This window comes from Bradyrhizobium tropiciagri (assembly GCF_001189845.1).
Taxonomy (GTDB): domain Bacteria; phylum Pseudomonadota; class Alphaproteobacteria; order Rhizobiales; family Xanthobacteraceae; genus Bradyrhizobium; species Bradyrhizobium tropiciagri.
In genome coordinates, this window is sequence record NZ_LFLZ01000072.1 from 1 (window position 1) to 44804 (window position 44804).

The 44804-nt window shown below is 64.8% G+C and carries 48 protein-coding genes, 1 tRNA gene and 4 pseudogenes; 23 read left to right on the forward strand and 30 right to left on the reverse strand.

Features of this window, described 5'->3' with window-relative positions:
• Positions 1 to 257 precede the first annotated feature (257 nt).
• Positions 258 to 1043 (reverse strand): 2-keto-4-pentenoate hydratase, encoded by a 786-nt coding sequence (locus tag AKN84_RS36075; RefSeq protein WP_050425195.1) that lies wholly within the window; start codon positions 1041 to 1043, stop codon positions 258 to 260.
• Positions 1044 to 1214: 171 nt separating this feature from the next.
• Positions 1215 to 1754: a L,D-transpeptidase family protein gene (locus tag AKN84_RS36080; protein ID WP_050425196.1), complete on the reverse strand. Its 540-nt coding sequence runs from the start codon at positions 1752 to 1754 to the stop codon at positions 1215 to 1217.
• A 243-nt stretch (positions 1755 to 1997) separates the two neighbouring features.
• Between AKN84_RS36080 and AKN84_RS36085 the strand changes: the two genes are divergently transcribed.
• Positions 1998 to 2684, forward strand: a complete 687-nt coding sequence (locus AKN84_RS36085; protein WP_016841446.1) for a response regulator transcription factor — start codon at positions 1998 to 2000, stop codon at positions 2682 to 2684.
• Between the two features lie 57 nt (positions 2685 to 2741).
• Positions 2742 to 3182 carry a Crp/Fnr family transcriptional regulator gene (locus tag AKN84_RS36090; RefSeq protein WP_050425197.1) on the forward strand — a complete coding sequence of 147 codons (441 nt, stop codon included), beginning with the start codon at positions 2742 to 2744 and terminating at the stop codon, positions 3180 to 3182.
• A 143-nt stretch (positions 3183 to 3325) separates the two neighbouring features.
• On the opposite strand, the gene AKN84_RS36095 is transcribed toward AKN84_RS36090, so the two are convergent.
• The 4 genes and pseudogenes from AKN84_RS36095 to AKN84_RS36110 all read right to left on the reverse strand — a co-directional run bounded on the left by AKN84_RS36095 (position 3326) and on the right by AKN84_RS36110 (position 8931).
• A complete protein-coding gene (locus AKN84_RS36095) occupies positions 3326 to 4141 on the reverse strand; it encodes an exodeoxyribonuclease III (RefSeq protein WP_050425198.1) in 816 nt (271 codons plus the stop codon).
• A gap of 136 nt (positions 4142 to 4277) precedes the next feature.
• Positions 4278 to 5108, reverse strand: a complete 831-nt coding sequence (locus AKN84_RS36100) for an outer membrane lipoprotein carrier protein LolA (RefSeq protein WP_050425199.1) — start codon at positions 5106 to 5108, stop codon at positions 4278 to 4280.
• A gap of 100 nt (positions 5109 to 5208) precedes the next feature.
• Positions 5209 to 7689: a DNA translocase FtsK gene (locus AKN84_RS36105; protein ID WP_050425200.1), complete on the reverse strand. Its 2481-nt coding sequence runs from the start codon at positions 7687 to 7689 to the stop codon at positions 5209 to 5211.
• 16 nt (positions 7690 to 7705) lie between these two features.
• A pseudogene (locus AKN84_RS36110) lies at positions 7706 to 8931 on the reverse strand (aminotransferase class I/II-fold pyridoxal phosphate-dependent enzyme).
• A 200-nt stretch (positions 8932 to 9131) separates the two neighbouring features.
• On the opposite strand from AKN84_RS36110, the gene AKN84_RS49545 reads away from it, so the two are divergent.
• Positions 9132 to 9434, forward strand: coding sequence for an NUDIX domain-containing protein (locus AKN84_RS49545; protein WP_050425201.1), 303 nt, complete (start codon positions 9132 to 9134; stop codon positions 9432 to 9434).
• Here the strand turns inward: AKN84_RS49545 and AKN84_RS36120 are convergent.
• The 3 genes and pseudogenes from AKN84_RS36120 to AKN84_RS51015 form a co-directional block, all read right to left on the reverse strand.
• Complete coding sequence (locus tag AKN84_RS36120; protein ID WP_050425234.1) at positions 9359 to 9763, reverse strand: GFA family protein; 405 nt, start codon at positions 9761 to 9763, stop codon at positions 9359 to 9361. The genes AKN84_RS49545 and AKN84_RS36120 overlap by 76 nt on opposite strands.
• A gap of 175 nt (positions 9764 to 9938) precedes the next feature.
• Positions 9939 to 10370: a helix-turn-helix transcriptional regulator gene (locus AKN84_RS49550; protein ID WP_128971462.1), complete on the reverse strand. Its 432-nt coding sequence runs from the start codon at positions 10368 to 10370 to the stop codon at positions 9939 to 9941.
• A gap of 24 nt (positions 10371 to 10394) precedes the next feature.
• Positions 10395 to 11125: pseudogene (locus AKN84_RS51015) on the reverse strand (AraC family transcriptional regulator ligand-binding domain-containing protein); the annotation flags it as partial.
• A 24-nt stretch (positions 11126 to 11149) separates the two neighbouring features.
• Here AKN84_RS51015 and AKN84_RS36135 point away from each other — a divergent pair.
• Both AKN84_RS36135 and AKN84_RS36140 read left to right on the forward strand, forming a co-directional pair.
• Entirely contained in the window at positions 11150 to 12196 is a 1047-nt protein-coding gene (locus tag AKN84_RS36135; RefSeq protein WP_050425204.1) for a PNPOx family protein, read from the forward strand.
• 13 nt (positions 12197 to 12209) lie between these two features.
• On the forward strand, positions 12210 to 13715 hold the full coding sequence (locus AKN84_RS36140) for an amidase (protein ID WP_050425205.1): 1506 nt from the start codon (positions 12210 to 12212) through the stop codon (positions 13713 to 13715).
• Positions 13716 to 13905: 190 nt separating this feature from the next.
• Here the strand turns inward: AKN84_RS36140 and AKN84_RS36145 are convergent.
• From AKN84_RS36145 to AKN84_RS36190, 10 genes and pseudogenes are all read right to left on the reverse strand, one after another.
• Positions 13906 to 15353, reverse strand: a pseudogene (locus tag AKN84_RS36145) (ammonium transporter).
• 39 nt (positions 15354 to 15392) lie between these two features.
• Positions 15393 to 15731 carry a P-II family nitrogen regulator gene (locus tag AKN84_RS36150; protein ID WP_021082517.1) on the reverse strand — a complete coding sequence of 113 codons (339 nt, stop codon included), beginning with the start codon at positions 15729 to 15731 and terminating at the stop codon, positions 15393 to 15395.
• A gap of 324 nt (positions 15732 to 16055) precedes the next feature.
• Complete coding sequence (locus AKN84_RS36155; RefSeq protein WP_050425206.1) at positions 16056 to 16658, reverse strand: ATP-dependent Clp protease proteolytic subunit; 603 nt, start codon at positions 16656 to 16658, stop codon at positions 16056 to 16058.
• A gap of 51 nt (positions 16659 to 16709) precedes the next feature.
• Complete coding sequence (locus AKN84_RS36160; RefSeq protein WP_050425207.1) at positions 16710 to 17063, reverse strand: SRPBCC family protein; 354 nt, start codon at positions 17061 to 17063, stop codon at positions 16710 to 16712.
• The gene (locus AKN84_RS36165) at positions 17060 to 17374 is read right to left on the reverse strand and encodes an ArsR/SmtB family transcription factor (RefSeq protein WP_050425208.1); all 315 of its coding nucleotides are present in this window, start codon (positions 17372 to 17374) and stop codon (positions 17060 to 17062) included. Before AKN84_RS36165 ends, AKN84_RS36160 begins: the two co-directional genes overlap by 4 nt.
• 45 nt (positions 17375 to 17419) lie before the next feature.
• On the reverse strand, positions 17420 to 17911 hold the full coding sequence (locus AKN84_RS36170; RefSeq protein ID WP_050425209.1) for an ester cyclase: 492 nt from the start codon (positions 17909 to 17911) through the stop codon (positions 17420 to 17422).
• 26 nt (positions 17912 to 17937) lie between these two features.
• Positions 17938 to 18633 (reverse strand): hypothetical protein, encoded by a 696-nt coding sequence (locus AKN84_RS36175; protein WP_128971464.1) that lies wholly within the window; start codon positions 18631 to 18633, stop codon positions 17938 to 17940.
• Entirely contained in the window at positions 18621 to 18959 is a 339-nt protein-coding gene (locus AKN84_RS36180; RefSeq protein WP_050425211.1) for a PadR family transcriptional regulator, read from the reverse strand. Before AKN84_RS36180 ends, AKN84_RS36175 begins: the two co-directional genes overlap by 13 nt.
• Before the next feature lie 135 nt (positions 18960 to 19094).
• Positions 19095 to 20414 carry an ammonium transporter gene (locus tag AKN84_RS36185; protein WP_050425235.1) on the reverse strand — a complete coding sequence of 440 codons (1320 nt, stop codon included), beginning with the start codon at positions 20412 to 20414 and terminating at the stop codon, positions 19095 to 19097.
• 84 nt (positions 20415 to 20498) lie between these two features.
• Entirely contained in the window at positions 20499 to 20837 is a 339-nt protein-coding gene (locus tag AKN84_RS36190) for a P-II family nitrogen regulator (protein ID WP_050425212.1), read from the reverse strand.
• 306 nt (positions 20838 to 21143) lie between these two features.
• Between AKN84_RS36190 and AKN84_RS36195 the strand changes: the two genes are divergently transcribed.
• Positions 21144 to 22034 (forward strand): DUF4339 domain-containing protein, encoded by an 891-nt coding sequence (locus AKN84_RS36195; protein WP_050425213.1) that lies wholly within the window; start codon positions 21144 to 21146, stop codon positions 22032 to 22034.
• A 5-nt stretch (positions 22035 to 22039) separates the two neighbouring features.
• On the opposite strand, the gene tesB is transcribed toward AKN84_RS36195, so the two are convergent.
• Positions 22040 to 22903 (reverse strand): acyl-CoA thioesterase II, encoded by an 864-nt coding sequence (tesB, locus tag AKN84_RS36200; protein ID WP_050425214.1) that lies wholly within the window; start codon positions 22901 to 22903, stop codon positions 22040 to 22042.
• A gap of 192 nt (positions 22904 to 23095) precedes the next feature.
• On the opposite strand from tesB, the gene AKN84_RS36205 reads away from it, so the two are divergent.
• Both AKN84_RS36205 and AKN84_RS36210 read left to right on the forward strand, forming a co-directional pair.
• The gene (locus tag AKN84_RS36205) at positions 23096 to 24316 is read left to right on the forward strand and encodes a ubiquinone biosynthesis hydroxylase (RefSeq protein ID WP_050425215.1); all 1221 of its coding nucleotides are present in this window, start codon (positions 23096 to 23098) and stop codon (positions 24314 to 24316) included.
• A 52-nt stretch (positions 24317 to 24368) separates the two neighbouring features.
• Positions 24369 to 24815, forward strand: coding sequence for a hypothetical protein (locus tag AKN84_RS36210; protein WP_050425216.1), 447 nt, complete (start codon positions 24369 to 24371; stop codon positions 24813 to 24815).
• Between the two features lie 93 nt (positions 24816 to 24908).
• Here the strand turns inward: AKN84_RS36210 and AKN84_RS36215 are convergent, their stop codons facing one another.
• Together AKN84_RS36215 and AKN84_RS36220 are read right to left on the reverse strand one after the other, a co-directional pair.
• On the reverse strand, positions 24909 to 25106 hold the full coding sequence (locus AKN84_RS36215) for a Trm112 family protein (protein ID WP_018269337.1): 198 nt from the start codon (positions 25104 to 25106) through the stop codon (positions 24909 to 24911).
• Between the two features lie 105 nt (positions 25107 to 25211).
• Entirely contained in the window at positions 25212 to 25748 is a 537-nt protein-coding gene (locus AKN84_RS36220) for a TetR/AcrR family transcriptional regulator (protein WP_050425217.1), read from the reverse strand.
• Positions 25749 to 25842: 94 nt separating this feature from the next.
• Here AKN84_RS36220 and AKN84_RS36225 point away from each other — a divergent pair, with 94 nt between their 5' ends.
• From AKN84_RS36225 to AKN84_RS36255, 8 genes are all read left to right on the forward strand, one after another.
• Positions 25843 to 26193 carry a hypothetical protein gene (locus tag AKN84_RS36225; protein ID WP_050425218.1) on the forward strand — a complete coding sequence of 117 codons (351 nt, stop codon included), beginning with the start codon at positions 25843 to 25845 and terminating at the stop codon, positions 26191 to 26193.
• 11 nt (positions 26194 to 26204) lie between these two features.
• Positions 26205 to 27011 (forward strand): crotonase/enoyl-CoA hydratase family protein, encoded by an 807-nt coding sequence (locus AKN84_RS36230; RefSeq protein WP_050425219.1) that lies wholly within the window; start codon positions 26205 to 26207, stop codon positions 27009 to 27011.
• On the forward strand, positions 27008 to 27142 hold the full coding sequence (locus AKN84_RS50130) for a hypothetical protein (RefSeq protein ID WP_283805565.1): 135 nt from the start codon (positions 27008 to 27010) through the stop codon (positions 27140 to 27142). Before AKN84_RS36230 ends, AKN84_RS50130 begins: the two co-directional genes overlap by 4 nt.
• The gene (locus AKN84_RS36235) at positions 27126 to 27428 is read left to right on the forward strand and encodes a PaaI family thioesterase (protein WP_244485689.1); all 303 of its coding nucleotides are present in this window, start codon (positions 27126 to 27128) and stop codon (positions 27426 to 27428) included. The genes AKN84_RS50130 and AKN84_RS36235 overlap by 17 nt, the downstream gene beginning before the upstream one ends.
• A gap of 23 nt (positions 27429 to 27451) precedes the next feature.
• The gene (locus AKN84_RS36240) at positions 27452 to 28264 is read left to right on the forward strand and encodes an SDR family oxidoreductase (RefSeq protein WP_050425236.1); all 813 of its coding nucleotides are present in this window, start codon (positions 27452 to 27454) and stop codon (positions 28262 to 28264) included.
• Positions 28265 to 28483: 219 nt separating this feature from the next.
• A complete protein-coding gene (locus AKN84_RS36245) occupies positions 28484 to 31021 on the forward strand; it encodes an EAL domain-containing protein (protein WP_050425237.1) in 2538 nt (845 codons plus the stop codon).
• A gap of 223 nt (positions 31022 to 31244) precedes the next feature.
• The gene (locus tag AKN84_RS36250; RefSeq protein ID WP_050425238.1) at positions 31245 to 31529 is read left to right on the forward strand and encodes a PepSY domain-containing protein; all 285 of its coding nucleotides are present in this window, start codon (positions 31245 to 31247) and stop codon (positions 31527 to 31529) included.
• Positions 31530 to 31563: 34 nt separating this feature from the next.
• Positions 31564 to 32118 carry a cytochrome b/b6 domain-containing protein gene (locus tag AKN84_RS36255; protein WP_050425220.1) on the forward strand — a complete coding sequence of 185 codons (555 nt, stop codon included), beginning with the start codon at positions 31564 to 31566 and terminating at the stop codon, positions 32116 to 32118.
• Between the two features lie 92 nt (positions 32119 to 32210).
• Here AKN84_RS36255 and AKN84_RS36260 read toward each other — a convergent pair whose 3' ends face one another.
• Both AKN84_RS36260 and trxA read right to left on the reverse strand, forming a co-directional pair.
• The gene (locus AKN84_RS36260) at positions 32211 to 32885 is read right to left on the reverse strand and encodes an LON peptidase substrate-binding domain-containing protein (protein WP_050425221.1); all 675 of its coding nucleotides are present in this window, start codon (positions 32883 to 32885) and stop codon (positions 32211 to 32213) included.
• A gap of 30 nt (positions 32886 to 32915) precedes the next feature.
• Entirely contained in the window at positions 32916 to 33836 is a 921-nt protein-coding gene (trxA, locus tag AKN84_RS36265; RefSeq protein ID WP_050425222.1) for a thioredoxin, read from the reverse strand.
• Between the two features lie 261 nt (positions 33837 to 34097).
• Here trxA and AKN84_RS36270 point away from each other — a divergent pair, with 261 nt between their 5' ends.
• From AKN84_RS36270 to AKN84_RS36290, 5 genes are all read left to right on the forward strand, one after another.
• Positions 34098 to 34553 (forward strand): SRPBCC family protein, encoded by a 456-nt coding sequence (locus AKN84_RS36270; protein ID WP_050425223.1) that lies wholly within the window; start codon positions 34098 to 34100, stop codon positions 34551 to 34553.
• 160 nt (positions 34554 to 34713) lie between these two features.
• Positions 34714 to 34788: transfer RNA gene (locus AKN84_RS36275), tRNA-Gly, on the forward strand.
• 230 nt (positions 34789 to 35018) lie between these two features.
• Entirely contained in the window at positions 35019 to 35693 is a 675-nt protein-coding gene (locus tag AKN84_RS36280) for a DUF2865 domain-containing protein (protein ID WP_050425224.1), read from the forward strand.
• Positions 35694 to 35955: 262 nt separating this feature from the next.
• Complete coding sequence (locus tag AKN84_RS36285; protein WP_050425225.1) at positions 35956 to 37233, forward strand: PQQ-dependent sugar dehydrogenase; 1278 nt, start codon at positions 35956 to 35958, stop codon at positions 37231 to 37233.
• Positions 37234 to 37436: 203 nt separating this feature from the next.
• A complete protein-coding gene (locus AKN84_RS36290; RefSeq protein WP_050425226.1) occupies positions 37437 to 38015 on the forward strand; it encodes a c-type cytochrome in 579 nt (192 codons plus the stop codon).
• Positions 38016 to 38219: 204 nt separating this feature from the next.
• Here AKN84_RS36290 and panE read toward each other — a convergent pair whose 3' ends face one another.
• The 4 genes and pseudogenes from panE to AKN84_RS36310 form a co-directional block, all read right to left on the reverse strand.
• On the reverse strand, positions 38220 to 39137 hold the full coding sequence (panE, locus tag AKN84_RS36295) for a 2-dehydropantoate 2-reductase (RefSeq protein WP_050425227.1): 918 nt from the start codon (positions 39135 to 39137) through the stop codon (positions 38220 to 38222).
• A gap of 112 nt (positions 39138 to 39249) precedes the next feature.
• Positions 39250 to 39854, reverse strand: a pseudogene (locus AKN84_RS36300) (DsbA family protein).
• 111 nt (positions 39855 to 39965) lie between these two features.
• The gene (locus AKN84_RS36305; RefSeq protein ID WP_128971465.1) at positions 39966 to 41321 is read right to left on the reverse strand and encodes an MATE family efflux transporter; all 1356 of its coding nucleotides are present in this window, start codon (positions 41319 to 41321) and stop codon (positions 39966 to 39968) included.
• 237 nt (positions 41322 to 41558) lie between these two features.
• Positions 41559 to 42146 (reverse strand): DUF2239 family protein, encoded by a 588-nt coding sequence (locus AKN84_RS36310; RefSeq protein ID WP_050425229.1) that lies wholly within the window; start codon positions 42144 to 42146, stop codon positions 41559 to 41561.
• Positions 42147 to 42277: 131 nt separating this feature from the next.
• Here AKN84_RS36310 and AKN84_RS36315 point away from each other — a divergent pair, with 131 nt between their 5' ends.
• A complete protein-coding gene (locus AKN84_RS36315) occupies positions 42278 to 42943 on the forward strand; it encodes a glutathione S-transferase family protein (RefSeq protein WP_050425230.1) in 666 nt (221 codons plus the stop codon).
• An 8-nt stretch (positions 42944 to 42951) separates the two neighbouring features.
• Here AKN84_RS36315 and AKN84_RS36320 read toward each other — a convergent pair whose 3' ends face one another.
• Complete coding sequence (locus AKN84_RS36320) at positions 42952 to 43377, reverse strand: DUF1330 domain-containing protein (RefSeq protein ID WP_050425231.1); 426 nt, start codon at positions 43375 to 43377, stop codon at positions 42952 to 42954.
• 105 nt (positions 43378 to 43482) lie between these two features.
• Between AKN84_RS36320 and AKN84_RS36325 the strand changes: the two genes are divergently transcribed.
• A complete protein-coding gene (locus AKN84_RS36325) occupies positions 43483 to 43818 on the forward strand; it encodes a GIY-YIG nuclease family protein (RefSeq protein ID WP_050425232.1) in 336 nt (111 codons plus the stop codon).
• Positions 43819 to 43824: 6 nt separating this feature from the next.
• On the opposite strand, the gene AKN84_RS36330 is transcribed toward AKN84_RS36325, so the two are convergent.
• Positions 43825 to 44706, reverse strand: coding sequence for an SDR family oxidoreductase (locus AKN84_RS36330; protein WP_050425233.1), 882 nt, complete (start codon positions 44704 to 44706; stop codon positions 43825 to 43827).
• Between the last annotated feature and the right edge of the window lie 98 nt (positions 44707 to 44804).

The following is a 44804-nucleotide window of genomic DNA, read 5'->3' on the forward strand; positions in this document are numbered from 1 at the left end:
ACGCCGCAGCCATCGCAAAGGGCACGCGGCTAGTCGGTGCGCGACAACCGAGTTTCGGTGGTTATGGGTCCCGGCCTTCGCCGGGACGACGATGTGGATTGCTCTCTACGCTGTCACTAGACCCGTCATCCTGAGGAGCCGCGAAGCGGCGTCTCGAAGGATCGACGGCCACCAGCCGGGCCGTACATCCTTCGAGGCTCACCCAGCGGCGCAATTGCGCCGCAAGGCTCGCACCTCAGGATGACGGTACAGGCTTGCTACGCAAACTTCACTGACACCTTTCCGATCGCGCCGAAATCGGCCGCGAACGCGTCGCCCGCCGCGATCGGCAGCGGGGGATGGCAGGTGCCTGTGGTGACGATTTCGCCTGCGCGCAATGTGATGCCGAGCGCGCGCAATTCGTTGGCGCACCAGGTCAGCGCTATCAGGGGATCGCCGAGCACGTTCTTGCCGTGGCCGACATAGCGCTTGCCGCGCAGCGTGATGGTCGGGCGTTCCTCGACCAGGTCGATCGCGCGCCAGTCGGCCGATGTTGCAGGTCCGAGCACGAACAGATGGGCGCAGGCATTGTCGGCGATCAGCTGCGCCTCGCCGGCGGAGGCGAAATCGGTGAAGCGCGAATCCGGAATCTCGATCGCGGGATGCAGCGTGCCGGCCGCCTCCAGCACTTCGCTTACGCTGTAGGGCGTTGTGCGCGGTGCGAGATCACGCGCCATGCGGAAGGCGAATTCCGGTTCGCCGACGCGCATCTCGATGCCCTTCATCGACGCGGTGCCGCCATCTGCGATCACTGTTTCGGCGAGGATGCGCCCTGCCAGCGGCCCGGCGACGTTGATGTGCTTCTGGCCGGCCTCGCTGGTCGCCGCGATCTTCCAGCCGAACAGTTTTTCGCGCGACGTCTTCCCGAGCTCGGCCTGCACCGCGTAACCCTCGGCGCGATCGCGCGGCCGGATCGTGCCATCGAGTGCGCCGAGTTTTGTCCCCGCGTGCCAGTGATCGTTCAGGACCCTTGCGGCCGCCGCGATCTGGTTGCTGTCGAGCATTGTTGAATTCCCAACTGCCTTGTCACTGTTGGAGCTGAAACTACTGGTTTGGCCTCGTCATTGCGAGGAGCGATAGCGACGAAGCAATCCATTGTTCAGTATATGCGGTCCGATGGATTGCTTCGCTTCGCTCGCAATGACGGGGATGGAGAGGTCCGCAGATTTGCTGATCTACCCGATGATGATCCGGGTCTGCGGAGCCATCCGCCGCAACAGCCGCAGCATCGACGCCTTCGTCATCGACACGCAGCCCGCGGTCGGTCCGAAATTCGGCCGCGCCAGATGCAGGAACACGGCGCTGCCGCGGCCGGCGATGCGCGGCGCGGCGTTGTGGTCGATCTCGACAATGAAGTCGTAGAGATGATCCTCGCGGGTCAGGCGGTCGCCGGCCTGCTCGCGGTCGAGCCGGATCGGCTGGTTGTAATGGCGGTTGCTGGGGTCCTCGCACCAGGCGTCCTCGCGGCGGATCGGCCGGGTCGGCAGCAAGGTCACCGGACGCCGGTGCCGGTCGGCGCGCCACCACAGTTGCCGCGGATGGAAGATGCCGCGCGGCGTGCCGCCGTCGCCCTCGCGCTTGTTGGCGAGGATTCCGCCGCGTCCGAGCGCCACCGGAACGGTCCAGCCATCGGCCGTCAGCCAGCCCCGGCGCGGATTGCCGGCGGCGGGGCGGACTTCGATGGCGGAGAGCGGGCGATCACGTTTAGCTGTCATATAAGTGATTGAAATAGCTGATCTTCCCTCAAGAATCGTTCCAAACTGAACTTGCCTAGGATGTTCGGATCATTCTATCACCCGGCATTACAGGACATTCACGCCCTGCCCCGCCGGATTTGAGGTAGACTGCCGTTGCCTTGTGAATCGGTAACAATCGCCTACCTGAGCACATATCTAGCCGATGTTACGGTCTTAAGCGCCCTCCGCCTCTGACCGCCCCGCCCCCGAAGGATTGTACCTATGGCCAATGCCCGCAAGATCTTGATCGTGGATGACGATACCGATCTGCGCGATACGCTGGTCGAGCAGCTGTCCCTGCACGAGGAATTCGAAGCCTCCGCAGTCGACACCGGCGCCAAGGGCGCCACTGCCGCCAAAGCCAATTCTCCCGATCTGGTCCTGATGGATGTCGGCCTGCCCGACACCGACGGCCGCGAGGTGGTCCGCAGTTTGCGCAAGGGTGGCTTCAAGGCCCCGATCATCATGCTGACCGGCCACGACACCGATTCCGACACGATCCTCGGTCTGGAGAGCGGCGCCAACGACTATGTGGCCAAGCCGTTCCGCTTCGCGGTGCTGCTGGCCCGGATCCGGGCGCAACTGCGCCAGCACGAGGCAAGCGAGGACGCGGTGTTCTCGGTCGGCCCCTACTCATTCCGGCCCGGCTCGAAGATGCTCACCGGCGCCAATGCCCGCAAGGTGCGGCTGACCGAGAAGGAAACCGCGATCCTGCGCTTCCTCTACCGCGCCGGCCAGATGCCGGTGTCGCGCGAGACCCTGCTCCAGGAAGTCTGGGGCTACAATTCCGGTGTCACCACCCACACGTTGGAAACCCACATCTACCGCCTCCGCCAGAAGATCGAGAAGGACGCCGCCAACCCGGAAATCCTGGTCACGGAAGCCGGTGGCTACAAGTTGGTGCCGTGATACGCTTCGCGCTCAACGATTCGTGAAATCGAGGCGCACCGCGGTTACCGGACCTGAATGTCGATCGATGATGACGTAGCCCTGCTCGAGCGGGTCCCGACGATGCGTCTGTTGGGCGAGAGCTCCTTGCGCATGCTGGCGATCGGCTCCGAGCAACGCGACTTCAACGCAGGCGAGGTGCTGTTCAAGGTCGGCGACGCCGCGGACGCCGGCTATGTCGTGCAGCGCGGCAGCTTCCGGGTCGAGGAAGGCGGCGCCGAGATCATCGCCGGCCCCGGCGCGCTGATCGGCGAGCTCGCATTGATCGTCGCGATGAAACGGCCGTCGACCGCGACCGCATTGGAGCGCGGCTCGGTGATCCGCGTCGCCCGCAGCCTGTTCCAGCGCGTGCTGGAAAGCGATCCCGCCGCAGCCCGCCGGCTGCGCGACGAACTCGCGCTGCGCACCAGCCAGCTCGCCAGCGATATTCTGATGGCGGGCGGGAAGTTGAGCACGTAGCTGCTGTTAGCGACAGCTCGATGATCCGTCACCCTGAGGAGCGCGCTCTTGCGCGCGTCTCGAAGGGTCGACGGCCACCAGCCGGGCCGTGCATCCTTCGAGACGCGCGTTCCGCGCTCCTCAGGATGACGGAAATAAGGGCCCTAAACCTCCATCACCGCCGTGACCGGCACGTGGTCCGACGGCCGCTCCCAACTGCGGGCGTCGCGGGTGATCTTGAAGTCGCTGACGTGATCCTTCAGCGCGCGCGAGACCCAGATGTGATCGAGCCTGCGGCCGCGGTCGCCGACGGTCCAGTCCGCGGCGCGATAGCTCCACCAGGTGTAGACCTTTTCCGACATCGGGATCCGCTCGCGTGCGATGTCGAACCATTCGCCATGCGCCTGCGCTGCGAGCAGCTTCTCGGTCTCGACCGGCGTGTGCGAGACCACCTTCAGGAGCTGCTTGTGCGACCACACGTCGTTTTCATGCGGCGCGACGTTGAGGTCGCCGACCAGGATGTGGCGATCGTCGCCGCGCGGATGCAGCGGCTCGCAGCTCTTCATCTCGTCGAGGAATTGCAGCTTGTGCTCGAACTTCGGATTGAGCGCGGGATCGGGAATGTCGCCGCCGGCCGGGACGTAGAAATTATGCAGCACCAGCGGCTTTGCAATCTGCGCCTTCTCGCCGAAGGAAACCGAGATGTGCCGCGAGTCGATCTTGTCGCAGAACGTCCGGATGTCGGTCGTCTCGAACGGCAAGCGCGAGACGATGGCAACGCCGTGATAGCCCTTCTGCCCGTTCAGCGCGACATGCTCATAGCCGAGCCGCTTGAAGCGCTTCAACGGAAACGCATCGTCGATGCACTTGGTTTCCTGCAGGCACAGCACATCCGGCCGCGCGCTCTTCAGGAATTTGGCGACGATATCGATGCGCAGGCGCACCGAATTGATGTTCCAGGTGGTGACGGAGAACCGCATGAGAGCTGCGTCTTAGCATGGTTCTCGTGGCGGAGTTCAATTGTCCACAGGGGGAGCTGCGTAGGATGGGTAGAGCGAAGCGAAACCCATCATCTTCCCACGCGGATCAAAGGTGATGGGTTTCGCTGCGCTCTACCTATCCTACGGCATCTCGATCAGCCCGGCGAGGAGCGGGATAGGTCGTGAAGTCGATCTTGAACAGCCCCGGATCGGGCTTCTGCGTGGCGTCGAGATTGTAGACCGCGACCGTGGTGTCGTAGCCCTGCGGGTCGGTGACGGTCCACTGCTTGAGCTTGCCGTCCTTGGCGCCGATCATCAGCAGGAAGCGGCTGGTGCCGACCAGCGCCTGCTTCTCCTCGATCGTGATGCTGACGAACACGTCGTCGGCGGTGACGCTGACGACGTTGGTGTCCTTCATCAGGTCGATGCGGTCCGACAGCAGATAGCGCAGCGGGGTCTGCGACAGCGGATAGATGTCCTGGGTGGCGAGCCTGCGGTCGCGCACCGCGACCGAGGAGCCGTCGGCGATCACCTCGATCGTGCTCGGATTGTCATATTCGAAGCGCAGCTTGCCGGGCTTCTGGATGTAGAAATCGCCCTTGGTCTTGGTGCCGTCGGGGCCGACCTGCACGAAATTCCCGACCAGGGTCTGCAGCGACGACAGATAGGCCGAGACCTTGGCGGCCTGCGCCTTCTGGTTGGCATCGAAGGTCTGGAAGATGCTGGCGGGCACGTTGCGGCGCGGATCGGGAATCACCGGGTCCGGCGGTGCCTGGGTGGCGCCCGTGGTGGTCGGGCCCTTGTCGGCATTGCTCTGCGCGCCGGCGTCCTTGGCCTTCGGTGCTGCCTTGGGTGCGGCGGGTTTCGGCGACGGCGCATTTTGCGCAGTCGCGCCGCCTGCGATCGCGGCGGTGACGAGAAGAGCCAGCGCAGTGCGCGCGCCGCGGTCAATGAGGTGTTTTGCCATCAGATATGTCAGGTCTCTGTTCGACGCTCGTCCCGCTTCGCCGGATTTTATCCCGCCTCTTCCGAGGGAGATATGGTTTTTCCGTGATGATCGCCCCCGATCAGAACTGGCCTTCTTCCTCCCCGACCAGGATTTCGCGCTTTCCGGCGTGATTCGCCGGTCCCACGATGCCCTCAAGTTCCATCCGCTCCATCAGCGAGGCGGCGCGGTTATAGCCGATCTGCAGCCGGCGCTGGATGTAGGAGGTCGACGCCTTGCGGTCGCGCTTGACGATCGCAACCGCCTGCGTGAACAGGTCGCCGCCGCCATCGCCGCCCATGCCGGTGGCATCGAACACGGCGCCGTCCTCGTCGGTCGGCTCTTCCGCGGTGACGGCCTCGAGGTATTCCGGCTGGCCTTGCGTCTTCAGGTGACGCACCACCTTCTCGACTTCTTCATCTGACGCGAACGGGCCGTGCACGCGGCTGATGCGGCCGCCGCCCGCCATGTAGAGCATGTCGCCCTGGCCGAGCAGCTGCTCGGCGCCCATTTCGCCGAGGATGGTGCGGCTGTCGATCTTCGACGTCACCTGGAAGGCGATGCGGGTCGGGAAGTTCGCCTTGATCGTGCCGGTGATAACGTCGACCGACGGGCGCTGTGTGGCGAGGATCACATGCAGGCCGGCGGCGCGCGCCATCTGCGCGAGGCGCTGCACCGCGCCTTCGATGTCCTTGCCGGCGACCATCATCAGGTCGGCCATCTCGTCGACAATGATCACGATGTAGGGCAGCGGCTCGAGGTCGAGCTTCTCTTCCTCGTAGATCGCCTTGCCGGTCTCCTTGTCGAAGCCGGTGTGCACGGTGCGCGTCAGCTCTTCGCCCTTGGCCTTGGCCTCGACAAGGCGCGCATTGTAACCGTCGATGTTGCGGACGCCGAGCTTGGCCATCCGCTTGTAGCGCTCTTCCATCTCGCGCACGGCCCATTTCAGCGCCACCACCGCCTTCTTCGGGTCGGTGACGACCGGCGTCAAGAGATGCGGGATGCCGTCATAGACGGAGAGTTCGAGCATCTTCGGGTCGACCATGATCAGGCGGCACTGATCCGGACGCAGCCGGTAGACCAGGCTCAGGATCATGGTGTTGATCGCGACCGATTTGCCGGAGCCGGTGGTGCCGGCGATCAGCATATGCGGCGTGCGCGCCAGATCGATGATGACGGGATCGCCGCCGATCGTCTTGCCGAGACACAGCGGCAGCTTTGCAACCGAATCGACGCTTTCCTTCGCGACCAGGAGTTCGCGCAGATAGACCTTCTCGCGATGCGCGTTCGGCAGCTCGATGCCGATCGCGTTGCGGCCGGCGACCACGGCGACGCGGGCCGACAGCGCGCTCATCGAGCGCGCGATGTCGTCGGACAGGCCGATCACGCGCGACGACTTGATGCCGGGCGCAGGCTCCAGCTCGTACAGCGTGACCACCGGGCCGGGATTGGCCTTGACGATCTCGCCGCGCACGCCGAAATCCTGCAGCACGCCTTCCAGCGCGCGCGAATTGTTTTCCAGCTCGGCCTTGCTCAGCGGCTGGCGATCGCTCGCCTTCGGCGCGCTGAGCACGGAGACCGACGGCAGTTCGAACTTGTCGGAATTCTTCTTCTTCGGCTTCGGCTCGGCCTTCTTGCGCGGGGCGCGGGCGGCGGGAGCTTCCTCTTCCTCGTCCTCCTCTTCCTCGTCGTCGAAAGCCTCGGCCTCGTCTTCGTCCTCGTCGTGATCGTGATGCGCGGGCGCGATCGAGGGCGCCGCGCGGCCGCCGCCGATATTGGGCTCCTGGCGCTCGAACGCGGCGCTCCGGCCCTGCGATCCGCTCGACACCAGCGATTTATAGGCTGTGGTGAACAGCCAGCCGAGCCGGGCTTTCGCACTCATCAGCGCGTGGAACAGCCAGCCCAGCGAGACCGAGCTGCGGTCCTCGTCGTCCTCGACGAACGGCTCGTCGTCATCAGAGATCGGCGTCAACTCCTCGTCCTGCTCCTTGGCGCCCCAACCGCAGGCGAACAGGAAGCACGCCGTCATCGCGACAAACAGGATCAGCCCGAGCACGACGCGGTAGATGAAGCCGGGCGGGCCGAACACCACGGCCGGCGCGCGCAGCAAGGCATCGCCGACCACGCCGCCGAGCCCGGTCGGCAGCGGCCACGACGTGTTGTGCGGCCAGCAGCTGGCGAAACCCGCCGCGATCACCGTGCACAGGATCCAGCAGCCGAGCCGCAACGCCTCGCGGTCGAACGGACGGTGCGTCAGCATCCGCCAGCCCCACACCGCGACCGGCAGCAGCAGCATGATCGCGCCGAGGCCGAGAATCTGCATCAATAGGTCGGCGCCGATCGCACCGGGATAGCCGAGCACGTTGCGGATCGCGCGCGAAGTGGCGTGGCTCAGCGACGGGTCCTGCACCGACCAGGTCATCAGCGCAGCAGTGATGCCGCCTGACAGCGCGATCAGGCCGAGCCCGGTCAGTTCGCGCAGCCGCCGCGCCAGCGCCTCGCGCAGCGAGAGCGGCAGATGGCCGACCAGGGGGATGACACGTTCGATCGCTGGCATACTCAATCTTCGCGCTTCGCGATTAACCCAGGGTTTCGACCAGGCGATGCATCGCCTCGGCCGTCGATTCACTGTCGGAGACCAGCGCAAGGCGGATATAGCCCGCGCCCGGATTGGAACCGTCGTTCTGCTCGCGCGCCAGATAGCTGCCGGGAATCACGCGAACGCCGGCATCGCGATAGAGCCTGACGGTTGTCGCCTCGTCGCCGCCGCGATCGGAGACATCGAGCCACACGCAGAAACCGCCGGCGGGCCGCTTGTAGCCGTAGCGGCTGCCGAGGATCTGGTCGGCGAGGTCGAACTTGATGCGATAGAGCCTGCGGTTCTCCTCGACATGCGCCTCGTCGCCATAGGCGGCGACCGCGACGTGCTGCAGCGGCACCGGCACCTGCGGCGCGGCGACATTGCGCAGCTCGAGGAATGCGGCCATGAACTTTCGATCGCCGGCGGCGAAGCCGACGCGCATGCCCGGCAGGTTCGAGCGCTTCGACAGCGATTGGAACGCGACCACATTGGTGAAGTCGGGTCCGGCGCATTCCAGCATGCTGCCCGGTGCTTCGCGGGTGTAGATCTCCGAGTAGCACTCGTCGCTCAGGATCATGAAGCCATGGCGATCGGCGAGCTGCTTCAGCCGCGTGAAATAGGCACGCGAGGCGACCGAGCCCTGCGGATTGGCGGGCGAGGCAAGGAAGAACGCCACGGTACGCGCCAGCGTCGCCTCGTCGATCGAATCAAGATCGGGCAGGAAGCCGTTGGCGAGCGTGGTCGGCAGATAGATCTGCTCGCAGCCGGCCGCGCGGGCGCGGCGCCATAGGCCGGATAGAACGGATTCGGCATCAGGATCGCCGGCCGGCCCTTGCGCGGCGAGACGTAGCGTGACGCCGTGATTGCGGCGAAGAACAGCCCCTCGCGGCTGCCGTTCAGCACCATCACCTCGCTCTCCGGATCGACCGGGCGCGGCAATTGGAACCGGCTCGACAGCCAGGTCGCGGCCGCGCGGCGGAACGGCTCGATGCCCTTGGCCATCGGGTAGCGGCCGAACTCGGCGGTGTGCTTCGAAAGCACTGGCCCGACGAAATCAGGCACCGGGTGCTGCGGCTCGCCGACCGACAGCGTAATCAAGGGCTTAGCCGGCTGGTACGGCGCCAGGAGCTCGGTGGTACGCACGAATGGGGAACGCTCGGCCTGGCCGGCGGATGCGACATCGCCGGCGCCCTGCGCCAAGCCGGATGAGGCGGTCATTGCCATGGTTGAAATGCCAGCACTTTCACTGCGGTCGGGGTTGAGGGGCGCCGACCGTAAACCGATCAAGTCACCATAGATAGGGCGAGGTTAAGACGCGATTAACCATCGGCGGCGGGCACGATCGGCCGGCCCGTGATATCAGCGCTCGCCGATCAAAACCGCATCGAAATTGCACCGAGATTGCGCCGAGATTGCTTTTGGACATGATCCATCGCCGCGCCGTCAGGGCGCTCATCATCACGGGCGCGCGCGAAGTCCTGCTGCTGCGGATTCGCCCGCCGCACGGGGATTGCTTCTGGATCGCGCCCGGCGGCGGCAGCGAGGGCGACGAGACGCGGGAAGCGACGTTGCGGCGGGAGCTCGCCGAGGAATTGGGGCTGGTCGATTTCGCGCATGAAGCCAACGGGCTACGGCACGAGATGCGCGACGTCTACCGCGCCGGCAGCTTCTCGAACGACGGCTTGCCTTCGGGCAGATGGTGGAAGGTCTGCTTGTCGCAGGCGTAGATCGTCATCTGCGGGGTGAACACACTGGGGTCGTCGAAGGTGCCGACCTTCAGGATCGCGGCGGGCAAGCTTGGTATCTTGGTCACGAGATGCGTGCCGCATTCCGGGCAGAACTCGCGGGTCACGGCGCGCTCGAGATCCTTGCGGGTGAACTGCTTCGGTTCGCTTGCGGTGTATTTGAAGCCTGCGGCCGGCATCGCCATGAACAGGTTCGGCCCGCCGCCGGTGATGTACTGGCATTCGCGGCACAGGCATTGCGCCGCCATCATTGGTTCGCCTTCGGCCTCATAGCGCACGTTGCCGCAATAGCACCTGCCTTGCACCTTCATGACGTCCTCCCGATTCATGCATTCTTCTTGGCGATCTTCATGTGAAGCGCCGTTCCGCATTTGGCGCGGACGGGCCGTAGTGTCGATGCCGCCGGTTATCCTGGCAAATGGTTTTTTGTGACGTCCGGATCACGAAAACACTGGTCGGCAGATGACGCGACGTCTGCCGGCCGCGTCATGGCCTCGCGCGCGTCTGCGCGCGCAACGCGCCGGGTGACTGATTGAACCATCGCCGGAACGCGCGGTGGAAGGTGCTGACATCCTTGAAGCCGAGATTGTCGCTGACACATGCCACCGGCTGCCCTTGCCGGATTTGCCGGTACGCAAGCTGTTTTCTCTCCGCGGTGAGTAATTCCGTGTAGCTGGTGCCCTCGCGCTTCAGGCGGCGATAGAGAGTGGGTCGGCTGACATGGAGCGATCTGCAGACATCTTCAATGTCCAGGCCGCGATCCAGGCTGGCGCGGATGCGCTGCCGGACCTTGCTGACCAGCACGCTTTCGATCTCGATGTTTTGCAGCGCCTGATGCGCACGCTCCTGCAGGATCGTCTTCAGATAGGGATTGGCCGTGCGGATCGGTCGATCCAGAACGTCCCGCGGCAGCAGCATGCAAGTGACGTCGCCGTCGAAACTCACAGCCCTGCCGAACACCGCGGCGAAGTGCCGATGATAGGGCGGACGCGGAAAGGCGAATGTACAGGCGGTTGGCGCCGCAGGAACGCCGGTCATCTCCTCCAACCACGTCACAAGCGCGCTCATGCTGCGCTCGACGGCCGGTCGGGGATAGTCCTTGTCCGGCGCGAACGAAATGGTCAGCCTGAGCGAGCCGCCGCTGATGCTGGACTCCAGCGCTCGGAGGGGTTCATGAGTGCGATGTGGTGCTGGAAAACCTGCAATGCTTCGCCCACATCGCCGCAATGGCACAGCAGGCTCGCGAGCACGCCGCGCGTCGATGGATTATAGGCCTGCCCGGCGAGGAGGCCGATCTGGGGCAGCGTTGGATTGTTGGCGGCGATCCGCCACAGCGCCAGCAGCAGCGCCTCGGGAAGGCGTTGCTCCTGCGGCGGCAAGGCATCGCTGCCGTGGTCGATCAAGGCCGCGCGGTCGAGGCCGGCTTCAGCCAGTTGGGCGTCCGTCGCAACGCCGCGGTCGCGCAGGAAATCGTGGAGATCGAGCACCGCCATGGCGGATACGGTCGTGCGTGGATGCATCACGGGGCAGCCCCTGATCGCCGGACGGCGAACGATACAACAAGATCGATGCGTCACAAACTGCCGCCGATCGCAACGTTGCAACCGATTGCCATGCGATTGATCCCCGGAGCCATGTTTCGCGCGCACCGTCCACCGTAGTGTTTGACGCATGGCAACAATGTAAGGGGCTCTCCAATGCTGGATGTCATGCAACCCGGCAGAATCACGGCGCTGTCGGATCTGCGCAAGCTGATCGCGGAGCCGCCGGCGATGATGCACAGGCGCTTGCAGCGGCAGATCGACGATTACTGCCTGACCGTGATCCGGAATGCGTCGGTCTGCGTGGTCGGGTTGGCCAAACAGGCGGGCGTTGTGTTCGTCAATCTCCGCGCCACGCCGGTGGTCACGGCCGAGGCGGAGCGGGTCGATCTGGTCTGGCCGGCGGGCGTCGATTTGCCGGCGAGCCTGGCTCGCGGCGAAACGTTGAACGGCAGCCTCTATTTCATCATGCCGGGCATCGGCTTCGCCCTGCGGGCCAACGGTCGTTGCTCGGCAGAGCAGGTCGAAGGCGGCGAGACACGGTTGGCGTTCCGCGCCGACGCGTTCTTCCTGCACTGCTCGCGCGCCAAGGTGCGCGCCAGGTTCTGGGAGCCTCGAGCAGACCAACTGCGATATGCTGACGGAGCCGGAGGCGGAACGCTGTCCGAGGACGCCCTGACGTTCATCTCACGCTCGCCCTATGTGCTGATCCTGACGCAGGATTCCGCCGGCAAGACGGAGCTTTCGCCGCGTGGCGATCCCGATGGTTTTGTGCTGGCGCTCGACCGGAGCACCCTGCTGATCCCCGAGCGGCCCGGCAACAAGGTCGCCTGCACGCTGACCAACATCCTGCTGCACGACGCGGTGACGGTCGTCTTCCTGATTCCCGGCTCGGCCGACGTGCTCGTGGTCAATGGCCGCTGCTGGCTGTGCACCGAGCAGCACATGCTGATGCCGACCGCGGTGCAGGGCAAAACGCCGAAGCTCGGCATGGTTCTGCAGGTCGACGAATTTCGCTTCCAGCACAGCCCCGCGTTGGTCGAGGCGGGGCTGTGGTCCAAGGAGACGCATCTTCGCGAGAGCGACATTCCCTCCTTCTCCAAGATGCTGGCCGAGCATATGAACGGCAGGGGACTGCTCGGCAAGGCGACGACGCTGGTCGTCGATGCGGTGGTCAAACACGATCTGAAGCACCTTTACTGAGGGCCGTCACGCGATGGTGCTCAGGGTCGACGAATATGTCAGGTCAGATGCAACAGAGCTCGCCCGTCTGGTCAGGATTGGCGAGATCGCAGCAACCGAATTGCTGGAGGTCGCTACAGCCCAGCTCGCGCGCTTGAACCCGATGCTCAATGCCGTCAATCGGCCGATGCTGGTCGAGGCGCAAGCGCGGGTGCAGCAACCGCTCGCCGGGCCGCTGGCCGGCGTTCCCATGCTGATCAAGGATGCGATCCAGGATTATGCCGGGCTCGCGACCTCCAACGGCAGCCGTGGGTTCTGCCGCATCGTACCCGGGCAGCATTCCACATTCGTGCAACGGCTGCTCGATGCGGGTGCGGTGATCATCGGCAAATCGAACACGCCGGAGTTGGCGCTCAAGGGCGTCACCGATCCCAAGGCGTTTGGCGTCACGCGAAATCCGTGGGATCTCTCGCGCACGGCCGGCGGTTCCAGCGGCGGCTCGGCCGCGGCCGTCGCAGCAGGCATTGTGCCGATGGCCGGAGCCAATGACGGCGGCGGCTCGATCCGAATTCCGGCGGCCTGCTGCGGCCTGTTCGGCTTGCGGCCCTCGCGTGGCCGCGTTCCGCCCGGGCCGGCTGTCGGCGAAATCTGGGAAGGCGCCTCGAGTGATCACGTCCTGACCCGCAGCGTGCGGGACTCGGCGCTGGCGCTCGACGTTCTCTCTGGACCCGAGCAGGGCGATCCGTTCGTCATTGCGCCGCCGGTTGGCAGTTTCGTCGAGATGGCCGCGCGCGAGCCGGGCCGCCTGCGTGTGGCCTTCAGCGCGGCGTCTCCTCTGGATACCGACGTGCATCCGGAAGCCGTGAAGGCGGTCAATCATGCAGCCGAATTGCTCAGCTCACTCGGACACGACGTCGTCGAGGAGCGTCCCAAATACGACGGGCCGGCGCTCGCTCGCTGCTATCTCGAGATGTATTTCGGACAAGTCGCGGCAACGCTCGCGGACGCGCGCGCGGCCGGCGCCCGGAGTGCGGATTTCGAGCTTGCGACCCTGCTCCTCGAGGTGCTCGGCAAAGCCCGCAGCGCCGGCGCTTATGTGCGCAGTCATCGGCGCTGGAACGAGTTCGCGCGCGGCCTTGGCGAATTTCACCAGCGCTACGACGTGTTTCTGACCCCGGCGATCGCCTTTCCGCCCGTCGACCATGCGGCTACTGTGATGCCCGCGGCTCAGCAGAACGTTCTGGCGTTTCTGCTCAATACCGGCCTGCTCGGCGTCATGGCTCGCCTCGGCCTCATGGAAGGCGCGCTTGCCAGGCTTTCGCGTCAGAACCTGACCCTCACGCCCTTTACGCAGCTTGCCAATCTGACGGGTGTGCCTGCCATGAGTGTACCACTGCATCGAACGGTCGACGGTCTGCCGCTCGGCGTGCAATTCATCGCCGCGTTCGGCAACGAAGCGCTTCTCCTGCAACTCGCCACGCAACTGGAGTGCGCGCAGCCCTGGATGGAGCGGCTGCCGGCGCTCGCCATTCCACAATGAGCCGCCATGACGTCACGGCCTGGTCTCGCGCACGTGGCACCTGCTGTCGAACCCGCATGAGCCGATCGCGGAAAAAAGAAAGGGGCTCCAACTTGCGCTGGAGCCCCTCAACGGCCCGGACATTGCCGGGTATGTGCCCGGACCGTAGTTCTGGACCTGGCCCCGGAGGGAGCCAGAGTCCCGGGAGAACTCACATGTTGTAAGCGCGCTCCGTGTGCTCGGTGATGTCGAGGCCTTCACGCTCGGTCTCGACGTTGGCACGCAGGCCGACGATCACGTCGACGATCTTGTAGAGGATCGCCGAACCGATGCCCGACCACACCAGCGTGGTGCTGACGCCCCAGAGCTGCGAGATCATCTGCGCCGCGAAGTCGTAATCGGCGACCTTCGGCGGGATCGCGGTGTAGTCGATGATGCCGGCGCCACCGAGCGCCGGGTTGACCAGGATGCCGGTGCCGAGCGCGCCGACGATGCCGCCGATGCAGTGGACGCCGAACACGTCGAGCGAGTCGTCATAGCCGAGTGCGTTCTTCACCACGGTGCAGAAGAACAGGCAGACCACGCCGACCACGAGGCCGAGCACGATGGCGCCCATCGGACCGGCATAGCCGGCCGCCGGCGTCACCGCGACGAGGCCCGCGACCGCGCCCGAGAGCGCGCCGAGCAACGAGGGATGGCCCTTGATGATCCATTCCGCGAACATCCAGGACAACGCCGCCGCGGCGGTTGCCACGAAGGAGTTGGTCATGGCGAGCGCAGCGCCGCCATTGGCTTCGAGGTTGGAGCCGGCGTTGAAGCCGAACCAGCCGACCCAGAGTAGCGAGGCGCCGATCATGGTCATGGTCAGCGAGTGCGGAGCCATCAGCTCCTTGCCGTAGCCGGTGCGCTTGCCGATCAGCAGCGCGCCGACCAGGCCGGCGATGCCGGCGTTGATGTGCACGACGGTGCCGCCGGCGAAGTCGATCGCACCCTTCTTGAAGATCCAGCCGGCGTCGGCGTTGATCGCGTCGAGGGCGCCTGCGCCTTCGTCTTGGCATCGCCGTCAGCCGCGGCGGCGAGCGCCTTGGCAGCATCCTGGATCGCGTCCGGGCCCGGCCAGTACCAGACCATGTGCGCGATCGGGAAGTAGATCACGGTGACCCAGATCGGGATGAACAGCGCGATCGCCGCGAACTTCATCCGTTCGGCAAAGGCGCCGACGATGAGGGCCGGCGTGATCGCCGCGAAGGTCATCTGGAAGCAAACGTAAACCAGCTCCGAGATGTTGGCGTCGACCGAGAAGGTCGCGGCCTTCGAGTCCGGCGTGACGCCCATCAGGAAGGCCTTGGAGAAGCCGCCGATGAAGTCGGAGCCGCCGGTGAAGGCGAGGCTGTACCCGTAGAGGGCCCAGAGCACGGTGACGATGCAGACCGTGTAGAACACCTGCGCCAGCACCGAGAGCATGTTCTTGGAGCGGACGAGACCGCCATAGAACAGCGCGAGGCCCGGGATGGTCATCAACAGCACCAGCACCGTCGATGTCAGCATCCAGGCGTTGTCGCCCTTGTTGACGGTTGGCTCGGCGTAGGCGGCGGTTGCGGCAAACAGGCCGACTGCGAGGGCCGCCAGTCCCGCGCCATAGGGACGCTTGAACGTCATGTCATATTACTCCTGAGGTCTTAAGGTTTGAGCGCGAAATCAGAGGGCCGCCGCATCGGCCTCGCCGGTGCGGATGCGCACGGCGTGCTCGAGGCTGATGACGAAGATCTTGCCGTCGCCGATCTGTCCGGTCTTGGCGGCGGAGGTGATGGCGTCGATGGTCTTGTCGACCTGGTCGGAGCCGACTGCGACCTCGATCTTGATCTTGGGCAGGAAGCTCACGGCATATTCGGCGCCGCGATAGATTTCCGTGTGACCCTTCTGACGGCCGTACCCCTTGACTTCCGTCACCGTGAGACCGTGAACGCCAATGGCGGTCAGGGCGTCACGGACCTCTTCCAGTTTGAATGGCTTAATGATTGCCATAACAATTTTCATGAGTCCTATCCCCGCTTGGGCCCGGTGCGAACGAACACCGGGAGTTTCGACTGAGGTTCACCACGCGGAGGACTTCCACTACGCGGGCACAGCCGGGACCCTTAGAATCAAATGCCGTGCCAACCGGCCGGAGTTCGCTAATGGATTATGAATCCGGATATTTTCCCGCGTTGCGGGAGCAGGGTGCCCCTGCGCTATTCCGTCGCGCCTAAAATCTAATCAGGCCGGCTCAATTCGTGAGCAAACCAGGGTCCGGACACAATTCTGCTTAGCAGGGGAGCAGTGATAGGTATTCAAATAGGGCGGTGCCGGACCATTAGACCATTAGGCGGCGTCGCGCGCCGCGAAGACCTTGTCGATCAAGCCCCATTCGAGCGCCTGCTGCGCGGACATGAAGTGATCGCGGTCCAGCGTCCGCTCGACGTCGGCCTCGGTGCGCCCGCAATGTTGCGCGTAAAGCCGGGTGATGCGCCGCTTGGTCTCCTGCATCTCGGTGGCGTGGATCAGGATGTCCGACGCCTGGCCCTGGAAGCCGCCGAGTGGCTGATGCACGTGGAGGCTCGCATTCGGGAGCGCGGCGCGGTGGCCGGGTTCGCCGGCCATCAGCAGGAACGAGCCCATCGAGCGCGCGGTGCCCATGCACAGCGTGTGCACCGGCGCCTTGATGAACTGCATGGTGTCGTACATCGCAAGCCCGCTGGTGATCACGCCGCCATAGGAGTTGATGTAGAGGTTGATCGGCTTGTTCGGGTTGTCGGCCTCGAGGAACAGCAGCTGGGCGCAGACCAGCCCGGACATCGCATCATTGACCTCGCCGTTCAGGAAGATGATGCGCTCGCGCAGCAGCCTGGAATAGATGTCGAAGGAGCGTTCGCCGCGGGGCGACTGTTCGACGACCATGGGGACGAGTTGCATCATGTCGCGCATCGGCGACCTCCATGTCTGCAGGTGATGAAATCTCAGCGGTGAAGTTCGCGATCAGGCCGCGCGCATCACGGTGCGGCGGTTGCTGTTGGCGGCCCGCGGCAGTCTTGCTCGCTCGTCGCAGGCTTGCTGGATGATGCGAAAGCGGGTGCCGCCGGCCTCGTTCGGCTCGATCCGGAAGGTGACATGGCTTTCGCGAAACGGCGGCTCGGACTCGCGGAGCCGGTAACGCACCTCTTCGCCCGTGATCGTTGCTTCCGGCTCGGCGCCGGCGAGATCGGCATCCGGCAGCCAGCGTTCGCGCAGCGCCGGAATGGTCACGGCGCGCCAGACTTTTTCAGGCGGCGCGTCGAGCTCGTATTCGAGTACCAGGGCTCTGTCCGCGTCAGGCTCGACTGTGTCGCTCATTGATCCATGTCCTTCAGCAGGTCGGAGAGCGCCTCGATGCGCTTCGGCCAATAGGCGCGGTAGCGGGCAAGCCAGGCCCCGATGCTGGCGATCCCGTCCGGGTCGACTTCATAATTCACGAAGCGGCCCTGCCGCTGCTCACGCACCAGGCCGGCCGCGCGCAGCACCGCGAGATGCTGCGACATCGCCGGCTGGCTGATCTCGAGGCCGTCGCGCAGGGCGCTGGCGTTCAGGCTGCCGCCAGCCAGCTTCTCGAACACCTTGCGGCGGGTCGGATCGGCCAGCGCCTTGAAGAGATCAGCTTCGATCATGCCGACACATAAGCATACACTTATGTGTCGCGCAAGTCATTCCGGTCATTTGCCGGACAGCTGCTTTTCCAGTCCGGCGGTATCGACCAGGTCCCAATGCTCCGCGAATCTGCTGCCCTCAACGCGCCAGATGTCGATGGTCGCAAACGAGATCTTCTTGCCGGTGGCGGCAAATCCTCGAACGGTGCGGTCGTGCGTTGCCGTGTAGATGCAGCGCGCGACGACCTTGTCGCCGTCGATGATGCGATCCTCGATGTGCATTTGAATATCGGGCCAGGTTTCCTGAATGCGATGAAAGTTTTCGACCTGCGCGGCCAGCCCGGACGGGCTGCGCCCTGAGTGCTGGATATAGGTCTCGGTGAAAATTGCTGGGAATGCGGTCGTGTCGTGTGCATTGACGGCGGCCGCATAGCGATCGAGCAGCGCGGAATTCGCGGCGTTTGCATCGGCCGACGAGGCGGCTCGCGCCATCGTGCGTTGAGCGATCGCAACAGTTGCACCGGTGGCGAGGGCGAGAAAGAGGCGGCAATCGGTCATTTCAGGAGCTCTCCGGGACGCGAGGGTTAGAGGTCAAATCGCAGCGTTGCTGTTGCGACAAGCGACGTCACCGCGTGAATGCGGGCGATCAGCGCCCCGACAAGCGCAACCTCGATCCCGACGGACGCGATCGGTATCAAATGAGAGGTGGACCATCCAACTCCGGAGAGCCGAAGCGCGGTCAGAATGATATCGGCCAGCACCGAGCCGATCAGCGCCGCTCCCGCAGCGGCCGACAGCATGAACGATCGCTGCAGCCGGGTCTTGTCGAGCGCGCCCGACTGCATGCGGAACGCATAGACCCATCCGCACAGCCCGGTCATCAATGCCAGATAGAACGCATAGCGGTCGAACGCGTAGGCGATGACGCCGATATCCGGGAATCGTGCGGGCTCGCTCGTGGTCCAGCCCGTCGCCGCATACCACGCAACGCGCGCTTTCATGGCGGCGAATACGCCGAGCACGATCAGAACGACGATTGGTCCGACGGCCCGGGACCGCTTCAGCAGCGATGTCGCCGCAAATTGCGCGGCAATGATTTTCGTCGGGCCGAACAGCTCGATTGCGCGGCGCTCCGCCTCGATGGTGTCGCCGTCCGAATGGCGTTCCGCGGATTGGCGAAGGTGATCCTCGACCTCTTCGCACACCCGGCGCGACAATGACCGGTCAAACGACAGTTCATGCGCGAGCTGTTCGAGGTAATTGGCGATCAAGTGCGACACAGCTTGGGCTCCGTAAGAAGAGCTTCAATCGCGCTTGAGAACTGGACCCATGACGTTCTGCGTGCGGCCAGCGAGGCACTGCCGTGCTTGGTCAATGCGTAGACCCGGCGCCGGCGGCCAATCGGCGACTTTTCCCAATGGCTGGAGAGCAGTTGGGATGTCTCGAGGCGGTGCAACACCGGATAGACCGTGCCTTCCGGTAGATCGAAGGCGCCGCCGCTGCGGCGGCGGATTTCTTCGATGATCGCATAACCGTGCGCGGGGGCCGCCTCGAGCGCGGCGAGCACGATCATGTCGAGATGCCCTTTGAGCACTTCACCTTCCATACCTAGTATTGCTAGGCAATGGAAGGCTAGGTGTCAAGCATCGCGTGCCATGCTCCGGGACGTCGCGGCGTTCCGGTGCTTTGCATGGGGTTGTTTTGAGAGTTTGCCCTCGCGGCGCCTCATGAGTTCGGCCGCTTACTGCAGCGCCTCGCCGTGCTGCGAGATGTCGAGGCCTTCCATCTCCTGCTGCATCGAGACGCGCAGCGGGACGAAGGCAGAGACCAGCTTGAGCAGCACGAAGGTGACGCCGCCGCACCAGACGAATGTGACGGCGACGCCGTAGAGCTGGATCAGGAGCTGGCTCGGATTGCCCTCGAGCAGGCCCGAGGTGCCGCCGATCGCCGCCGACGCGAAGATGCCTGCGAGCAGCGTGCCGGTCAGGCCGCCGATGCCGTGCACGCCGAACACGTCGAGCGAGTCGTCATACTTGAAGCGATGCTTCAGCCAGGTACAGGCCCAGTAGCAGATCAGGCCGGCGAGGATGCCGATGATGACGCCGTGCCACGGCGCGACGAAACCGGATGCCGGGGTGATGGTGCCGAGCCCTGCGACCGCACCCGAGATCATGCCGAGCACCGACGGCTTGCGGCGCGTCGCCCATTCGATCGCGCCCCAGGTCAGCGCGCCGGCGCAGGCCGCAAGATGCGTCGCGGTGATCGCCATCACCGCGCGCGAATTGGCGGCGAGCGCCGAGCCGCCGTTGAAGCCGAACCAGCCGACCCAGAGCAGGCCGGTGCCGACCACGGCGAGCGACAGATCGAACGGCGACAGGTTGTCATGGCCATAGCCGTGCCGGTTACCCATCACCTTGGCCGCGACCAGGCCGCTGATTCCGGCGGACAGATGCACGACGAGGCCGCCGGCGAAATCCAGCACGCCCGCTGAGGCGAGGAAGCCGCCGCCCCACACCCAATGCGCCAGCGGCACATAGGCGAAGACGAACCAGCCGATCGAGAACAGCACATAGGCGGAGAACCGCATGCGGTCGGCGACCGAGCCCGCAACCAGCGCCACCGTGATGATCGCGAACGTCATCTGGTACAGCATGAACAGCGCTTCCGGGATGGTCTTCGCCGCCGGATTGACGCTGTCCATGGTGATGCCGGCCAGGAACCAGCTGTCGAGCGAGCCGAGCCAAGGACCGTTGCCGACGAAGGTCAGCGAATAGCCGAAGGTGACCCAGAGGATCGAGATCAGCGCGACGGCGGTGAGGCTCTGCGCCATCGTCGCCAGCACGTTCTTCTTGCGCACCATGCCGGAGTAGAACAGCGCGAGCCCCGGGATCGTCATCATCAGCACCAGCGCGGTGGCGACGATCATCCAGGCGGTGTCGGCGGCGTTGATGCCGGAGTTGGCTGCAGAGTCTTGTGCTGACGCCGGCATGCCCCACGCCAGCAGCATTGCAGCAGTGATCGGCGCAGCTGATATCGCTGCACGAAGAGCCCGTGCCCCCATCATCATTCCCCGGCGTGTCGTCGTTTCTTGGTGTGGATTTGTGACGTGCGCCGGCCTCGTTGCCGGCGACGGATTTGATAAAGCTCAGAGCGCGTCGCTATCGGTCTCGCCGGTGCGGATGCGCAGCGCGTGGTCGATCGGCGTCACGAAGATCTTGCCGTCGCCGATCTGGCCGGTGCGGGCGTGCTCGGTGATGACGCTGACCGCCTTGTCGGCGAGCTCGGTGTCGACGGCGATCTCGATCCTGAGCTTGGGCAGGAAATTCACGACATATTCGGCGCCGCGATAGATCTCGGTGTGGCCCTTCTGGCGGCCATAGCCCTTCACCTCGGTCACCGTCATGCCGTGAACGCCGATCGCGGTCAGGGCCTGGCGGACTTCGTCAAGCTTGAACGGTTTGATGATCGCGACGACGAGTTTCATGGTTCAGGCCTTTATTCCCTTGAAGTTTTCCCTGTGCGCCCCGTCCCCGGAGCGGCGCCTGCCGCCACCGGAGCGGCAATTTGTCGTCCCGCACATTTCGTGTCCGCCAAATCTGGCAGCTTTCTGGGCAAATGGCACAAAAAAGTTGCAGGTTGAAGGGGAAAACGTGCGCAGCGGGTGAACTCCGTCACTGTACGAGACGACAACCCTCCGCCAGAATATGGCTTTCCCGCCCCGGCCAGCGGTCCCGCTGGCTCGTTTCGCCTACCGCGCGCGACCTGCGCGCGCGCCCCGAGGAAACAAGAAATGTCGAACCGAAACTGGTTTTATGCATCCGAAGGCCAGCAAAAAGGCCCCCTGCCTGAAGCTCAGCTCCGCGACTTGATCACCCGTGGCATGGTGGGCGCCGATACGCTGGTGTGGACCGAGGGAATGGCCGGCTGGCAGAAGGCCGGGGAGATTCCAGGTCTTGTTCCGAGCGCAGGGGCGCCGCCGGCGTTTCCGCAGGCCGGTGGACCGCCGCCGGTTGCGGCATCGGCAAGCTACACTGGCGGCGCACTCTCGGCCGACTTCCCGATCTGGGGCCTGTTCGGACGCAGCGTGCTGATGTTCATCGGCCAGATCTTCGTCATCCCCGCGCCGTGGACCGCGACCGGCCTGTATCGCTTTGCGATTCCCTATATTCGCGTGCCGGGCCGGCCGCACCTCGCTTTCACCGGGCAGCCACTCGACATCTGGTACGTCTTCATCGTGCTCGGCCTTTTGACCTATGCGGGGGCGGCCCAGAGCACGATCGTGTCGCTGCTCTCGCTGGTGGTGCAGGGCTTCCTGAGCTGGATGATCGTTCGCTGGATCTTCGGCCGTCTCAGCTCGAGCGGCCAGGACCTGCCGATCTCGTTCAACGGCAGCCCGGCCGCCTATGTCGGCTGGTACGTGCTGATGGTGATCGCGTCCATCACCATCATCGGCTGGGCCTGGGTGATGACCGCATGGCTGCGCTGGATCTGCCGCAACGTCGAAGGCACGCGCCGCGAGGTCACCTTCAATGCCTCCGGCCTCGACGTGCTCTGGCGAACCATCGTGTTCGCGGTTGCTTGCGGCTTCCTGATCCCGATTCCGTGGGTGCTGCGCTGGTACGCCAACTGGTTCATCTCGCAATTCGCGTTGACCGAGCGCGGCGCTCACGCCGACGCGTAAGCGTCCTAGACCTTGCGTTCGCGCACGGATCCTTCTTGCGCGACCGACGCCACCAGCGTGCCGTCGGGCTTGAAGATCTGGCCGCGGGTCAGACCGCGGCCAGACTGTGCGCTCGGCGAATCCTGCGCGTAGAGCAGCCATTCGTCGGCGCGGAACGGGCGGTGAAACCACATCGCGTGGTCGAGGCTCGCCGGCATCATGCGCCGGTCGAACAGCGTGCGGCCATAGCGCGCCATCACGGCATCGAGCAGCGAGAAATCCGACGCATAAGCGAGCGCGCACAGATGCAGCGCCGGATCGTCGGGCAGCTTGGCCGCGGTGCGGATCCAGACATGGATGCGGCCGTCGTCGATCTTCTGGCCGAAATAACGGCCGAGCTCGACCGGGCGCAGCTCGATCGGCCGGTCGCTCTCATAGTAGCGGCGGATGAACTCCGGCATCTCCTTGAACATCGGCTGCTTCGACACTTCCTCCGCGGTCAGCTTCTCCGGCGGCGGCACGTCGGGCATCTTCTCCTGGTGATTGAAGTTGCTCTCTTCGTCGGAATGGAACGAGACCATGATGGAGAAGATCGCGTTGCCGTGCTGGATCGCGGTGACGCGGCGAGTGGTGTAGCTCTTGCCGTCGCGCAGCCGCTCGACCTGGTAGATGATCGGGATCTGCGGATCGCCGGGCAGGATGAAGTAGCAATGGATCGAATGCGGCAGTCGCCCTTCGACGGTGCGGCACGCCGCGACCATAGCCTGACCGATCACCTGGCCGCCGAACACGCGCTGCCAGCTCGTCTTCGGGCTGTTGCCGCGGAACAAATTCACCTCGAGCTGCTCGAGATCGAGGATGGACAGCAGGTCGATCAGGCTCTTGGACATTCGGTGGCTTTCGGTTGGTTAAACCGTCATTCCGGGGCGATGCGACAGCATCGAACCCGGAATCTCGAGATTCCGGGTTCTCGCTGCGCGAGCCCCGGAATGACGATCGGGCTTGTTTCTGCCCCCTGTTTCGCCCAGCTATTATCAGGTAGCAAGCACAGTCTGATGGCGTCGGGCGCGTAAGGAAAAGGCATGCCGGCACAACGAAGTATCGTGATCTGCGGGGGCGCATTTGCGGGGCTGGCGCTGGCGGTGGCGTTGCGCCAGGGGCTCGGGCCGGACATCCCGGTCATCGTGGCCGATCCAGCGCTGAGCCAGCGCCCGAGCCGCGATCCGCGCGCGACCGCGATCGTGGCGGCCTGCCGGCGGCTGTTCGAGACCCTCGGCGTCTGGGGTCAGGTGGCGCCGACCGCGCAGCCGATCACGGATATGGTCGTGACCGACTCCAAGCTGGAGGACGCGACGCGTCCGGTGTTCCTGACCTTCGCCGGCAATGTCGAGCCCGGCGAGCCGTTCGCCCATATGGTCGAGAACCGCTATCTGATCGATGCGCTGGCGGCGCGCGCCGAGGCCGAGGGCGTCGAGCTACGTGCCACCGCGGTGTCGACATCAGAGTCACGCCCCGACGGCGTCAGCGTGCGGCTGGCCGACGGCACCGAGATCGATGCGAGCCTTCTGGTCGCCGCCGACGGCGCACGCTCGAAGCTGCGCGAGCGCGCCGGGATTGCGACCCATGGCTGGGACTATGATCAATCCGGCATCGTGGTCACGGTCGGGCATGAGCGCGAGCATCACGGCCGCGCCGAGGAGCATTTCCTGCCGGCAGGCCCGTTCGCGATCCTGCCGCTGACCGGCAACCGCTCATCGCTGGTGTGGACCGAGACGCGCAAGGACGCCGCGCGTATTGTCGCCTCGAATGAAGAGCAATTCCACGCCGAGCTCGAGCAGCGTTTTGGTTTGCACCTCGGCGAGATCAAGGCGCTCGACAAGCCGCGCGCATTTCCGCTCGGCTATTTCGTCGCGCGCTCGTTCATCGCCGAACGGCTGGCGCTGATCGGCGACGCCGCGCATGTGATCCATCCGATCGCGGGGCAGGGGCTCAATATGGGCCTGAAGGATGTCGCAGCATTGGCCGAGGTCGTGGTCGATGCGGCGCGGCTCGGCATGGATCTCGGGCAGGCCGACGTGCTCGAGCGCTATCAGCGCTGGCGGCGCTTCGACACCATGGCGATGGGCGTTGCCACCAATTCGCTGAACTTCCTGTTCTCCAACGAATCGACGCTGCTGCGCACCGTGCGCGACATTGGCCTCGGCCTCGTCGATCGCGCGCCGCCACTGAAGAGCATGTTCATCCGCCAGGCGGCAGGATTGTCAGGCGAAGTGCCGCGGCTGCTGAAGGGTGAGGCGCTGTAGAGTTGTGATAGGCCGCAAAACGATTCGTCGTTTACTGGCTGCATCATTCCTGATGTTTCTGCAGGTCACCGACGCTTCGGCCATGATGGCGACGCCGCAGCCATTCGACACGCCTGTCCCGGAAGCGTGGCTTGCACCTCTCACACGCTTCCTGACCGGTCTGAACGTTGCTGATGCGGTAGCTACCGCCGAATTGAGCCGGGCGGTTGCCTTGCAGAATCAGGCTGGCGGTCCAGAAATGATGATTATTAGGGTCAGGCACAAGGAGGCCTGCACGGTCGATGAGGACGAGTGCCTTACGATCATCGCTCACATCGAGAACAACGAACTTGTCTCCGATGCGATGTTCTTCGCTGGCGACAAAATAAGCTATGGCGACCATAAGCCCCAGCTTCCGGGCGTGCGGTCATTGCCGATTTTCTTTTACAGCAGGCATCAGGTTGTTGCGGTGGTCGTCACTGCAAAGGGGCTTGTGATCACCGGTCATCCGGCTCCGTAGCCCCGATCGAGCTGCGCGAAATCCGGGGACCGGACTTTCCACGGTGAGATTTTCCCGGATTGCGCTGCGCTTCATCCGGGCTACGCGATCACATCAATCGATCTTGCGTGCCTCTTCCGGCAGCATGATCGGGATGCCGTCGCGGATCGGATAGGCGAGCTTTGCGGAGCGCGAGATCAGCTCCTGCCGTGCGGCGTCGAATTCCAGCGGTCCCTTGGTGATCGGGCACACCAGAATTTCGAGCAGCTTTGGGTCGGCGGTGCTTTCGAGGTGATCGGTCGTCGAATTCATTGCGGTCTCCGGCTGCAGCGTTTTCGAGCGAAGTGGGTACCGGTTCGCGTGAAGAAAACGCGTCAGAATAAACTGCCGTGATGTAGCACATCCAAATGTCAGCTGTCAGCGCTTCGTCATCCGCAGCAGCTCGTCGATCGCCGCCTGCTGCTGGGCTTTCGGCAGCGTCTGCTCGGACAGCGCGTAGCCGATGAACGCCCAGTAGAAGATCTGCGCCCGGCCGCGCGCCACGTCGTCGGGAAATCCGGCCTGCCGGAGCAGGGTTTCGATATAGCCGATGCGGCGCCGGTCGACCTCAAGCACGGCAGCGCGCGCTGCGGCGTCGGTGGTGGCCCAGCTGCGCACCGCGCGTTCCAGCGCCAGCCGCGCCGAGAAGGTCCGGCGCAGCAGCAGCGCCAGCGCGTCGCCGCCTTGCGGAATGGTCTCGAGCTCGGCGATCACCTGCTCGGCCGCGACCTCGCGCCAATGGTCGAGGATCGCGGCGCGGTAGGCGCCGATGTCGGCGAAATGCCAGTAGAAGCTGCCGCGCGAGACGCCCATGGCCTTGGCCAGCGGCTCGGCCTTGAGCGCCGTGAAGCCGCGCCGCGCCAGCGTCTTCAGGCCCTGATCGAGCCAGTCCTTGGCTGAGAGCTGTTCCGTCATGGTTCCCCATCTGCGCCGCCCACCATACACAAGTGTATTGACAGGCGCCAGCCGTTGACGTTTTATCCATACAGTACTGTATGGAGACTTGCCGATGCGTGATCTTCTGCTGCAAGGCGCCGGTACCATCGCCATCCTGGTCAGCCTGATCCATGGCGTGCTCGGCGAGACCAAGATATTCGCCCGCGCCACCGTCGAGCCGCCGCGGCTGCGCCTGCTGCTCCGCCTGGTCTATCAGGCCGGCACCGTCGCCTGGATCGGCGGCGGCGTGCTGCTGATTGCAGCGCCGGCGATGGCCTCCGATGCCGCGCGGCACTGGATCGTGGCGACGCTCGCGGTCGTGTTCGGCTGCGCCGCGCTGGCGAATGCGGTTGCGACCCGCTTCCGTCATATCGGCTGGATGGCGATGAGCGTGGTCGTGGCGCTCGCTGCCGCCGGCTACTAGCGGGCGCAACGATGACGACTGACCGCATCAGCCTGAGCATCGCGGGTGGCGTCGCCGACGTCAGGCTCAACCGTCCCGACAAGCTCAACGCCCTCGATCCGGCGATGTTTACCGCAATAGCCGACATCGGCGCGCAGCTCGCCGACAACTCAAAGGTCCGCGCCGCGGTGCTGTCGGGCGAAGGCCAGGCCTTCTGCGCCGGCCTCGATATCGAGCGCCTGGTCGCGACGACGGAAGGCGAGTCGATCCTCCCGTTTGCCGATCTCGGCCAACGCACGCACGGCATCGCAAATTTCGCGCAGCATCTGGTGTGGCTCTGGCGCGCGCTGCCGGTGCCGGTGCTCGCTGCCGTCCATGGCATCGCATTCGGCGGCGGCTTTCAGCTGATGCTCGGTGCCGACGTCAGATATCTCGCGCCCGGCACGCGCCTTGCCATCATCGAAGCCAAATGGGGGCTGGTGCCCGACATGGCCGGCACGCTGCTGATGCGCCATCTCGCGCGCGAGGACGTGGTGCGCGAATTGACCTATACTGCGCGCGTCTTCTCCGCCGACGAAGCGCTCGGTTACGGCTTCGCCACCCGAATCGCCGAAGACCCACGCGCCGCCGCACTGGAGACCGCCCGCGCGATCGCTGACCGCAGTCCCGATGCGGTCGGCGCCGCCAAGCGGCTGCTCAATCTTGCCGCCGATCGCGATGCGGCGACCGGGCTCGCCGCCGAGACAGCCGAGCAGGCGCTGCTGCTTGGCGCGCCCAATCACATCGAGGCGGTCAGGGCCAATCTCGAACGACGACCGCCGCAATGGAGGTTTGCATGACCACTGGAGCGGGATTCGATCTGGAGCGTCTGATCGCGACCAATGCGTCGGCGGCCTTCAACCGGCTTGTCGGCCTCGAGGTGATTTCCGCCGCGCGGCGAAGTGGAGCTGCGTATGCCCTGGCGCGATGATCTCACCCAGTATGCAGGCCACCTGCACGCCGGCATGATCGCGGCACTGCTCGACACCGCCTGCGGCTTTGCCGCCGCGTCCGTCGTGGGCTCGGTCACCGCTTCGCATTTCTCGATGAACTGCCTGAGGCCTGCAGTGGGCCGCGGCTTCATCGCCAAGGGCACATTGGTGCGTGCCGGCCGCCGGCAGGTCTTCGCGCGCGCCGAGCTGTTTGCCGCGAACGAGCAGGGCGAGGCCGCGCTGGTCGCGACCGGCGAGACGGTGCTGATCCCGCTCGCGGCCTGATCGGTCAACATTGGAGCATGAACATGTCTCTCGTCCTCGTCACCGGCGGGACGGGCCATCTCGGCCGCGATCTCGTCGATCAACTCGTCCAGGCTGGGCACCGCGTGCGTGTCTTCGCGAGGTCCCCGCAGGCACGGACCGACGTCGAGTGGGCGATCGGCGATCTCGCCACCGGGCAAGGCTTGCGAACTGCGTTGAACGACGTGCACACCGTGATCAATGCCGCGACACATTCGCCGATCGCTCGCCGCGGCGGCTTCAGGCCGGTCGACTTCTTCAAGTCACCGTCGGCGGTGGATGTCGAGGGGACCGCGCGGTTGCTGGCCTTCAGCCACGATGCCGGCGTGCAGCATGTCCTTCAGGTCTCGATCGTCGGGCTCGATGAAGCGACGCTGCCCTATGCACGCGTCAAGCTTGCTGGCGAGCAATTGGTCCGACAGTCGCACGTCTCATGGTCGGTGGTTCGCGCAATGCCGTTCCACTATCTCCTCGAGGATCTGTTGGCAGGCGTGTCCGGTCTTCCGGTGTGGCCGATACCTCGTGCGACGTTCAATCCGGTCGATATATCCGACGTCGCGGACTATCTCGTCAGATGCGCCTTCGACGGAGGACGCGGCATGCGCGCCGAGATCGGCGGACCCGACGACCTCTGCCTGGTCGAGATCGCCCGGCAGTTTCAGGCAGCGCGTGGGCTCCGCCGTGTCATCCTGCCCGTACCACTGTCGGACAAGGCTGCGCGGGGTATGGGTTTTGTGGTGAGCCAAGGGGTCCGCGGCACGCGGTCATGGGCGGATTGGTTGAAGCAGGCTTCCGGGCGGTGGCGGTCGGCCGCGTAATCGGTTGTTCCCGAAAGCAATCGCTGAAGCACAAGGTGCGCGGAACAACGGCAAACAAGTCCGCGCCATAGAGCACGTGTTCTAAATTTATGGGGCCATCAATTTCCGTGCGGAATCGGCTTACGCGCGGATAACCATGCCACTGAAAGTTGTAGAAAATTATCGAGAAGACAATCCAATCGGCCTAGCTTGTCCACGCGGACAACGATGGACCGACGCATGTTTCGTGTTCTGACGTGCCTTTCAGGTGAGCATGACTGGCGGCTGGTTCTGCTGGCCGGACTGGTCTGCTTCGTTGCCAGCATTGTCGCGGTCAACATCTTCCATCGCGCGATCGCCTCGCAGGCGCGGACGCGGCTGATCTGGATCGCGATCGCGGGCGCTGCGATCGGCTACGGCATCTGGGCAACGCATTTCGTCGCCATGTTGGCCTACGAGCCGGGCGTGCCGACCGGCTACGGGATCGTTCTCACCGCGCTGTCGCTTGCGGTGGCGATGATGCTGACATCCGGCGGCCTCGGCCTTGCTGCCAGCGACTCCAGCCCCTGGCGGGCGCCGGTCGGCGGCGCCGTGATCGGAGCCGGCATCGCCAGCATGCATTATCTTGGAATGTGGGCGCTGGAAGTGCCGGGCCACGTGGTGTGGTCGATGGACCTCGTGGCCGCCTCCATCGTGCTCGGCATGCTGTTCGGTTACGCCGCGCTGGCGACCGCGGTCCGTTACCAGGATCGCTGGTCGTCGCTGGTCGCGGCGCTGTTGCTGACGCTTGCGATCGTGTCGCATCATTTCACCGCGATGGGCGCGGTCGAGATCATTCCGGATCCGTTGCTCGCTCCGGAGGCCCTGTCGCTCTCTCCCGCCTTCCTCGCCATCGTGATCGCGGGCGTGGCGCTCTCGGTACTCGGGATGAGCCTGGTCGGCGTGCTCGCGGACCGACGCCTCGCGCTTCGCACCCGCCGCTTCGAGGAGATCATCCGCCAGCTGTCGCTGGCGCGCCAGCAGGTCGAGGCGTCGCAGAAGGAGCTCGAGCAACAGAGGTTCCGGCTCGATACCGCGATCAACCACATGGGCGAGGGCCTCTGCATGTTCGATGCGGAGAAGCGCCTCGTCGTCTGCAATGATCGCTACGCCAAGATGTACCGGCTGCCGCCCGAATTGCTGATGCCCGGCACTGCCCATCGCGAGATCATCACGCACCGGATCGCCAATGGCATTCTCAAGGGCGAGACCAATGACAACGCCGCGACCGAGAAGCTCGCCACGCTGAACGCGCTGCCGGCCGACGAGATCAGCAGCCGGGTCGACGAGCTTGCCGACGGCCGGCTGATCTGCGTGACGCGGCAGCCGATGCCCGGCGGCGGCTGGGTCGCAACCCATCGCGACGTCACCGAACAGCGGCGCTCCGAGGCCAAGATCACCCATATGGCGCAACACGACGCGCTGACCGACCTGCCGAATCGCGTGCTGCTCAAGGAATGGATGGAGCAGGCGCTTTCCGGCGCGAGGTGCGGTGGGCCGGGTCTTGCGGTGCTGATGCTCGATCTCGATCGCTTCAAGGACGTCAACGACACGCTCGGACATCCGGCGGGGGATGCGTTGCTGAAGTCGGTGGCCGCGCGGCTCCGCCGCTGCGTCAGCGACACGACGCTGGTCGCGCGGCTCGGCGGCGACGAGTTCGCTGTCATCGACTACGTCAGCGATCCGGTCACCGAGGCCGGCATGCTCGCGGAGAAGATCCGGAAGGCGCTCAGCGAGCCGATCGATCTCGGCGATCATCGGGTGACCACCACGACCAGCATCGGCATCGCGCTCGCACCGCGCGACGGCACCGATTCGGACGAGGTCCTGCGCAGCGCCGATCTTGCGCTCTATTCGGCCAAGAGCGGTGGACGCGGCTCGTTCCGTTTCTTCGAGCCGGAGTTCGACCGGTTGCTGCAGGCCCGGCGCAGCCTCGAGCGCGACATGCGCAGTGCGCTCGCCAATGGCGAGTTCGAGCTGCATTATCAGCCGTTCATCCATGTCGCGAGCGGGGAGACCTGCGGCTTCGAGGCGCTGCTGCGGTGGCACCATCCGCAGCGCGGCATGGTCTCGCCGGCGCAGTTCATTCCGCTCGCGGAAGAGACCGGCCTGATCGTGCCGCTCGGGGAATGGGTGCTGCGCACTGCCTGTGCGGAAGCCGCCAAATGGCCCGGCGATCTCAAGATCGCGATCAACCTGTCGCCGGTGCAGTTCAGGAGCCCGGAGCTGGTCCCGGTGATCGTGCACGCGCTGGCGAGTGCGGGAATTTCTCCTGACAGGCTCGAGCTCGAAGTCACCGAAACGGCCATCATCCAGGACAGCGAGGCGGTGTTCGCGGCGCTCAGCCAGCTGCACGATCTCGGGGTGCGGATTGCACTCGACGATTTCGGCACCGGCTATTCCTCGCTGAGCTTCCTGCAGAAGTTTCCGTTCGACAAGGTCAAGATCGACCGCAGCTTCGTGTCCGAGCTCTCCGGTGCATCGGACGAGTCGCGCCGGATCGCGCGGGCGATCGTTCGCTTCGCCGTCAGCCTCGGCAAGACGACGACGGCCGAAGGCGTCGAGACCAGGGAGCAGCTCGATATCCTGCGCGCCGACGCCTGCGTGGAAGTGCAGGGCTTCCACTTCAGCCCGCCGGTGCAGAGCGAGAAGGTCGCGCAGATGATCGGTGAGCGGGTCCCGGCAGCGGCCGAACGCCCTGCTGTGGTTCGTCGCGCAATGGCGGGTGCCGCGTCCTGATCGAAGGCGCGCGCCGGCAGATTCGGAACTCCGTAAGGCGTAAGGCCGCAGCACGCGGTCAAAACCGAATTGCGCGTGGAGCGCAAAGCGGTTTTCGCGGCGGTTAGAATTTCTCTAAAGGCTGCCGCTGCCGCGCTTCCTTGACTTGGCAATCCCCTCGGCATTGTTCACCCATGTGCTCGGCGCGATGTGCGTTGTGGGCATGATCGTCAACGGAGGGGAGATGCGCGTGAGAGTGATTTTGAGCGCTGTGCTTGCAGCTGGTGTTCTGGGGCTTGCGGGATCGGCGGCGTTGGCCGACGGCTACAAGACTTGTACCAAGCTCGACAAGGCGTCCTGGAAGCCGGCAAGCGATGCCGAAGCCAAGGCCAAGGCGGCCGGCTACGAGGTGCGCCGCTCGAAGGTCGAAGGCTCCTGCTACGAAGTGTACGGCGTCAAGGAAGGCAAGCTCTACGAGCTGTTCTACAGCCCGGAAGATCTCAGTCTGAAGCACACGATCGCCAAGTGAATCGTCAGGCGAATCGCCAAGTGAAGCGGCGGTGATGACGGAGGCGGCGCCGGGCGCCCGCGGCGCGACCAGCGTGCAGGTCTGGGACCTGCCGCTGCGGCTGTGGCACTGGGCGCTCGCCATCCTCGTCCTGGTCGCGTGGGTGACGCCCAGCTTCTGTGACGGGCTGCATCGGCTAGCGGGCTATTCCGTGATCGGGCTGTTGGCGTTCCGGTTGATCTGGGGCTTTGCCGGCACGCGCTATGCGCGTTTCGGCAAGCTCGGCGTCCGGCTGCGCGCCGCGCCGCGCTACATCTGGAATCTCCGCCGCGGCATCACCGGCCGCTATATCGGGCTCAATCCCGCGGGCACCGTGATGCTGGTGGCGCTGCTGCTCACGCTCGCGGTATCCGCGATCACCGGCGCAATGGAAGTCACCGTGACCTTCTTCGGCGTCTGGTGGGTCGAAGACACCCACGCCTATGCTTCGGATGCAGTGATGATCCTGGTCGCCCTGCATGTGCTCGGCGTCATCGTGGTGGGACTATTGCAGCGTCAGAATCTGGTGCGTGCGATGTTCACCGGACGCAAGCAGCTTCGCGATCGCTGATCAACGCGTGGCTTTTGTTTGGGCATGATCTCCGCGCAAACGCGGAGCGTTTGTCGCGCGGGAAAACCGCTTCGCACTTTTCCGGATCATGCTCATTGCACCGGCGGATCGCCCGAGGTGCGCTTCTTGGCGAGGTCCATCTCGGTGACGGCGATCAGGATCTCGGCGCGGGTCTTCAGGTCGGGCGCCTCGAGCATCGCCTGCTTTTCGGCCGGTCCATAGGGCGACATCATCGCCAGCGCATTGACCAGCGCTTCGTTGGGCGCGGACTCGATGCCCTCCCAGTCGACCTTCAGATTGTTGGCTTCCAGGAAATCGGCGAGCACCTCGAGCAGCGCCTTGCGGTCGACGGCCTCCTCGCCCTTGCGCGCGGTGAAGTCGCCGGTGAAGGAGAAGAAATCGACCTTGCACTGCCGGTAGGGCGTCTGCACGTTCAATTCCTCGACCACCTTGAAGCGCGCGACGCCGGTCAGTTCGAGGATGTAGCGGCCGTCGCCGGATTCGGCGAGCTGGGTGATGCGGCCGACGCAGCCGATGCGGAACAGCACCGGCTTCGCCTCCTTCTGCGAATGAGTCACGTCCGGCTGGATCATGCCGATCAGGCGGTGACCGTCGCGCAGCGCATCGTCGACCATCGCGAGATACCGCGGCTCGAAGATGTTGAGCGGCATCTGGCCGCGCGGCAGCAACAGCGCGCCGGGCAGCGGGAACACCGGGATCACCTCGGGGAGCTCGCCGGGCCCGCGATATTCGGCATTGATCGGCATCTGCGGTCCCGCTGCTGTGACGGGCGAATTTTACGAGAACAGGATGGTCGACAACCGCCGGCGCCCCTCGACGGTTGCCTCATCGGTGCCGCCCCACGCCTCGAAGAACTGCACCAGCTGCTTGCGCGCGCCGTCGTCGTTCCACTTGCGGTCGCGCTTGACGATGGCGAGCAATTGCTCCGTCGCCTCCGCGCGCTTGTTCATCGCATTGAGCGCGGTCGCGAGATCGAACCGGGCCTGATGATCGAGCGGGTTTGCGGCGACTTTCTGTTCGAGCTCGGCGATCGGGCCGACCGACTGCGCCTGTTCGGCGAGATCGATCGCCGCCTGCACCGCCTTCACCGCGGCGTCGTTGCGTTTGGATTCCGGCACCATCGCGAGCGTCTGCTTGGCCTGCTCGACCGCACCTGTCGTCATGTAGCATTTGGCGAGGCCGGCCAGCGCCGCGATATTGGTGGCGTCGTGCGCCAGCACCTCGGCGTAGATCTGTGCCGCACCTTCGGCGTCGCCCTCGGCGAGCACGGCATCGGCCTCGGCCAGGACCTCGGTGAGATTGGGCTCGCCGGCGGCGGGCACACCCTTGGTGATCTTCTCGATGAAGGCGTTGACCTGGCTCTCCGGCACCGCGCCCATGAAGCCATCGGCGGGCTGGCCGTTGACGAATGCGATCACGGCCGGGATCGACTGAATGCCCATCTGGCCCGGGATCTGCGGATGCTCGTCGATGTTCATCTTGACCAGCTTGACCCGACCCTTGGCGTTCTTGACCGCCTTCTCCAGGATCGGCGTCAGCTGCCGGCAGGGGCCGCACCAGGGCGCCCAGAAATCGATCATCACCGGCTGGCGGCGCGATTCCTCGATGACGTCCTTGACGAAGGTCTGGGTCGTCGTCTCCTTGATCAGATCGGGCGCTGCCTGGGGCGTGGTGCCGCCCTGCTCCATTATCGTCACGTTGTCCTCGCCTGCTTCTGAGGTCGGAAATCCGGGGGCGTTCTAGCACGCTCCGTACGGCACGTTCAGCCGTTCTGTGAGCCTAGAGCATGATCCCGGAAAAGTGGGAACCGGTTTTCCGACAGATCACGCCCAGTACATGGCGGTGAGCCGAGAAAATTCAATCGCTCGCCGTCCCATCCCGTTCCATCGGAGATCGGGTGGGCTCGCCCCCCCGGAACGGCTGATGATGGCCGTCCTTGATGGCAACGGGGATCACCCATGGCGAAGGCCTATTACAGCACCGTGTTCGAGCAGCCGGCCGGCGAGGTCTGGAAAATCATCCGCGATTTCAACAATTACCCGGTCTGGGTCCGCGGCGCGGGGTCGAGCGAGATCGAGGACGGCAAGTCCGGCGACACCGTCGGTGCGGTGCGCAACGTGCTGTACCGGGAACGGCGGATCCGGCAGCGGCTGCTCGCGCAGTCCGACGTCGAGCGCTTCCAGACCTACGAATTTGCCGGTCCGGCGACCCTGCCGATGACGGATTTCAGCGCAACCCTGCGGGTCACCCCGGTGGTCGACGGCGACCGGGCCTTTATCGAATGGTGGGCGGTGTTCGATTGCGACGCCGACCGCCGCGTCGAACTGGCGCAGACCCTGACCGGCTGGTTCGAGAGCTGGCTCGAATCGCTCCGGGACGAGATGGCTTTGAGGCCGGTTCCGGCGGAAACATAAAAAGAAATCGTCGCAGCGGCCGGTTTCGGCCGATTCGGGGTCAATTTTTAGCGAAACCGTGCGATTTCGTGAGGGGCAGACCGCGCTCTTGTGTTGCATTCACGGACGGCATTTGGCATAGGTCTGCCGTTGCCGGCGAGCGATCGCCGCCAGTTCGGATGCGGGTGTAGCTCAGTGGTAGAGCACGACCTTGCCAAGGTCGGGGTCGAGGGTTCGAGCCCCTTCGCCCGCTCCAAAATCTCTCGCTGACCGAATATCTCGCCGACAGAGCTGACAGTCTGATGAAGGCCCGCCCCTAATGCGGGCTTTTTTGTTGTTGGCGCGGTCTTGCCGTTTGCCGCGGCCCGCAATGGCCGCTTCCGGCCTCGTTAGCCGTCGAATGGTGCATTCTCAAAACTGATAGGAATCTGTGGTTGTGTCGGCGTTGAAATGGCTGCCGCTCGCGACGCGGCACGCAAGTGAATCATGTCGATCAGCTGGACGCCAGATCCTGCCTTGGAGCGCCGCGTTGCGCGCGCAAGCGTTGCAGCGCTGATCGCGCTTGCCGGCGCCGGGATATGTTCGCCGGCTTCAGCGCAGCAATTGCCGAGCGACTCCGCCTACGCGCCGGCGCCCAGTTTCTTTCCGATGCCCGGCCTTGAGCCGGCTCCCGGCTCCGAGCCCACCCAGCAGCCGCGGACCCGGGTCTACATCACGACGCGCTCGCATTGGGGCGGCGCGCAAAACTTCTGCGTTCGGACCTGCGACGGCCGCTTCTTCCCGCTGCCGCGCGTCAGCGGGGCAGCCGATGTCAGGTCGTGCGAGGCGGCCTGTCCCGCTGCCGAGGTCAAGCTGTATTCCGGCTCTGACATCGACAGCGCCAGGACCGAAGAGGGCGAGACCTACAAGACGCTCGCAAATGCATTCCGGTTTCAGCGCGAGATCGTGCCGCAATGCTCGTGCAGCGCCAGCGCCTCAACCGGTCTGTCGCGGATTGCGATCGAGGACGACATGACGCTTCGGACCGGCGACATCATCGCCGCCGATGATGGCTTCAAGATCGCGGCGATCACCAGTGGCGAGCGGCGCAGCGTGTTGTTCAGGCCGCTGTCGAAGGCCAAGGCGCACGCGCTCGGCCTGGCGCGCCTCTCGTCGCGATAGATTCCAAGCGTTAGCTTCATTCGAATATCACGCTGCGGTGCAGAATGCCTTGTTCGCAGGCAGAGTGCGCAGGAAAATATCGTCTCAAATATCGTCTCAACTTGTTTTGACGCAGCGCACACCGCTGCACGCGCTTTTCAGCGTCGTTGGATGTGCTACCATTTTGCCGTCTGACCTACCTCCAGACCGCCACCATCATCTCTCAGGGCGTTCAAAATCAATAACAGGCAAGCTGCAACGGCTTGCACAGGGGAGTGACGCGATGAAATCGGCTTTCAATCGATCGATACTTGCGTTCGCGGCGGTTGCGCTGCTGGCGGGGACAACCTTCGCCAATGCGCAGCAACAAACTGACAAGAACCGTGCGCTGAAGAAATACGAATCCGGCACCAAGGAATTCTGGACCCATCCGCCGGATGACTGGTTCCTCGGCGACGAGACCGAAGCGCAGAAGGGCCTTGCCCCGCCGTCCGGTCCGCCGACCGGCGCGTCCGATGCCGAACTCGCCAGCATGATGAAGAAGATCAAGCTGCCGCCGGGCTTCAAGATCGAGGTCTATGCCTCGAACGTGCTCGCGGCGCGGCAGATGGCCTGGGGCGACAAGGGTACGCTGTTCGTCGGCTCGTTCGGCCTCGGCAACGTCTATGCGATCAAGGACAACAACGGCAAGAAAGAGGTCAAGACCATCCTCAAGGGCCTCAACATGCCGACCGGCCTCACTTTCAAGGACGGCGCGCTCTATGTCATCGCGGTCGACAAGCTGATCAAGTACGACAATGCCGAAGCCAATCTCGACAATCTCGGCAGCGGCAAGGTGGTGTATGACGACATGCCGTCCTATGCGGCGCATGGCTGGAAATACATCGCCGTCGACAAGGATGGCTGGTTCTACATTCCGTTCGGACCTCCCTTCAACATCGGCATCCCGCCGACCTCGGTGTCGCAGATCCGCCGCGTCGATCCCAAGACCGGCAATGCGGAGATCTGGGCGCTCGGCGTGCGCAACTCGGTCGGCGGCGACGTCGATCCGCGCACCGGCAAGTATTGGTTCACCGAAAACGCCCGCGACTGGATCAGCGACGATCTGCCGAGCGACAAGCTCAACATGATCTCGAAGATCGGCGAGCATTTCGGCTATCCCTATTGCCACCAGGGCAACCTGCCGGACACCAAGTTCGCGATGGGTCACAAGTGCTCGGAGTTCACCCCGCCGGTGTACAATCTCGGCGCACACGTGGCTCCGCTCGGCATGAAGTTCTATACCGGCAGCCAATTCCCGGCCGATTACAAGAACGCGATCCTGATCGCCGAGCACGGCTCCTGGAACCGGCACAAGTACCAGGGCGGCCGCATTGTGAAGATCACCGCGAGCCCCGATGGCAAGAATGCCAAGCAGGAAATCTTCGCCTCCGGTTGGATCGAGGGTGACCAGGGCTATCTCGGCCGTCCCGCCGACATCCTGCTCGACAAGGATGGCTCCATCCTCGTCGCCGACGACTGGGCCGGTGCGATCTATCGCATCAGCTACAGCAAGAAGTAACAGTCGAAGCTCATGAGGCTGCGGCGGCCGTGAGGCGACCGCAGCCTCTGTTGCGATCGGGTAAAGGAACCACCTCGTCATGCCCGGACTTGATCCGGGCATCCATCCAACCAAGAAACCTTCACCAAGCACGATGGATCGCCGGGTCATCCTCGATCAGCTCGAGGACAGACGCCCGGCGATGACAGCCGGAGAAAACTGACATGCGACTTGCGTCCCTTGGAATTCTGGCGACGGCAATTCTCCTCGTTTCGTCCGCCAGTGCCGCCGATGTCGCCGCCGGCAAGGCGAAGGCCGAAATCTGCGCCGGTTGTCATGGCGACAACGGCATCTCGCAGACCGAGAACATTCCATCGCTGGCCGGACAGCTCGACCAATTCATTCAGTGGCAGCTGGTGTTCTTCCGCGCCGGCGCACGCAAGAACGAGCAGATGCAGCCGATCGTCGAGCAGCTCAACAACGACGACATCCGCAATCTCGGCGCCTATTTCGGGTCGCTGCCGCCGTTCAAGGGCGGCAAGGACGACAATCCCGATTTGTCCGAGAAGGGCAAGCAGGCGGCGGCCGGCCGCCGCTGCGCCTCATGCCATGGCGACACCTTCGCCGGCACCAAGGCGGTCGCCCGCATCGCCGGCCAGCGCGAGGAATATCTCGTCAAGGCGCTGCACGACTACAAGTCGGGCCAGCGCTCCGGCGGCGCGCAGGCCGCGATGGCCGATGTGGCGTATCCCTTGAGCGACGAGGAGATCACCGCGCTCGCGCATTATCTGGCGCATTTGTAGCGACGCGGCACTCTGCCATCCTCCCCTGGAGGGGTCGAGACGAGCGAAGCTCGCTCTGGGATCGGCGCGAATGCAATGAGCGACGAGGTGGGGTGACAGTCTCTCCACTCGAACAGTGCCCGTGTTGAGAGATCACCCCACCCCGTCTCACATCTCGCTTCGCTCGGTGTGAGCCGACCCTCCCCCTCCAGGGGAGGGTGGAGGCTACCCCCGCTGCTTCTCATACGCTTTGAGATGCGTGTAGGCCGTGCGCAGCTTCGGCACCGGGATCTTGGCCGCATCGGCGCGCACGATCAGGTCGCCGATCACGTGGTCGGCTTCGACCGGCAGCCCCGCCTTGATGTCGCGGAACATCGACGCGGTCATCGGCGAGCCTTCGGTGGTCAAGAGCCCGCGGGTGCGCTGGAAGAACGGGCCGCCCGGCGCGTGGCCGGCGTCGGCCGCGATCGCGCTGCATTCGTCGAGAATGCCGAGCAGGAAGTCCTTGCCGCCGGGGGCGGCCAGGATGTTGCCGACCGAGGTTCGCATCAGGCTGGTGGAGGCGGCGAGCGAGGCCAGGAACACCCACTTCTCCCACATGTCCTGCATGATGTGGTCGCTGGCGGCCGCGCCGTTGACGACGGAGAAAGTGTCGGCGATCGCGCGCACCCGGTCCGACAGACCGCCGGCGCGTTCGCCGAAGGCGAGCGACTGCATCGGCTGCAGCTGCACCACCTCGCGCTTCTCGTTCAGCGTCGCCGCGATCGCGCAGAGGCCGCCGAGCACATGCTGGGCGCCGAACTTCTTCTCCAGCGCATCGAGATGCAGCATGCCGTTGAGCAGCGGGATGATCGTGGTCTTGTCGCCGACACCAGGTGCGAACGACTTGATCGCGTCCTCGAGGTCGAACGCCTTGCAGCTCAGCAGCACAACGTCGAACTTGTCCGAGAGCTTGTCGGCCTGCACCGTCGGCGGATTGCTCAGCGTGACATCGCCGTTCGGGCTCCTGATCACGAGCCCGGCGGAGGCGAGCTCGGCGGCGCGGCGGGGCCGCACCAGGAAGGTGACGTCGCGGCCGGCCTGAAGCATCCGGCCGCCGAAATAACCGCCGATCGCACCGGCGCCGACCACGAGAACACGCATGGGAATTTTTCCTTCTTTGTAGTTGCCCGGAAGCTAGGGGCGAATGGGGAGTGGCGAATAGATTGGGAACTGAACCGTCTATTCGCTACCCGCTATTCACGGCCGGCTCATCTCACTTTCCCGACACCATTTCCTCGACTTCGCGCAGCTGCTCCTTGCCGAAGAAGATCTCCTTGCCGACGAAGAAGGTCGGCGAGCCGAACGCGCCGCGTTCGACGGCCGACTGGGTGTATTCGATCAGCTTGCCCTTCACATCGGCGTCCTGCGCGCGGGCGAACAGCTTTGCGGCATCCAGGCCGGAGGACGCCAGGCTTTGCCGGCCACTTCCGGATCGTCCATCTTCTTCGGCTCGACCCACATGTGGTGGAAAGCCGCCTCGATATACTTCTCGAACACACCCTCGAACTGGGCGGCGACCGCCGCGCGCATCAGGTTCAGCGTGTTGACCGGGAAGAACGGGTTCCAGGTGTAGGGCTTGACGTTGAAGCGCTTGAGGAAGCGCTCGGTCTCGATCTTCATGAACTCGGGCTTATTCTTGACGCCCGCCAGCGTCTCGGCCGGCGACTTGTTGTTGGTGGCCTTGAAGATGCCGCCGAGCAGGATCGGGACATATTCGAATTTGACGCCGGTGCGCTGTTCGATCGCCGGGATCGCCTCATGGCTGAGGAACGCGTTGGGGCTGCCGAAATCGAACAGGAATTGCGGATTTTGGCTCACGGCGGTTTCTCCCTCAGCTTGTCTTGTTTGGGCTCATTGTAGCATGGGCCTATCGTCGCAGGCGCCATCGGTAGAATATGATACTCATCATGTGAGCAGCAGTGCATGATGTCAAATCAGCCGCTTGATGGTCTGCTTGCGCCATACCAGGGCGTAATAGGCCATCTGCAACAGGAACATGGTTGCGAAGGTGACGGGATAGGCGATCCAGATGCCGCTCATGCCGATGGCGCGGCTGAGCAGGGTCGCGACCGGCACCTCGACCGCCGCGATCGCCAGGGTCGAGATGAACAGCGGCATCCACACCGTGCCGCCGGCGCGCATCGCGCCAGAAAACACCGTCGCCATGCCGAACAGCACCATGCTCCACAGCACGATGTACAGCAGCTGCTGGGCGAGCGCGAGCACCGCAGGGTCGACGATGAAGAAGCCCATCAGCGGCCGCGCAAAGAGATAGCCGAGCACGACCAGTCCACCGGTCAGCGCGAGATTCATTTCGAGCCCGGTCCTGACGATGGCGCCGACCCGGCCGGGTTCACCGCGGCCGATCGCCTGCGCGCCGAAGATCGAGGTCGTGATGGCGATCGAGATCGCCGGGAACTGCACATAGCCGATCACCTGGTTGACCGCGCCATAGGCGGCGGTGGCGTCCGAGCCGAATCCGTTGACGAGGCCGAGCAGCACCAGTTCGGCGAGCGAGACCACCACCATGCCGATCGCAGTCGGAATGCCGAGCCGCAGCACGATGCGCAGCAACGCGCCGTTCGGCCGCATCGCACGCAGGAACGCCGTGTCGAAGGCGAGCGGGTGCTTGTGCCTGAGCATGTGGACATGCAGCCAGAGCAGCGTCACGACGCCCGAGACGGCGGAGGCAATCGCGGCACTGGCGACGCCCAGCATCGGCAGGCCGAGCCAGCCGCGGATCAGCGCGGGCGTCACCACGAGCCCAACGACGGTCGAGACCGTCAGCGCCACCAGCGGCGTCACGGTGTCGCCGACGCCGCGCATCATCGCCGCGAGCAGCAGGAACGCGAAGGTTACCGGCATCGTGATCATCATGATCCGCGCATAGGACACCGCGGCGTCGAGGACGTCAGGCGGCGTGGCGAGCGCGACTAGGAGCGGCCGGGCGAACAGGCCGCCGAGAATGGCGATCGCCAGCGCGAGCAGCAGCGTCACCGTCATGGTGGTGCCGGCAACTGCCTTGACCCGGTCGGGCTCGCCGGCGCCCCAGGCCTGGCCGATCATGACCGAGGCACCCGCGCTGAGGCCGATCACGAAGGAGATGAAGAAGAACATCACCGGGAAGAACACCGACGCCGCCGCGAGCGCGTCGACCCCGATCATCTGGCCGAGATAGACGCCGTTGATGGTGCCGAACAGCGACTGCAGCACATTGCTCAGCAGCATCGGTGCGAGGAAGAGCAGGAAGGATTTGCGGAGGGAGGGAGGTGTGGACACGTTCAAATTCCAAAAACTGAGATCGTCAGGGCGGCAGTGGGACGCAGGCGCCGCTCACCTCGCCTCGCGTGCGGGGAGAGGTCGGAACGCATCGCGAGATGCGTTCCGGGTGAGGGGGAGTCTCCGCAAATTCAGCTATCGCCGAGTATGCGGAGGCAGCCCCCCCCAACCCTCTCCCCGTAAGAACGGGGCGAGGGAGTGCTGCGCCGTCGCGGTTGGTGTTCAACCTAATCTCACCACGAGCTAGTCCGCTTGATCGCTATAGGCGAGCGCGATGGCGTGGTCGCGGATATCGGCCGGCCAGTCCGCGATCAGGGCCGCGAAGCGCCGCCGGTCGTGCGCGAACAGCGCGCGGATCGCCTCCTCGTAATGCGGCCGGTTGCCGGCCATCGTGGTCATGAAGCGATAGGCGGCATCCTGTGCAGCGCGCGCGCGGTCCTTGTCGCCGCTTGAGCGCCGGGCCTCGTCGACCAGCTTGCGGATCGCAACCGATGCGCCGCCCTTCTGCTGCGCGAGCCAGTCCCAATGCCGCGGCAACAGCGTGATCTCGCGCGCGACGACGCCAAGCTTTGGTCGTCCCGGCCCGCGTGGCGCGGCCGGTGCCGCCGGCTCCTCGTCGAGCGGACGGGCGGGCTTGGGCAGCCGCGCCAGCACGTCGTCGACCGAGCCGCGGAAGTCGATATCGACCAGCGCCGAGGTGCGGCCGTTGAACACCAGGACCGCGGCATCCTTGTGCCGGTCGAGGTGCTGCTTGGCGGCGCGCGCAACCTCCGGGAGGTCACCGGCCCCGATGCGATGCTCGCCTTCGAAGGCGACATAGGCAGGATTCATGATAGACCTCTCCGATTGCGCGACATAATGCCCGGGTTATTCCGGGCCATTGCGGTGCGTGGATCTCGACTTTCCTGTTCCCGGCTGGCACCAAACGCCGCCCGATTGCGCTGACATTTGAGAGGACGCCCATGCTGACGGTTCATCACCTCAACAATTCCCGCTCGCAGCGCGTGCTGTGGCTGCTCGAGGAATTGGGCGTTCCTTACGAGATCGTGCGCTACCAGCGGCAACCCGACATGCGGGCGCCGAAGGAGCTGCGCGCGATCCATCCGCTCGGCAAGTCGCCCGTCGTCACCGACAACGGCAACACCATCGCCGAATCCGGCGCGATCCTCGAATACATCATCGGATCTCACGGCAATGGCCGCCTGATCCCGCAGGCCGATACGCCGGAGCGGCTGCGCTACACCTATTGGCTGCACTACGCCGAGGGATCGGCGATGACGCCGCTGCTCTTGAAGCTGCTGTTCACGCTGATGCCGAAGCGCGCGCCGGCGCTGCTGCGGCCGCTGGTGCGCAAGGTCTCGAACCAGGCGCTGTCCACGCTGGTCAATCCGCAGCTCAAGCAGCACATGGCCTATTGGGAAGGCGAGCTCGGCAAGAGCGAATGGTTCGCCGGCAACGAATTCTCCGGCGCCGACATCCAGATGAGCTTTCCGCTGGAAGCGGCCGCCGCGCGCGGCGGGCTTGAGGACGGCCATCCCAAATGCGTGGCGTTCCTCGAACGCATCCACGCCCGCCCGGCCTATGCGCGGGCGCTGGAGAAGGGTGGGCCGTACGAGGTCGGCCGATAAACGCGCGCTCATCGCGGCAGCTCGACCAGCGGCAGCAGCCGTGAATCGGCGAGCGCCGCGGTGCGATGCCCGATGCCGGCCAGATAGGCCTCTGCCACCGCAAAGGCGAGAAATGCGCCGCGGCTCTTCTGCCGGATCAGCATCGCGCGGTCCCAGCGCTCGCCCTCGGGCCCGATCAGGAACGCCCCGCCGTCACCCATGAACAGGATGTCGCCGCCGCTCCTTTGCAGATGCGGGAGCGTGTGCGCGACATAGCGGTCGTACGCCTCCGCGCCGGATATCGGCTGCGGCGGGGCGAGCTCGGGGTCCTGCGAATAATCGGCGATCTCGCGGAAGCGCAGCAGGTTGAGCATCACCAGCTCGCCGGTGATCTCGCGCTGGGCAAAGTCGCGCCCGGCGTTCCAGGTCGGCTCCAGATAGCAGGTGGTGTCCATGTTGGTCGTCCCGTCGGGTTCGGATGGGCATTTTTTACCCGGGCATAATTGCCTTGTCAATAATACCCGGATATAAATCATCACGCCACGACGACAGGAGCCCCCATGAAGACCGAGGACCGCAAGCTGGCCATCGCCGATTACAAGAAGCGCGCGAGCGTTGCCGGCGTGTTCGCGATCCGCTGCCGCGCGACCGGCGCGGTCTGGGTCGGGCAGGCGCTCGATCTCGACAAGATCCAGAACCGGATCTGGTTCACGCTGCGGATGGGCAGTCATCGCAATGCCGAGCTGCAGCGCGCCTGGTCGGCGCATGGCGCGGACAATCTGTCGCTCGAAACGCTGGAGCGGATCGAAGATGAGGAGCTCGCCTATGTGCGCGACACGCTGCTCAAGGAGCGCGTGGCGCACTGGCGCGCGCAGCTGAAGGCGTCCGCAGTCTAGTCGCGCTCAACGCGACGTCTGCGGCAGCGCCTGCACGGTGACACCGGGCGGCGGCACGTCGTCGTCAGGCACGAAGAAATCCGACATCAGCGGCACCGATGGATCGACGCGGTAGTGCTCGAAGTCGCGCACGCCGTTGGCATAGAGCACCTTGTCGTCGATGCAGAAACGCCCGGTGAATTCGCGCGACGGCCGCGTGATGATCGCATAGGCCGCATCGCCCATGATCTCGGGGGTGCGGCTCGCGCGCATCATGGCATCGCCGCCGAGCAGATTGCCGACCGCGGCGGTCGCGATCGTGGTGCGCGGCCACAGCGCGTTGACCGCGACGCCGGCCGATTTCAACTCGCCGGCCAGCCCGAGCACGCACATGCTCATGCCGAATTTCGCCATCGTGTAGGCGGTCGAGTGCTCGAACCATTTGGTCTTCATGTCGAGCGGCGGCGACAGCATCAGGATGTGCGGGTTCTCCGCCTTCTTCAGATGCGGAATGCAGTATTTCGACACCATGAAGGTGCCGCGGGTGTTGATCCCCATCATCAGATCGTAGCGCTTCATGTCGGTGGCCTGCGAATTGGTCAGGCTGATCGCGCTGGCATTGTTGACGCAGACGTCGATGCCGCCGAACTCGGCGACGGTTTGCTCGATCGCCGCCATCACCTGGACCTCGTCCCTGATGTCGCAAATGACCGGCAGCGCCTTGCCGCCGGCGGCGCGGACTTCGTCGGCGGCGGTATAGATCGTGCCCTTCAGCTTCGGATGCGGCTCGGCGGTCTTCGCCGCGATCGCGACATTGGCGCCGTCACGCGCGGCGCGCAACGCGATCGCCAGCCCAATGCCGCGGCTCGCGCCGGAGATGAACAGCGTCTTGCCTTTGAGCGATGTCATCTGCTGCCTCCTCCACAGTTAGGAACGCACACTAGCAGGGCTCCCTCCCCCTTGCGGGGGAGGGTTGGGGAGAGGGGTAAGCCACATACACCACCTTC

What these genes read in the sequence shown, in the direction of transcription:
- AKN84_RS36215 (WP_018269337.1), bottom strand. Translation starts at nt 25,106, where the DNA reads ATGAATTCGACGACCGATCACCTCGAAAGCACCGCCGACCCAAAGCTG.
- AKN84_RS50130 (WP_283805565.1), top strand. Translation starts at nt 27,008, where the DNA reads ATGACCACTGGAGCGGGATTCGATCTGGAGCGTCTGATCGCGACCAAT.
- AKN84_RS36230 (WP_050425219.1), top strand. Translation starts at nt 26,205, where the DNA reads ATGACGACTGACCGCATCAGCCTGAGCATCGCGGGTGGCGTCGCCGAC.
- AKN84_RS36195 (WP_050425213.1), top strand. Translation starts at nt 21,144, where the DNA reads ATGTCGAACCGAAACTGGTTTTATGCATCCGAAGGCCAGCAAAAAGGC.
- AKN84_RS36315 (WP_050425230.1), top strand. Translation starts at nt 42,278, where the DNA reads ATGCTGACGGTTCATCACCTCAACAATTCCCGCTCGCAGCGCGTGCTG.
- AKN84_RS36330 (WP_050425233.1), bottom strand. Translation starts at nt 44,706, where the DNA reads ATGACATCGCTCAAAGGCAAGACGCTGTTCATCTCCGGCGCGAGCCGC.
- AKN84_RS36285 (WP_050425225.1), top strand. Translation starts at nt 35,956, where the DNA reads ATGAAATCGGCTTTCAATCGATCGATACTTGCGTTCGCGGCGGTTGCG.
- AKN84_RS36085 (WP_016841446.1), top strand. Translation starts at nt 1,998, where the DNA reads ATGGCCAATGCCCGCAAGATCTTGATCGTGGATGACGATACCGATCTG.
- AKN84_RS36120 (WP_050425234.1), bottom strand. Translation starts at nt 9,763, where the DNA reads ATGAAGGTGCAAGGCAGGTGCTATTGCGGCAACGTGCGCTATGAGGCC.
- AKN84_RS36205 (WP_050425215.1), top strand. Translation starts at nt 23,096, where the DNA reads ATGCCGGCACAACGAAGTATCGTGATCTGCGGGGGCGCATTTGCGGGG.
- AKN84_RS49550 (WP_128971462.1), bottom strand. Translation starts at nt 10,370, where the DNA reads ATGCTGCTGCCGCGGGACGTTCTGGATCGACCGATCCGCACGGCCAAT.
- AKN84_RS36155 (WP_050425206.1), bottom strand. Translation starts at nt 16,658, where the DNA reads ATGCGCGACATGATGCAACTCGTCCCCATGGTCGTCGAACAGTCGCCC.
- AKN84_RS49545 (WP_050425201.1), top strand. Translation starts at nt 9,132, where the DNA reads ATGATCCATCGCCGCGCCGTCAGGGCGCTCATCATCACGGGCGCGCGC.
- AKN84_RS36185 (WP_050425235.1), bottom strand. Translation starts at nt 20,414, where the DNA reads ATGGGGGCACGGGCTCTTCGTGCAGCGATATCAGCTGCGCCGATCACT.
- AKN84_RS36210 (WP_050425216.1), top strand. Translation starts at nt 24,369, where the DNA reads ATGTTTCTGCAGGTCACCGACGCTTCGGCCATGATGGCGACGCCGCAG.
- AKN84_RS36150 (WP_021082517.1), bottom strand. Translation starts at nt 15,731, where the DNA reads ATGAAAATTGTTATGGCAATCATTAAGCCATTCAAACTGGAAGAGGTC.
- AKN84_RS36310 (WP_050425229.1), bottom strand. Translation starts at nt 42,146, where the DNA reads ATGAATCCTGCCTATGTCGCCTTCGAAGGCGAGCATCGCATCGGGGCC.
- AKN84_RS36325 (WP_050425232.1), top strand. Translation starts at nt 43,483, where the DNA reads ATGAAGACCGAGGACCGCAAGCTGGCCATCGCCGATTACAAGAAGCGC.
- AKN84_RS36290 (WP_050425226.1), top strand. Translation starts at nt 37,437, where the DNA reads ATGCGACTTGCGTCCCTTGGAATTCTGGCGACGGCAATTCTCCTCGTT.
- AKN84_RS36165 (WP_050425208.1), bottom strand. Translation starts at nt 17,374, where the DNA reads ATGATCGAAGCTGATCTCTTCAAGGCGCTGGCCGATCCGACCCGCCGC.
- AKN84_RS36240 (WP_050425236.1), top strand. Translation starts at nt 27,452, where the DNA reads ATGTCTCTCGTCCTCGTCACCGGCGGGACGGGCCATCTCGGCCGCGAT.
- AKN84_RS36260 (WP_050425221.1), bottom strand. Translation starts at nt 32,885, where the DNA reads ATGCCGATCAATGCCGAATATCGCGGGCCCGGCGAGCTCCCCGAGGTG.
- AKN84_RS36170 (WP_050425209.1), bottom strand. Translation starts at nt 17,911, where the DNA reads ATGACCGATTGCCGCCTCTTTCTCGCCCTCGCCACCGGTGCAACTGTT.
- AKN84_RS36140 (WP_050425205.1), top strand. Translation starts at nt 12,210, where the DNA reads ATGGTGCTCAGGGTCGACGAATATGTCAGGTCAGATGCAACAGAGCTC.
- AKN84_RS36255 (WP_050425220.1), top strand. Translation starts at nt 31,564, where the DNA reads ATGACGGAGGCGGCGCCGGGCGCCCGCGGCGCGACCAGCGTGCAGGTC.
- AKN84_RS36250 (WP_050425238.1), top strand. Translation starts at nt 31,245, where the DNA reads ATGCGCGTGAGAGTGATTTTGAGCGCTGTGCTTGCAGCTGGTGTTCTG.
- panE (WP_050425227.1), bottom strand. Translation starts at nt 39,137, where the DNA reads ATGCGTGTTCTCGTGGTCGGCGCCGGTGCGATCGGCGGTTATTTCGGC.
- AKN84_RS36180 (WP_050425211.1), bottom strand. Translation starts at nt 18,959, where the DNA reads ATGGAAGGTGAAGTGCTCAAAGGGCATCTCGACATGATCGTGCTCGCC.
- tesB (WP_050425214.1), bottom strand. Translation starts at nt 22,903, where the DNA reads ATGTCCAAGAGCCTGATCGACCTGCTGTCCATCCTCGATCTCGAGCAG.
- AKN84_RS36080 (WP_050425196.1), bottom strand. Translation starts at nt 1,754, where the DNA reads ATGACAGCTAAACGTGATCGCCCGCTCTCCGCCATCGAAGTCCGCCCC.
- AKN84_RS36280 (WP_050425224.1), top strand. Translation starts at nt 35,019, where the DNA reads ATGTCGATCAGCTGGACGCCAGATCCTGCCTTGGAGCGCCGCGTTGCG.
- AKN84_RS36100 (WP_050425199.1), bottom strand. Translation starts at nt 5,108, where the DNA reads ATGGCAAAACACCTCATTGACCGCGGCGCGCGCACTGCGCTGGCTCTT.
- AKN84_RS36190 (WP_050425212.1), bottom strand. Translation starts at nt 20,837, where the DNA reads ATGAAACTCGTCGTCGCGATCATCAAACCGTTCAAGCTTGACGAAGTC.
- AKN84_RS36160 (WP_050425207.1), bottom strand. Translation starts at nt 17,063, where the DNA reads ATGAGCGACACAGTCGAGCCTGACGCGGACAGAGCCCTGGTACTCGAA.
- AKN84_RS36245 (WP_050425237.1), top strand. Translation starts at nt 28,484, where the DNA reads ATGTTTCGTGTTCTGACGTGCCTTTCAGGTGAGCATGACTGGCGGCTG.
- AKN84_RS36220 (WP_050425217.1), bottom strand. Translation starts at nt 25,748, where the DNA reads ATGACGGAACAGCTCTCAGCCAAGGACTGGCTCGATCAGGGCCTGAAG.
- AKN84_RS36225 (WP_050425218.1), top strand. Translation starts at nt 25,843, where the DNA reads ATGCGTGATCTTCTGCTGCAAGGCGCCGGTACCATCGCCATCCTGGTC.
- AKN84_RS36135 (WP_050425204.1), top strand. Translation starts at nt 11,150, where the DNA reads ATGCTGGATGTCATGCAACCCGGCAGAATCACGGCGCTGTCGGATCTG.
- AKN84_RS36270 (WP_050425223.1), top strand. Translation starts at nt 34,098, where the DNA reads ATGGCGAAGGCCTATTACAGCACCGTGTTCGAGCAGCCGGCCGGCGAG.
- AKN84_RS36095 (WP_050425198.1), bottom strand. Translation starts at nt 4,141, where the DNA reads ATGCGGTTCTCCGTCACCACCTGGAACATCAATTCGGTGCGCCTGCGC.
- AKN84_RS36075 (WP_050425195.1), bottom strand. Translation starts at nt 1,043, where the DNA reads ATGCTCGACAGCAACCAGATCGCGGCGGCCGCAAGGGTCCTGAACGAT.
- AKN84_RS36235 (WP_244485689.1), top strand. Translation starts at nt 27,126, where the DNA reads ATGCCCTGGCGCGATGATCTCACCCAGTATGCAGGCCACCTGCACGCC.
- AKN84_RS36320 (WP_050425231.1), bottom strand. Translation starts at nt 43,377, where the DNA reads ATGGACACCACCTGCTATCTGGAGCCGACCTGGAACGCCGGGCGCGAC.
- AKN84_RS36090 (WP_050425197.1), top strand. Translation starts at nt 2,742, where the DNA reads ATGTCGATCGATGATGACGTAGCCCTGCTCGAGCGGGTCCCGACGATG.